This window comes from Bradyrhizobium sp. MOS003 (assembly GCF_003020125.1).
In the GTDB taxonomy this organism is placed as follows: Bacteria; Pseudomonadota; Alphaproteobacteria; order Rhizobiales; family Xanthobacteraceae; genus Bradyrhizobium.
On the sequence record NZ_PYFW01000015.1, the window covers coordinates 1 to 54,775 of the forward strand.

Below are 54,775 nucleotides of genomic sequence, written 5' to 3' on the forward strand. Positions count from 1 at the left end.
GCCTTCCCTGCGCGATGGCTGGACGGCTTATGCCGTGATCTCCCGGGAGCCGACCATTCCTTTGGCCTCCCTCGCCCCGCGAATTTGGATGATGCAGTCTGCCCGGTTGGGCTCGCTCGCACCTTCGCAGGACTTGACCGTGGCAACGACGGCCAGGACCACACGGTTTGCCGTACGCACGGCCCGCCATGTCGCCGCAGTTTTTCCAGCCCTGTCGACGGAGCCGGAAACTTACGAGCGAGACGAAGCCTGACAGCGCCGTCGTCCGCACGAAGCCTCGGGCTCACAGGGACTACCCGCCCTGCCCGCACCTCTCGTGCCGACGCTGCCGCGTCCACCGCAAGCCCGGCTCGCGAACATGACGACCTCAAGTCGCCCCTCTTGGTGAGCCGGCATGGACGACACATACGCCGAAACCGAATTTCGGTAAAGTGGAATATTTTTGCCTGGGCGGATTGACACGCGGCGACACAGGCACCGGTCGGTAGCCCGGATGAGCGCAGCGACATCCGGATTTTCACGGGCACTGTCCCGGGTATCGCTGCGCTCACCCGGGCTACAAGCGCTCACCCCTTCGGCAACACCGCCGTTCCATCCGCCATCCTCGTCACGCCCTTCCGTTCCACGATCATCCCATAAGCCTGCGGCTGGCGGTGAACGTCGAAATTGAAGGTGGTACCCTTGTAGGAGTTGCAGAGGTCGAGATCGCAGCGCGCCAGCGCAATTTCATCGCCCTTGGTCGTGCATCTCGCGATGATCTCGCCCGAGGGCGCGATGACGCAGCTGCCGCCGATGTGGTCGACACCCTCCTCGACGCCGGCCTTGGCGACGCCGACCACGAAGGTGCCGTTCTGATAAGCGCCGGCCTGCATCACCAGATGGTTGTGGAACAGCGAGAGATCGTCATGCTCGGGCGCAGGCGGATTGTGCACGGGCGTGTTGTAGCCGATCATCACCACCTCCACCCCCTGCAGGCCCATCACCCGGTAGGTCTCGCTCCAGCGGCGATCATTGCAGATCGCCATGCCCATCACGCCGCCGAAGGCATCGACGACGCCGAAGCCGCTGCCCGGCTCGAAATAGCGCTTTTCCAGATGCTGAAATTTCCGCCACGGCTCGTGCTCGGCATGGCCGGGCAGGTGAACCTTGCGATATCGGGCGACGATCGCGCCGCTCTTGTCCACCAGAATGGACGTGTTGTAGCGCCGGACGATTCCGTCCTCGACCGCAAGCTCGGCATAGCCGAGGCAGAAGCCGAGACCGAGTTCGCGCGCGAGATCGAACAGGGCTCGCGTTTCCGGCCCCGGCATCTCGCGCTCGAAGAAACTGTCGATCTCGGCCTGATCTTCGAAATACCAGCGCGGAAAAAACGTCGTCAGCGCGAGCTCGGGATACACAATGAGGTCGCAGCCGCACGCCTTCGCCTCGCGCATCAGAGCAATCAGGCGGGTCACGACTTCGGTCCTGCTCTCGGTCCTGGCGATGGGACCGAGCTGGCCGGCCGCGATGGTCACAAATCTCGTCACGCGTCATTCCTTCGTTTTCGGAGTGCGTCGGGCCCGAACCTATCGAGCAGCGCACCCCGCGCACAGGCCGGCTCGGCCCATCAACGTGACGAGGCACAATCAAATTCCATGCCTGCGGGTATCATCGTGCAGCGTCGCGCGATGGCTCGCGTCACATCTCGGAACTTCGTTGCCAATCTGCAACGGTTCCCCACGATCTGAAGCCGGACAAAACAAACTCCCATTCCGGCCACGAACCGCTTTCACAAGGCCGTGAGACTATCAGGGGAACGACGATGCGTGCACAACGCGTTTGGAAAGTGAATGGGGACGCCAGCATCGGGCAGCTCCAATCGAGACTGGACGATCTGAACAAGCGTCTCGGTCAGCTTGAAAGCCAGCATCCGGACAGCTGGAAGCTCGAAGAACTGAGAGCGAGTGCGCTCAGCCTGTCGCGCGAGATCGACGACATCCGCTGCGCCGAGGCGACCGCCGCGTTGAGCGAGTTGCTGCGGAAGTAGAAGGCGTCCGCCGATTCGCCTCGCGCGCAAGGAACCAAGTTCCGCCGCCGCCATTGCCATGCAGAGCATGGAGCACGATCATGACTAGACACCTGACGCGAGCGCATCTCGCGCGCGGCGTGGCCGGCGCAGTGTCCACGCTGGTCCTGTGCGCGACGGCGGCCTTCGCCTTCGCGCGCCACTTCGCGCTGTGAGAATTTGGCGTTGTGAAGAATTTGGCGCAGTGAGGAATTTGGCATGACGTCCGACCCCGAAGAGCAGGTGCGGCTGCAAGGCTATGGCGAAATGACGCTGCGCACGGCCGTGACCACGCTGATGCTGCTGGCGCCGCGCGACCGCTCCGAGACCGCGATCTACCGCGTCCGCGACGATGTACGTCTGGCACAAAGCGAGATCGCCGAGCTCGCGTCAAACTGGGGCATCGAGCCTTCGGGTGATTTGCGATCACCGGGGCGATCCTCCGACCAGCACTGGCCGGACATCGTGCGCCGCATGGTACGCGACGCCCCGCTGCCGGCGTTGATGGTGGCGTTCATGGCGGGCGTGCTGGTGGCGCGACGGTAAGCTCTTCCGCGCGAGCAGCGACATCCGCAGCGCAGCAAGTGGTCATCACGACACCCGGCCGCCGTAGCGGCCAGGTGCGCGGTCATGGACCGTCCTAGTGGTGCATCTTCTTCGCGCGCGCCGGCGGCAGCAGCACCGTATCGATGACGTGAATGACACCGTTCGACGCTTCGATGTCCGGCTGGATGACGTGCGCATCGTTGACGCGGACGCCGAGGCTTCCGTCGACGGCGACGGTCTGCCCCTGAACGGTCGCCACATTGAGCGATTTGCCGGCGACATCGGCGGCCTTCACGCGACCGGGAATGACGTGATACTTCAGAACCGCCGCGAGCTTGGACTTGTTCTTCAACAGCGATTCAACCGTTCCGGGCGGCAACTTGGCGAAGGCCGCGTCGTTAGGCGCAAACACCGTGAACGGGCCCTTGCCCTTGAGCGTATTTACAAGACCGGCGGCTTTCACGGCCGTCACCAGCGTGGTGAATGAACCGGCGGAAACCGCGGTGTCCACGATGTCTGCGGCGCGCGCGACGGAAGGGCCAAGCAGGCCGGCGACCATGGCCGCTCCGGCTACGAACGAACGAATTGCGGGCGTCATCAAATTCTCCAGGTGTGTTTCATCCATGCCGACGCGATGGGTGCGCGCGATACCGCGCATCCATCGTCCGATCAGTTACGATCGACTCCCACGAAACGAAGCGCCGCGACGGCTGGATCACCGGCCGGTTCAAATATCCACCTGGGTCGGATTGTCTCGGCGAAGCAACGGCTCGGAAAACCGCTGTCATCGCCGTACCCGCGTCGTAGTGCCGCGCTCGCCGCCGCCGTGCCGTGCGAATTCGGGCTTTTGACGGTGCCTCGTGACGGATTCAACTCAGGGTCTTGATCACGAAGTCCTTGAGCCGCTGCGCGGGCAGCGGGAGACGGTCGCGCTCCAGAATCGCAATCTCCGTGTCCTTGAGGTCGGGCATCGGCCTTCCGTCCACGACGTGAAGATCAGGAGGCACCATGTCCTTGGGAAGCACCGTCACGCCAAGCCGGGCGCGGACGGCGGCGAGCGTTCCGGCCAGCGATCCGCATGTGTAGGCGACCCGCCATGATCGCTTGGCACGATCGAGCGCCTCGGTTGCGCGTTTCCGGTAGACGCAGGGTTTTGGCGAGACTGCCAGCGGCAGGACGCCTTGCCTGAGATCGACACCACCCGTCACCCAGACAAGCGGCTCGCGCCACACGCGCGTGCCGTGAATCTCGATCGACCGCTCGCGCTTGATCAGCGCCAGATCGAAAGCACCCTTGCGAAAGCGCTCGATGAGATTCATCGTCAGATCGCAGGTCACTTCGAGGTCGACCTGAGGATAGGCGTGGGCAAACCTGGCGAGCACGTCGGGAAGATGGCGGGTCGCGAAATCCTCGGGCGCACCAAGGCGAACGAGGCCACGCATCGCAGGCTCCCGGATGCGCGCAACCATTTCGTCATTCAGATCCAGCATGCGCCGCGCATACTCGAAGAACGTGTCGCCTTCCGCGGTCAACGCGACCGCTTGCGGCGACCTTTCGAGCAACTTGCCGCCGACCAATTGCTCGAGCCGACGGATCTGCAGGGATATGGTCGACTGCTGCAATCCGAGCGCCTGCGCGGCGCGCGTGAAGTTGCCCATCGAAACGATGGTCACGAAGGACCTGATGAGGTCGATATCGAGGTTCAGGCGCGAACGGGGCATCATCATTGCCTTTTTCAATGATGACCCTTGATACTATCAATTTTGTCAAATGCCAGCGAAAAGCTATGCAGCTACCGTTCGTCCCAGCCCGATGGAGGTCCCTTGCTCGCGCTCGCTGTCCAGAATCTCGTGTCACCTTCGGTGCTGTTCTTCGGCATGGGTCTCGGCGCCTCGCTTGGCCGCTCAGACCTCTCCGTGCCGGAGGCAATTGCACGCTTTCTCTCGCTCTATCTCCTGATCTCGATCGGCTTCAGGGGCGGTGCGGAAGTCGCCCATCAGGGCGTGACGTCGGGGCTGGCGCTGGCCATCTTAGCCGGCATCGTGTTGTCGGCCGGCTTGCCGTTCGTCGCCTACACCTTGCTGCGCTACGGCGCGGGGCTCGACCATGTCAACGCTGCCGCCGTGGCCGGCCACTATGGATCGATATCGGCCGTGACGTTCGTTGCCATCACGGGCGCGCTCACCCAGCTCGCGTTGCCCTATGACGGTTACATGATCGCGGTCGCAGCCGCGATGGAAACGCCAGCGATCTTCTCGGCGCTCGTGATCGCGCGCAGCGGGCAAGGCCGCGCGAAAGGCGAATGGTCCGGAAATTTCCTGCGCGAGATCGCACTGAACGGCTCGATCGTTGCCCTGCTCGGCGCCTTTGTGGTCGGTTGCATCACGGGCGAGCGCGGCATGAGTTCGCTCAAGCCTTTCCTGCTGGATGCATTCCCCGGCTTCCTCTGCGTCTTCCTGCTCGATATGGGCCTGATCGCCGGGCGTGGACTGCGGGACGGCTGGAGATCGCTCTCTCCCGCCGTGGCAGGGTTTGCCTGGGTGATGCCGCTCATCGGCGCAGCCTTCGCGGCACTGTTCGCATGGCTCATCGGCCTATCGGCAGGCAGTACCGCCATCCTGATGACGCTCGGGGCATCGGCTTCCTACATCGCGGTCCCGGCCGCGATGCGGCTTGCCCTGCCCGCGGCGAACCCGGCCATCGCTCTGACGCTTTCGCTCGGCCTGACATTCCCATTCAACCTGATCGTCGGCATCCCGCTCTACATTGCCGCCGCTCAGACGATCGCGCGATGAGGACAGCATGCAGATGTTCGCCAAGAAGCGGATCGAAATCCTGATCGAACGGGCTGTGCTCAAGCGATTGACCGACGAACTCGAGCGCACGGGCGTGAGTGGCTACTCCGTGGCTCCGCTCGCCGGCGGGCGCGGCCGAGCCGGTCGATGGGAAGCGGACGGCCAGATCGGCGATGCCGCCGGGATGTTCGCGCTTTGGTGTATCGTCGATGCGGCCCGGCTGGACGAACTGCTGCAGGTCGTCTTCGCCATCGTCGCCCGGCAGGTGGGCCTCGTATCCGTCAGTGACGTTCAGGTGGTGCGGCCGGAGCGATTCTGAGGCTGCCGACTCCGCGGGGCGATGAGGCAAAGCCGTGCCCTCGAGAGGATAATTCACCAGGAGCAGCCATTCTCGTTCCTTCAACGGCCGGCAGGACGTGCTCGAAGACGAGTATGACTTGCTCCGATCCTGAGCGATCGCGGGCCAAGCTGCCGCACAAGTCGTGGCATATGCGGTGATCATTTTGACGTTACTCGATCACCTCATCGGCCCCGAAAAGAAATGCCTAGAGATTGATGCAGCCAGAGGACTGGTCCCAGGCAAATGCCGTTGAGCAATCTTTCAGCGGATCTTCGCATTTCCAATTCGCACGACAATGTTCGGAGCCTGGCGCAGGCTACAGCGCCGCGGGGTGGTTTGGTGCCGTTCGCCGAGGCATACATAGAAGACTTATCGGCCTTGCAATCGGGGCAATACAGGGTTGCGATTGATGTTCGACGCCGAACTCGGATAACGTATCGACAGGCTAACCTGAAACGGGAGCATACTTCGTTGAAGAGTGACACTCCGCGAAAGCTTCTTCGACGTGACCTGCTCAAGCTGACGATCGGCGGCGTTGGCGCCGTCAGTGTTGGCGAGCTGTTACGCTCACCGGTTTCTGCGAAGCCGGTCGACCTCGATCAAAAGCGCAAGGCTCGCTATCGACCTGACTCGCGGGAAGTCAGGAACTTCTACCGCGTCAACGGCTATCCCGCCGCTCGATAGGAGACCTCCGTGCTGATCAGGAAGTCCGAGCGTCGTACGGAGCGTGCCAAGCCCTCCAACGCGGAAGCTGGCCGACCTTCGTCGGGTTTGGACCGGCGAGCTTTCCTGAAGCGTTCGGGCATCACGGCAGGCGCATTGGTCGCGGTGGGTGAGATTGCGCTGCACGGCGTTCGAAAGGCCGAGGCTGGTCCACCACCGCCTGTCGGCGCACCGGTCACGATCCGGAAGAATATCTGCACGCACTGCTCGGTCGGCTGCTCCGTGATCGCCAAGGTCGCCAACGGGGTGTGGATCGGACAGGAGCCCGACTACGACAGTCCGATCAATCGTGGGTCGCATTGCTGCAAGGGGGCCGCAGTTCGCGACGATTTGTTGAACGAGCGGCGTCTGCGCTATCCCGTCAAACTCGTCAACGGACAGTGGACGAAGATCTCCTGGGAGACGGCGATCGACGAGATCGGCGACAAGCTGCTGGATATCCGTCAGAAGGCCGGCCCCGACTCGGTGTACTGGCTCGGCTCCGCCAAGTTCACCAACGAAGCCGCCTATCTCAATCGCAAGCTCGCGGCGTTCTGGGGCACCAACAATTCCGACCATCAGGCGCGGATCTGTCACTCGACGACCGTCACCGGCGTAGCCAATACCTGGGGCTACGGCGCGATGACCAACAGCTACAACGACATCCGAAACGCCAAGACCATCTTGTTGATGGGCGGCAATCCCGCCGAGGCTCATCCGGTTTCCTTGCAGCACATTCTCGAAGGCAAGGAGCTCAACCGCGCCAACATGATCGTGGTCGATCCCCGGATGACGCGGACGGCTGCACACGCGACCGAATACGTCCGCGTTCGCCCCGGCACCCACATCGCGACGATCTACGGCATGCTGTGGCACATCTTCGAGAACGGCTGGGAGGACAAGGAATTCCTCAGCCAGCGTGTTTACGGCCTGGATGAGGTCCGGAAGGAAATTGCGAAATGGCCTCCCAAGGAGGTCGAACGCGTGACCGGCCTGCCGGAGGCTCAGGTCAAGCACGTCGCCCAGCTGTTCGCGACGCAGAAGCCGGCGACGCTGATCTGGGCGATGGGGCAGACCCAGTTCACCACCGGCACTGCCAATGTCCGCGCCAGCTGCCTGTTGCTGCTCGCCACCGGCAACATGGGGCAGCCCGGCGCCGGCGCCAACATCTTCCGCGGACATACCAATGTGCAGGGCGCGACCGACCTCGGTCTCGATGTCACCTCGCTGCCGTTGTATTACGGTCTCGCCGAAGAGGCCTGGCGGCATTGGTGCCGGGTGTGGGAGGTCGATTACGACTGGATGAAGTCGCGTTTCCCCGACAAGAAGCTGATGGAGACGCCGGGCATTCCGAGCACGCGCTGGTTCGACGCGACCCTGTTGCCAAAGGACCAGATCAGCCAGCCCAATCCGGTGCAGGCCATGTTCATCATGGGACACGGCGTCAATACGATCACCCGGATGCCGGAGGCCGTGAAAGGCATCGAGAAGCTGGAATTGCTGGTGGTCTGCGATCCCTATCCGACCGCGTGGTCGGTTCTGTCGGAGCGCAAGAACGGCACTTACCTGCTGCCGGCCTGCACGAGCTTCGAGATGGAGGGCTCGCGCACCAACTCCAACCGCTCGCTGCAATGGGGTGAAAAAATCGTCGATCCGGTCTTCGAGGCGAAGAACGATTACGACATGATGTACATGTTCGCCCGCAAGTTTGGATTTGCCGACCTGATGTTCAAGAACATCAAGGTCGAGAACGGCGCAGTTTCGGCGGAAGACATCCTGCGCGAGATCAACCGCGGCGGATGGTCGACGGGCTATTGCGGGCAGTCGCCGGAGCGGCTCAAGGCGCACATGAGGAACCAGCACAAGTTCGATCTGGTGACGTTGCGGGCGCCAAAGGACGATCCCGAGGTCGGCGGAGAATATTACGGCCTGCCATGGCCGTGCTGGGGTACGCCGGAGTTCAAGCATCCCGGGACGCCGATCCTCTACAACACCAATCTTCCGGTGAAGGAGGGCGGCGGCACCTTCCGCGCGCGGTTCGGGGTCGAGCGCGTCGTGAAACGCAAGGTGATGGAGAACGGGCAGGAAGTGGAGCGGGAAGATCACGACAATCTACTCGCAGAAGGCTCCTACTCCGTTGGTTCCGAAATCAAGGACGGGTATCCCGAGTTCACTCTGGGCGTGCTGAAGAAACTCGGCTGGGACAAGGATCTCACCGCGCAGGAACGCGAGGTGATCGGGCGCATCAATCCGGCCGATCCCGACAAGGTGTCATGGTCGACAGATCTCTCCGGCGGCATCCAGAGGGTCGCGATCGAACACGGGTGTTCGCCTTACGGAAACGCCAAGGCCCGCATGATTGCGTGGAATCTGCCTGACCCGGTGCCGGTGCATCGCGAGCCGATCTATACGCCGCGTCCCGACCTCGTTGCGGACTATCCGACCTTGCCGGACGCGAAGCAGTTTCGTGTGCCCAATATCGGCTTCTCGGTGCAGAAGGCCGCCGTCGACCGTGCGATCTCGAAGCAGTTCCCGCTGATCCTGAGTTCGGGCCGTCTGGTCGAATACGAAGGCGGCGGCGAGGAAACGCGTTCCAACAAATGGCTCGCCGAACTGAAGCAGCATATGTACGTCGAGATCAATCCGGCGGACGCAGCCGAGCGAGGCATCGTCGATGGCGGCTGGGTTTGGGTGACCGGTGCGGAGAACAGCTCACGAGCCCGGATGAAGGCGCAGGTGACGGAACGCGTCGGCAAGGGCGTTGCCTGGATGCCCTTCCATTTCGCCGGCTGGTACGAGGGCGCCGATCTTCGCGCGAAATATCCGGCCGGAGCCGATCCCATCGTGCTCGGTGAGAGCGTGAACACGCTGACGACCTATGGCTATGATCCTGCCACCGGCATGCAGGAGCCGAAAGCCACGCTTTGTCAGATCAGGGCCGCATGAGAGGTTGGACCAATGGCACGCATGAAATTCCTGTGTGATGCGGACCGTTGCATCGACTGCAATGCCTGCGTAACCGCCTGCAAGAACGAGAACGAGGTACCCTGGGGCATCAATCGACGCCGCGTCGTCACCATCAATGACGGCAAGCCAGGCGAGCGGTCGGTGTCGATGGCCTGCATGCATTGCACCGATGCGCCTTGCGCGTCGGTGTGTCCGGTCAAATGCATCTATCCGACCGACGACGGCATCGTCCTGCACAACAAGGATTTGTGCATCGGCTGCGGATATTGCTTTTACGCCTGTCCGTTCGGCGCGCCGCAATATCCCCAGGTCGGGAATTTCGGCTCGCGGGGCAAGATGGACAAGTGCACCTATTGTGCTGGCGGCGGCGGGCCGGAGGCGCCGGGCAGCGCGGAAGAATATGCGAAATACGGATCGAATCGCTTCGGCGAAGGCAAGCTGCCCATGTGCGCCGAGATGTGCTCGACCAAGTCACTCCTGGCCGGCGATGGCGACATCATCGCGCAACTCTACGAGGAGCGCGTCGAGACGCGCGGCTACGGCTCCGGAGCCTGGGGCTGGACGACCGCCTACAACGAGGACGTCAAAACGTAAAGGGACCTGCGCCAACACGACGATCAGGGACGAAGATTGGGTATCCGTGATGACGCCTTTCGCACGCATTCGCTTCGCAGCGCTTCTGTTGGTGCTGTTCTGTCTCACGACAGCCTCGGTGCTCGCCCAGAAGCTCGGTCCGGATGGGGCGCCCAATCCGACCGCCAGTGTGACCAGCCAGAAGACGCTTCTCGAGCAAGCGCCGCGCATCCAGGGCCGGATCGACATTCCCGATGTCAAAGCCGGCGTGCTGATGCAGCCGGCGGGACGGACTTGGGATTATTTCCACGAGGTCCTGCTGCACTGGGGAGCCGCGCTGGTGATCGTCGGCATGATTGCCGTGCTGGCGCTCGCCTATCTGATCATGGGCCGGCTTCGCATCGAGTCGGGGCGCTCCGGCCAGACGATCGTCCGCTTCAAGGCCTTCGAGCGGTTCGCGCATTGGCTGACAGCGGTCTCGTTCGTGCTGCTCGGATTGACCGGCCTGAACGTCACCTTCGGCAAGATCCTGTTGCGACCGCTCGTCGGCCCGGATGCCTTCTCCGACATCTCCCAGATCGCGAAGTACATACACAATTTCACGAGCTTCGCCTTCGTGGCGGGCCTCGTTCTGATCACGCTGCTCTTCTTCAGGGACAATCTCTTCAAGAGAATAGATATTGACTGGGTCAAGCAGGGCGGCGGCTTCATCAAGTCGAAGCATGCGCCTGCGGGACGATTCAATCTCGGCGAGAAAATGGTCTACTGGCTGTCGGTCGCAGCCGGCATTGCGGTATCAGCATCGGGATTCGTGCTGCTGTTTCCCTTCTACGGCACTGACATTGCGGACATGCAGATCGCCCAGGTCGCTCACGCCGTCATCGCAATCCTGTTCATCGCGCTGATCCTGGGACACATCTATATCGGCACGCTCGGCATGGAAGGCGCGTTCGAAGCCATGGGCACCGGCGAGGTCGATATCAACTGGGCGAGAGAGCATCACGACCGCTGGCTCGCCGAGAAGCTCGAAGCGGAAAGCCGCCAGGCTTCGGCCACGCCGGCTGAATAGAGCGATAGCGTTCCTCCAGCCAGGCAATTCAGTTGGAGCTGCCGTCCGGGTCTCGTTGTGTCTCCCGGTCACGCAGGTAGTCGTCCGTCGTGCGGACGGTCGGGCTAGGTGCGCCATAAGATTCAAAACCTTGCTCGGCGACGAAGCCGACGCGGCAGTCGCCGCACATCTTGATTGCGTCGAGCCTGTGCGCCGACCCCGAATACATCCAGTGCTGGCCTTCGAGCTTCGCTACCACGCGCTCGATGCTGCTCTTGACGCCGAACGGCTTGCTGCAGCGGATGCAGCAAAACGGCTCCTCCTCCTTGAGTACCCGGGTTGGCGCCCGGCTCGCACGAAAGTCGATTTGCGGGACCAGCGTGATGACCTTCTCCGGACACGTCGTCCGGCACAGTCCGCACTGAACGCAGGAGTCTTCGACAAAACGCAACGCAGGGCGCTCGGGGTCGTCGCGCAGGGCACTCGTCGGACAGACCGATACGCAAGAGAGGCAAAGTGTGCAGCCCGCTGTATCAACCTCGACTGCGCCGAACGGCGCTCCGTCCGGTAACGGAATGACATCGACGGGGGCAGGTGCCGCGCGGTGCAGTTCGGCCAGCGCAAAACGAAGCACATCGCGCTTGCCGCCCACCGGGCGGAAGCTTGCTGGGCGCGGAGCTGGTGCGTGGGCCGGCGCCGCGCGGAGCGCCTCGATCAGGCGATCCGGATCGTCGGTCGCGATCACTGAAAGGCGCCCCTCGCCGAAGCCAAGGCCGGCAAGGATTGGATCGGCCAGCGCGATCGTTCGCGTCAAGCCGGAGACGTCGTGGCGCGGCTTGGCGCGCAGCAAAAAGTGGACCGCCGACACGCCATAGGCAAACGCTGCGATGATGCTCTCAAGCCCGACCTGCGTAACCTCGTTGACGGCAAACGGCACCACGTTCGCGGGCAAGCCGTCGCCGAACCGCGCCAGCGCGTCGATCAGCGGCGAACCGTGGACCTCGTCGTGCACGAGCATGACAGCCCGCTCACCGCCCGCCTGATGGTATGCGAGCAGCATCGTACGCAACTTCCTGACCAGCGCGTCTTCCGGCGGCAGGGCATAGGACGCGGCGCCGGTCGGACAGGCCGTCGCGCATTGGCCGCAGCCTTCGCAGATGTCGGCATCGATTGCCACATGGTTGCCCGCGGGCGTGATCGCGCCGGCGGGACAGGAATCGAGGCAGCGGGTGCATCCGGTTTGCTTCGAACGCGAATGGGCGCAAAGCCCGGCGTCGAAGGTGATGTAGCGTGGCTTCTCGAAGGTACCGACGAGGTCGCGCGCCTTCAGCACGGCCTGGAGAACAGACGCGCGATGACCGGGATCGGCACGCAGATAACCGTCGCGCATGTCGCCTGGGATCAGCGCCGGCCCGCCGGTCAAGTCGAGGACGATGTCGCACGTCGAACGCGCGTTGTTGCGCGATGGACCAAATGCCAGGGCGCGGCGTGAGGACGGGGCCGCCTCGGCAAAGTCGTCGACCAAGACGTCGAACGCGCCCAAATGCCCCTTGACGCTCGTGATCCGTCCCTTGGCGATCGGATAGTCGGCGCTACGCGGCGGCGCGAGCGCGGCTGGCGGCGCAATCAGCACGGTGACGTCGAGGTGCTCTTTCAGCAAATCGCCGGCCTCGATCGCGGCCTCGTCGCGGCCGTAGATCAGGATGATTCCACTGCTCTCCAGCTGGACCATTTGCGCAGGCGCGACGACTTCAGTCGCGGCGGCCAGCAGCGCCGCCATCTTCGGTCCCGCGCGGTCGGCATCATCGGACCATCCGGCGGTCTCGCGGATGTTGGCAAACTTTATCGAATTCGCACGATTATTTTCGGCCGCAACCTGCGAAAACAGCATCGCCTGCTGTGTGCAGGCGACTGTCAGCGGACCATCTTCGGCTGCGATCGCTCTGAATCGCCCAAGCTCGGCACCGCAGAGCTGCGTCGCGGCCGTTATTTTGCCGTGGCAGCCGCGGCCGATCGCATCGGAATCGAGCGGCATCGTTCCTTCGCATGAGCAGATCAGGAGGCGCCTGCCGGTTTCAGGAACGAGGGTCACGATATCCTGCGGCTCCCAACATTGAGCGGCCTCCTACTGGCCGGATCATCCCCAGAGTATATACTCCGCATGCCGCAAAAGGCGACCTGTATCGGAGACGCGCTTCGGTTGGAGACGGGAAATTGATATCGACAAGTCTTGCACGCATTGCTGTCGGTGTTGCAATCGAACGACGCAAAGCGAAGAGCGCGTGGGCCGATTTTCTGTGGCGGCCCGTCGCTGTCTTTGCGGGCGAGCCGTCCGCAAAGCCGTGGACTCCGATTGGTGCCGAAGGCGAGGTCACGTTGTTCTATGCAGGTGACGCAGTGATCGAGCTGCATCGCACCGAAACCACCAATTATCGCGAAAATCTGACATCAGGCTCGCCCACTCTGTGGGTCAATCTGCGCCCCACCGGCTCCGAACCACCTTACGATCTACTCGCTGTCACCGCCGACCCTGCGGAGGGCGAGGCCTTCACCGACGCGGGCAGCAATCTGATTGAAGCCGTGCCGATGCCGATTGGCATCTCCGAAATCATCGACGGTTTCATTGCCCAGCACCATGTCGATCGCCCCTTCGTCAAACGGCAGCGCAATCGTTAGCAACCTCAGTGCAGGACACGAGACAGAACAGTGCCAGACCGTAATGCTTTCCTTCGCTGGGTGCGTCTCAAGCAGGCGTCGAAGAGCCGAGACGCCGAAGCTGATCCAGCCGACAGCGAGCAACTTACCGAGTTGGGGGATGGCGAGGCCGACCGCCCCTTCGATCTCGCTAGCCTGCCGTCAATCGAGTCAATTACCGCTCACACCGACATCGCGGCGTTCCTGAACACCCGCGTCCCGGTCGAATTGACCCGCGCAGCATTGCGCCGAGCCTGGGCAACCGATCCAACGATTCGCGACTTCATAGGGATCGCGGAGAACCAGTGGGATTTTAATGACCCCAACGCCATTCCGGGATTCGGTCCGCTCAATCCAACGGACAAAATTGCCGATCTTGTCGCACAGGTTTCGAAGGGCCTGGAACAGGTCCAGGACGTGCTTGCGGACGTACCACCGCCGATCGATTCGGTACGGCAAGACCTCGTCAACTCCGAACAGCCAGCCCTCGAAGCAACGGCCTCGGCAGTTCGATCGTTACCAGATGATGCCGCGACACCGACGGCTGAGGATCGGGATCCTGCCGAGCAGGCTGACGGTCTTGCCACAACAGTGTTTCCCTCACAGCGAGCACGACGTCATGGCAGTGCATTGCCACGCTAGCAGCCTCAAGGATTGCTTCAGTGCGCACCGTCGATGAATTCGACCTTGCCCGATCGCAGGAATACGCGCTGTTGGCGACGTTGCTGACGCGCAGCCCGGACGGGGATCTGCTGAGCCGCATCTCCGCACTGCGCGGCGATGCCAGTCCAATGGGCATCGCGCACGTTGCGCTGGCGGACGCGGCGCGGCGGACAAATGAGCAGGCGGCGTCGCGCGAGTTCTTTGCCCTCTTTGCAGGATTGGGCAAGGGCGCGCTGCTGCCTTATGCGTCACACTACCTGTCCGATACGCTGTATGGCCGTCCGCTTGCACGCTTGCGGGAAACTCTCGGGGATCTCGGCCTCGAAAAGGCTCCGGAGCGTACGGAGCCCGAAGACCACGCGGGATTTCTCTGTGAGATCATGGCAGGCTTGGCGGGCGGGAGCATTCCAGCGCCAGCGGGCGCCGAGAGAATCTTCTTTGATCAGCATGTTTCACGCTGGATGAGACGTTTTTTCGCTGATCTCGAGCGAGCGAGCTCGGCGGGTTTCTATGCGTCCGTTGGCGCGCTCGGACGGACATTTATCGATATCGAGGCGGAGGCGTTCGCGCTTCCGGGCTAACCACGGCGTTTTGACGAGAGATGCACAAATCAGGTGTTACGTTCCGAATGCAGGGATCAACGACATGCGCGTTTTCACAATTGCCTGTTTCTTCGCCGCCATCGTCGCGCTCGGTGCCGCCGCTGTCCTTGAAACGTTCGTGCAAGAGTCCGCTGCTACAGCGTTTGCCGAGCCGAGTGCCCGCGTTTAGCGGCAATGTCGCTTATTGAACCTTTTTGTTGCCCACATAGAAGTAGGAGACGTTTGATGACCCGTTTCTTGGTCGCTTCTTTCGTCGTTCTGGCGGTGATTGTCGCTTCGACCGTCGTCCTTAGATGGCAACCTCAGTCAGTCCAGCTATCTGCCGCGGCCATGCCATCCCTCGCAGACCTGCATGTTATGGCAGGCGTCCATCAACTCCCGGACCAGGATATCGAAGATCAATCATTCATTTTCCCCGCTACGGCAAAGCAATAGCTGGCCGGTAATCCACGCGTCAGGGGCATGAGGCCATGATGTCTGGGGGACGCCAGACGCCGGCGCCCATGCCGCCCCGGCTGCTCGCTCACCTGCGTCGCTGGCGGGACCGCAAATTGATCCCCACCTGTTTCGTTGAGTTCAACGGCAAGCCGGTTGCATCCGTGAAGAAGGGGTTCAAGACGGCCGTGGGCCTGCCGGGTAAGCTCACCCCGCACGTCTTGCGCCACACCGCCGCGACTGGCTGATGCAGCGTGGCGTGCCAATCTGGGAGGGGGGCCGGGTTCCTTGCGATGACCCCCGAGCTGCTGCAGGACACCTACGGCACCATCACCCGGCTACATACAGGGCGCGGCATCTGCCAAAAGGGCCGGTATGTTTCGGTCGCAAAAACGGTGGTCAGCTTGACCGAGGACCGAAATCAGACGAAAAAAACTAAGGAAATCTTGGTCGGAGTGGCAGGATTCGAACCTGCGACCCCTGCGTCCCGAACGTAAATAGCACACGAAAAGATTAATAAAAACAATGAAGTTTGGTTGCGATTGACCACCTCTATCGCCGTTCGTTCACGGGGTTTCGGTGGTCAATCGGTGGTCATCTCTCGGCTGAACAACCGACGGCAACATGCCCCCAGGCGGAATCAAATCGAGTTCGCGCATGGCAGTATCCATCGCGCTTATCGAAGCTAGCCGGGCACCGACGTAGTCCCCGGGGAGGCTCTTGGCGAGTTCGGCGACGATCCGCCCTTTGACGTCGTCATGAAAAGCGGAACGAAGCTCCACCAGCGTGCTGGGGCGGCGCGACGACGATGAGGGAGGGCGCATGTTCCGCGCGCAGGAGACGCTCTGCCGCAGCCGCGACCTGCCTCGCAAAACGCTTTTCCTCGAGCTCATGCCAATCGGTCATCTCCACCGCACTGCGCCGCCCCGAATGCGAGCTTTCGCCGACGCGACCGGGGCGACCGCTCCCTTGGGCATGGGCGGAGCTCAAAATCCTATCGGGGCGCGGCAAACGATAGCGGACAGCCACGCCGATCCGGAGTTCCAAGAAACCATAAGCGTCTCAGGGCGGAGCGGTGGCGCGAGATGCCCGGCCGACGAACAAGAACTGACCCAACTCTCGAAGAGCGTTTGGATCGAGGGTGACAAAGCCGGCTGGTGAATACCAACCGCCGGCTGATCAGCAAGGTTGAGCGTGAGGCACGCACGGCCTTCCGCCAAGTCGTTGCGGTGAAGGCAATATCCGAGCACGCGCTGGCCGAGGAACGCGCAGCATTATTCCTGGGAACGTGTCCTTTCGATCGCTGCGACCCTATCCCAGCAGGCCCAGGCCATCCACCCGCGCGAAATCCCCATCGATCAGGGTGCAACCGATATCACGTCGATACCGGAGGTTCGGTACGACGACCTTGTCGGCCAGTGCAACGGCACCCTCGCGCGCTACTCCGATCGTCGTCCCCGTTCCGGTTGCCACCATGGTCCAGCCGTACTGGCCCGATGTGACGAGGCGGCCATTCGACACGCCGACCTCGCCATAGTAGAGGCCCTCCAACTCATCCGGCGTTAGTCCCCCATCGAAGATCACGGGTAGCCCAACGGGTTCATCCACTGCCTTGCGATCATAGGGGAAAGGAGGCGTCGTCAGGACAACAGCAGCACAAAATCCAGGGCGCATCTGCACCCGGCCCGGTCGTCCCGTCATGGCTGCGAACAGGTCAGCCCAGTGAGTTTCCTGCAATGGCCCAAGGACTGCAAAACCCGGATAGCCAAACCGGCACGTGAACTCGAGGGGCCAGATGCCGGACCTGTTCACGATGGTGTTGAGATTGATGTAACCGCAATAGCCGCCCGCAGACAGCAGCGGAGCCATAGGCTTCAAAGTTCGCTCGAAAAACACCTCCGAGCGATCGAACGTCGCAATCGTTCCCATTTCGCCAGTGAGCTCGCCGAGATTTCCGGGGAAGAACCTCTTGTGCTCCCAATCCAGGCAGGCTCTTCCAACGAACGACTGGCCATCGAAATAGGCGCCAACCCCCATCTCCACGCCCTCGACATATTCCATCAATATGAAACTGTCACCTTCCCCAAACTGGGATGCCTTGCTCTGCAGCACAGCCAGCGAGTCCTGTCCGCTGGACAGCCTCCCGACATAATTGTCTCTCGAGCCAAAATTCGTTCCGTTGAACTTCAGGACGTAGCGGCCGGGATATCGCGCAAGGAAGTGCTCGGCGTCGACCAAGCTGGTGAACTCTTCGACCCGGGCGGTTTGGAGCCCAATGTCGGCAAGAATCCGTTGGCCAAATGCCCGATCGTTTTCCAGCCGATCACCGTACGCACTGCCGCCGATAACGTTGAATCCATCCTTGCGCAGCCGATCTTGAAGTTGCCCGCGCGATTTGGCCACGTTCTCGAACAGGATGATGCCATCCTCTCCGGCCGCTCCAATCCAGTCGAGTTCGGCCTCCCAGTCGGTCACGCGATCGACCAGGCCCGCCATCGTGCCCTGAGCCAGCGGCTCACCGACGTAGGTCCTGACCTCGTGACCATCAGCGACAAGCCTCATATACAAAGCGCCGAGATCGCAGCTGTCGCCGATACCGAGAAAGCGCATTGCGCTCAAATCCGAAATTCGGATCGGTAACGCTCGAAGCAACGCGCTCCGCACTCCAGCCGCATCAACGCACCTTCGGCAATTGCAGTCGCGACCGCAGAATTTTGCCGGACCAGAGGTTTGATGGCCTCCGCATTCCAGGCCGAGGAATGCTTGACATCAAGCACGGCATGAAGCGCGAAATAGTGCCGATTTCCAGCTCTCACGCCGAGGCGTTTCAGGCCGGCGGAAGTCGCAGCCGAGCGCGCGGGCGCAGTCATTTCGATCACGCCGAGTGCGCCGACCGAATGATACGCGTACCGACGGTTGGCTGCGAGCGCAGCCATTGTGTTGGCCAATGTCAGCGCTTCAGTGACGGTCGTTTCCGGCTGCGGATCGAGCCCGAGATGTTCGGACAAGGCATGCAACAGTGGACCATGCATGCCCTTGGGATTTCCACGCCCCATTTCGTCCCAATAGTTTCGCGCTAGTTCGAGCTTGGGCTGGACCGGCAACTTCAACTGCGTCAACGCTGTCAAATCCTCAAAACCGGCCTCGCCGGCAACTTCCTGAGTCAAGAACCACTTCATTTGCTCCATAGAGCACTGCTCGGCGAGCCAGGGAAACAACGGGTCGTTCTGTCCCGGGCCGTTTTCTTTCAGTTCCTCGAACCAGGCGATGAATTCGTCCGCATCGGCCGGAGCGGACGCCGCCCGGGCTGCGACCGCTTTTCGGGCGAGCTCGATGATGCCGCCCTCCACAATCGAGAGCGCGGCGGCCTCGGACACATCATCCTCCCAGGTCGACGAAGGCAGGGCCGGGTTGAAGCGCAGGGCGTTCAGGCGATTGAGCTGAAATTGCGAGCCTCTCTCCCGATCGACTGGTGACGAAAGTCTATCTAACATGTGGTCTCTCCCGGCTTTTGCGCCGTCAGGACAACAGCCGCAATTCGATCGACCGAGCTGTACGCTTCAGTTTCGAGTTCTTCTCCGAACACATCCGGGTCCACTTCTTCGTAAGACCAGATCAGGTCGGAGTTTCCAAAGCTCTGCTCCACGGCCCGGAGAAGACGGTCCTTGCCGTCCACAATTGGCGAACCCGTGTACAGCAACAGCGATCCGCCCCTGGACAACCTGGCTTTGGCGATCTCGGCTATTTGAAGTGAAAGACCACTGCCAAGCTCGCCTCCGCCATGTCGGTACGCACGGAGCAGTGGATCATTGAGATAAGGCGGATTGGCCACGATCAGATCGAACTGGCCCTCGACATTCGTGAGCAGATCGCTCCACCGCGGGGTTGCATCGACGCCGGCGGCCTTCGCATTCAGCCGCGCCAGCTGCAAAGCCCCTTCATTGATGTCAACCATGAGGATTTCGTCGCAGGCCACGTTCTTGGCAACGACAATTGCTCCAGCTCCAGCACCGCAACCGATATCCACGACCCGTCGCAGCGGGCGCGTCCCTGGACGAAGATGGCTTTTAATCGCCCTCGCAAACCGATAGGTATCCGGCCCGAAGAATACGGCCTCCGGGGACAACGTTGGGAACGCGGAATGCAGGAGTATCTCACCCTGCAACGTCGACGCACGCACTGTGCTCCTCCAGCCGCCTTCCGATTCGCGAACGACGCCGCTGTCCCGCAAAGTCTCGAACAGGGCTGATGGAAGGAGGGCTCGTCCGAAGGGTCTGCTCCAACCGAACACGTCGGTTAAAAGCGTCGCCTCCCGCCGCCCTGGCCGACTGTTGACCCGATCATGCGTAGCCGGGGTGGGCGTGACAAATTCATAGCCTGCTCCGCGCAGAAACAGGATCAGCGAGTTAAGTCCGGCGTCCATCATCGTATGGGAGGTGAGTTGCATACGGCTCAACCATCGCAGCCAGATGGCGTTCCTATTAGGAACAAAGCAAGCGGGCCACGGTTCGCAATGGTATGAGCGAGCAACAACTGGCTGAAATATCGAGACCAACGCCCGTCGCGACGCGCGGTGCGCTGGCTATCGCGGACTTCGGAAAACGGGGGCGCGGCGTCGTCGCCCTCGAAGACATACAAGCCGGACAACTGATCGAGAGATCGCCGGTTCTTATCATCCCGGCTGGTGATCGCGCTGTGGTCGATAGAACGGTGATATTCACCTATGTCTTCATGTGGGAGCACAACACCACAGAGCAGGATCTATATCACCACCAGGGTAGATCAGCGATCGCGCTTGGATATACCAGCCTGCTCAGCCATTCCTATGTCCCGAATTGCAACTTTGTGCGCCACATTGACGGACTGCTGATCGATGTCATTGCAAAGCGGGCGATCATGGCCGGCGAGGAACTCACCATCGATTATCAGATGACGCTCTGGTTTGATCCAGTCAGGATCTGACGCTGCCAGGACTCCGGCGACGACCTCGGAATACTCAAGTGGTGGGACCGGGGGCCGACCGTCTCGCCAGACTGGGTTAGGAACGCAGCTCTGGAGGTCGGATTGCTCTCATGGATCGACTTTGGATCGCGATCATGGCTTCGGCTGTGCTTCTGCTCTTCGCCGTCGTCGGGATCCTCATCCACCGGCCTGAGCTGATTGAGGTCGTCCGCGTGGTTCGTTCGAGCGGATGAGCGAATAGCCGGAAGAAGCGATCGCAGCCGCGCACGCGGCGTTGGCAAATATCGGAAACACGTGCCCCAAGTGCTGACGAAGTCCTACAGCCGGCCCGTCAATCAACCAGCCTAGCTTGCAATTTGCGCACCTCGCAGCTCATAACTTGAGATCAGGGCGTTCCAGCCTACCGTCGGCGGACGCGTCAAGCGAATATTCGGAACACGAAGCAAGCGATCCAGAAAGATCGCGGTCTCCTGCAGCGCCACCGACGCGCCGGGACATTTGTGAGGGCCGTCTCCGAAGCTCATGAGGCTGGCGGAGGCCTTGCTTGCCCTCACATCGCGATTGGCATCGAGCTTGAACGGACAGCCACCGGACGCGACGGGATCGGAGTTCATGGCGCGAACGTCGATCTTCACCAGAGTGCCTGCCGCGAGGGTCGTGATTGCGCCATTTTCATCCAACTTCAATTCGCGCTCCGTGCGGCGATAGAGCGCGCCGACCACCGGCTCCAGCCTGAGAATCTCCTCCAGGATCGCCACTTGGACCTGCTCACTGCCGTCAAGAAACCTGGCTCGCAGATCCTCGCGCTCGAACAGATGCCAGGCCGCCATGTTGATGAACTCGCGGGTGGTCGCGATGCCGGCTGCGGCATAGGTCATGCACTCGGTCAGGATTTCGCGATTCGGTATCCTTGCTCGATCAGGTGGGAGATCACGTCCTCCCTCGGCCCAGCGCGGCGGACGCGGATCGCCGGCCGCACGTCGTGAAGGTAGAAGGCGAGCATCCGATATTGGCCAAGCGCAAACCCCACGAACGCTGAGCGCCAACCCCGCTGCGATCCGCTTGCGGCGAAGAAGCGGTTCAACCGGCGCGACCTGCCCCGCTGATCGCTTTGCCTGAGCCCGACGATCTCGGCGGCCACGGCCACCGCCAATTCGAGGCTCATGGCATCCAGTTCGGCGTGACCGGCCGATCGAAAGCGCTCCACCAACCGATCGCTCAGGTTCTCCATCAATTGGCGGTAACGGGTCGCGACGACTTTGGGCGCAAAGAACCGGGCGGTGGCGCTGCGCTGCTTCTGATGCGCCTCACCGTCCTGAAACAGAACCGGAGCATGCGTGCGCCCCGTAAACCTTTCCAGCAGCTCCGCCCTGAAGCCAGCCTGCCGCACGCCGCCGCTGCGCAACAATTGCCGGGGAGGTCGAAACTGACGATGCGGACCGGCCCCTCAGCGTGACGATCAGGCAGGCCGATCCCGGCAGCCGCCTCCGATTTCCTCTCGTCGTCCTGATCAGGCAATTTGGGCGCGGCTCCCGCCTCATCAAACCGCCATTTGCTTCGTGATCCTACTAAGCCGCGACAATCGTCTTTTCAATGTCTGCGATCGAATGACCTGTCAGGTCCTTGGCGATTTCGCCGACAAGAGCTTCGTGCAGCTTCTTGTGGTAGTGCTTACGCATCTCACCGAGCGTCTTGGGTGCGGCGATGATGACGATGTCGTTGAATTTGTTGGTGAGCACCTGGGAGTTCAACATGCCGACGATGCCCGAGGCGAAACCATCCTCCTCCGCCTGGCTCTGATCGGGGTTCGCTGAACTGTTATTGTGCCCACCGCTGCCACTGGCGGCCTCGACATCCTCTCGTGGAGCGGCAACCAGGGTGAGCTGTGTCTCGGTACCGGTGTTGCGGAAGAGGTTCAGCTTTTCTCCGTCGGCGACGGCCACGATGGTATCCGTTGGGAGGATCATTGACAGCTCCTGCATGTCGAGAGGGTTCGCCGGCGTCTTCGACGTCGGGCGACCCACGGCAATCCATCGGTGTTGCCGAAGTTCCGTTTGGCCCCTTGGCAGACCCAGGCGCGGCGACGGAACCCTCGGACGGCCACCACGGCTTTGCAACCCTAGAGCTCGCCCCGCGTTTTGGTCGATGCGAAGACGGAGCCTTCAATGTCAGACGTCTCCAAGGTGAGAGAACACATGGATGTCATTTCGTCCGATCATAAATCGGTGGGAAAAGTCGACCATCTCGACGGGGCGAAGATCAAGCTGACCAGGCAAAGCTCGCCGGATGGCGAACATCATCATTTCATCCCGACGACCTGGATCGGTCGCGTCGATCAGCACGTGCACCTGAACAGGACGGGCGCCGACGTCACGGCACATTGGGAGCATGAGGCGAGATCAGCGGTACAATCCAGATAAACTGGGCCACCCCCCTGCCACCGACCACGCCTTCAAGTGTTATCCAATTGGATGCGCTTGCGATGTCGCAACAGTGATCGGCTCCTGCGAGAAATATCTCGCCGATCATCGCCTCGTCCCTATCTGATATGGATCACGGAATGGGAAATGAGGGAACATGGCAGGCTCCGCGCTTGTGGTCGGCGCCACCGGTATCGTCGGCAATAATCTCGCCCGGCACCTCCTCGAGCGGGGATGGCAGGTCCACGGGCTGGCCCGGCGGCCGCCGGCCGACATCGACGGCCTCACCCCGGTTGCCGCCGACCTCCTCGATCCGGCTGCGCTTGATTCGGCTCTGCAGGGATTAAGACCCACCGCTGTCTTTCTCAGCACCTGGCTTCGGCAGCAAACCGAGGCGGAGAACATCCGCGTCAATTCCGCAATGGTGCGCAATGTGCTGGATGCGGTCGCGACGGCTCGCTCGGTCAGGCACGTCGCACTTGTCACCGGCCTGAAGCATTATCTCGGTCCGTTTGAAGCCTATGGCAAGGGCAAACTGCCGGCGACGCCGTTCCGCGAGGACCAGCCGAGGCTCGATATCGAGAATTTCTATTACGCACAGGAAGACGCAGTGTTCGCGGCCTCGAAGCGCGATGACTTCGGCTGGAGCGTGCACCGGCCACACACCATCATCGGTTATGCCGTCGGCAACGCCATGAACATGGGCGTTACGCTTGCGGTCTACGCGACGATCTGCCGGGAAACGGGGCGGCCGTTTTCGTTTCCGGGGTCGGCTGTGCAGTGGAACGGTCTCACCGACATGACCGATGCGACACTGCTGGCGCGTCATCTCGAATGGGCCGCAACGACCAAGGCCGCGCGCAACCACGCCTTCAACATCGTCAATGGCGACGTCTTCCGCTGGAGCTGGATGTGGTCCCGGCTGGCCGATTGGTTCGGGATCCCGCCGGCGCGGTATGCCGGCGAAGGAATTCCGCTGGCGCGCCAATTGATCGATGCCGGTCCGATCTGGGTCGAAATCGCCCGTGAGCATCGTCTGGCTGAGCCTGATCTCGGCAGGCTTGCCTCTACCTGGCACACCGATGCCGATCTCGGGCGTCCGATCGAAGTGGTGACCGACATGAGCAAGAGCCGGCAGCTTGGCTTCCTGGACTACCAGGCGACCGACGACAGCTTCTTCAAACTGTTTGCGCGGTTGCGCGAAGGGCGCATCATTCCGTGACCGCTACGTCGCGAGCAGGGAGGCTTCAAATCGGGCAAACAACGCAGCCGGTCCAGGATACACCTCGACATAGCCCGCAGGCGCCAAGACATCGGAAGGGCGGCAAACGGGGCCGAACCGCCAAAAATGGACAAACAGGCGGGGCGCCGGGCCGCGGCAACGTTCGAGAAAGAGCGACTGAAGCGCGAGAAAGAGCGCGAGAAGGAAGAAGCAGCGGCGGCAAAGGCAACCGCGAAGCGGCAGGCCGCCATAAAAACGGCTGAGGCGGCGCTTGCTGACGCAAGACGTGAGCACGAGGAAAATTCTTTAGAGATTGACAAGGATCGCGCGGCAATCGAGCACCGCGCCGAAGCCGAGGAAGAGCGCTGGCAGAAGGTGAAAGGACGTCTTGAGCAGGCGCTGCGCAAAGCAAGCCGATTCTAGTTGCAGAAGCCGTCACGCCGGAGAAACGCCTTATTGATCGCAACGGCCGCCTTTGCGCCTTCCGCGATGGCAACGGCGACGAGCAAAACGTCGCGCGACACATCGCCTGCGACATAGAGCCCGGGCACTGTGGTTTCTTCGGTCAGAGCGTCGGTAATGACCCCTCCCTTCTCGTCCCGCTTGCAACCGAGGCGCAGAGGCAGATCCGAGCCTTGATGACATCCAGTAGAAAAAAACATTCCCGTGCGGGAAAGGTCAGGTCCGTTTTCAAAGGCGATTGTCGAAAGTATACCTCTTGCGCCGTGCAGCTCGCGCACAGGTTCCGTGCGCAACGAAATACCGTGCTGTTCAAGTCTTTTCACAACGGCTGCGCTGACTTCCGTGCCGTCACTGCACACGACAATATCGTCTATCCAGTATTTCATCATGATGCCTAGCTCCGCGCCCTTGTCGCCCTTTCCGTAGGCGGCGACAGGTTGACCTGCGTATTCGAAGCCGTCGCAGTAGAGGCAGTGGTGCACGGAGACTCCGTAGAGAGCATGAATGCCAGGAAGGTCAGGTATTTCGTCAACAATGCCGGTGGCAAGCAGGACCCTCGCGGCAATGCCACTTACTCCGTCTTCGCAGGCAAACCTGAACCCGTCTTCGCAAGGTTCCATCTCAGTCACCCGCGCCTGTCGCATCGATACAGATTCATGGCGCATGAGCTCCTCCCGTCCCTCCTGAAGAAATTGCGCGGGGGAGCGGCCGTTAGACCCGAGGAGTCCGTGGATTTCCTTTGAAGCCCGGTTGCGCTGCTGCCGGTCATCGCAGACGAGTACGGTGCGGCGGCATCGCCCCAGGATGAGTGCGGCGCTCAAACCTGCGGGGCCGCCCCCGACTATCAACACGTCTATGTTCATCGCACTACTTTCCGCACTCGTTGGAACGGTCTGTCCAACACGGAACTTAGAGTGCCGGTTCCTGCGTTAGGTATTTCGGAAAGCAGAGATTATGCCGCGCGGAGAGACACCAATTCAGAAGGAGAAGCTGACGTTAGAGGAATGGCGTGAGCGGCGCCGGCTTCGGCGCGAGAAGCAGCGCGAAAATAACATTCTGAGGGCAGCCAAGATGCATAAAGCCCGCCTGAAGATGGAAGCGGATGACGTGAAGCTTCCGCCCGGCCTGAAGGCGTCAGTCTATGTCGGCTGCTCGGGGTGGCGCTACTGGAAATGGCGCGACCAGTTTTACGACGGGGTGCCGCAGCCCGAATGGTTCAAGCACTACGCGGGCGTATTCGACACTGTTGAGATAAACGCCTCATTTTACTCGTGGCCGACGGTCGCTGGCGTACAGGCCTGGCGTCGCCAGCCGGGAGGCGAGAATGTCGTTTACACCGTCAAGGTCTGCGAGCTCATTACGCATATCAAAAAGTTCACAGGCACGAAAACACTCGTGCGGGATTTTGGAATGATCGCGGATATCCTCGGCGCGCAGATGGGATGCTTCCTCTTCCAGCTGCCGCCGAGCTTCCGCTACACCAAGACGCGCCTGAATGCGATCCTAAGCCAGCTCGATCCCGCCCGCCGTAACGTCGTCGAGTTTCGGCACAAGAGCTGGTGGAACGAGGAGGTCTACGAAGCCTTTCGCAAGGCCGGGATCATCTTCTGCTCCTGCAGCGGGCCACGTCTTCCAGACGAACTCGTAAGGACGGCGGATGAGGTTTACGTTCGCCTCCATGGGCCTGAGCGCTGGTACCGCCACAATTATTCGGACGAAGAACTTCTGAAGTGGGCGGATAGGATCAGGGAAAGTGGCGCTAAGCGAGCCTGGATCTATTTTAACAATGACTACGACGCGCATGCGCCCGCTAACGCGAAAACCCTGCATCGCATGCTTGCACCTCCAGCACAGAAAAGGCGAACCGCCCGTCCCGTTTAGGAACCCCCGCCGTGGAGGGCGCTTACCTTTGGTATCTCGTCGAGCGGGCATTTGATCCCGCCCAAATTCAGTTCGGAGCGAACAATGCTTTTCTGGTTTTCAGCGCTGGCGCTTATGGCCGATGCTTTCCAGGTCATGGAAATCCGGCTGCGGCAGATAGCGGCGGGAAATGGCACTCCGGACGAGATGTTTCTCATGGTGACGGAAAAGCTGGACGCGGCGGCAGAGGCTCGGTCAATTTTCGTCCGCGGCGGCGACTGCAGTCACGTCCTTGATCATTATAGAAAGATCGTCACGGCGAATGTCGAACGGCTCTCGACGGGGCAATAGGAACGCCAGTGCGAAAACCGCGTTTTATTACTTATGAGACAGTTCTTCTGCCCATGACAGGGTAGGACATCATGCGTATCCCGCCGCGTGGCGAAGGAACATGCAAGTTCATCGCACCGGATCGGCGCCGAGAAACCGGAACTCTCAAAGCCTGGAAATTACATTCGAGTCGGGACGGCCCGGATTCATTTCGAGCCCTATCCTCGCTCCCGGCACGCGGCCTGAGTAGGCTGAGGCTCACGCCCCTCCCGCGTCTTTCCGCCGAGGTAGGAACCCGCCATTTCCAAACGCGTTTCTGTTTCGGCCGGCCAAGCCGAGTTGCGTATGTGGTGAGGCTGGAGGGCACGCGGTATGCTTGCGGTATGTGAAGCAAGGCCCGCAAGCCTTTGAATGCTAGGGCGGATGCACCCCTCACAAAGGCCCCCGTTCCGACTCCGGGGGCCTTCCGTTTATCAGTAACAAGCGCCGCCTCGGGTGTGGGACATGTTCTTCTTTAGAGAGAGCTGGCCGTCGTAACGATCACTAACGTCCTTAATAAAGCCTCATAGTTGAAGGAGGCTCCCAACATCCAGGTACCCATAGGTCGCCCTGTGTGAACATCAAAAACAAAGAGAGCGCTTTATCACACGTGTTCTCCAGCCGTTCGGGACGCGTTCTCGAAAACACAACCTGAAAAGGCGAATGAGGTTGTGTGGCCATGTGGGGGTGTATTCGCAGACGGAACACCCGAGGGGTTCGGAGTTGGCGACTCGTTGAGTATGGTGACTGCCCGCCGTCGTCATCCCCCTTGGGCGGCGGCTATTTTTGAGTTGAGTAAGTGGTCAGGCGTCCCAAAGCGTTGATGCCGGGGGTTCATTAAGCCCCAGCTTGCGACCCTGAAGGACAAGGTTCCTTCAGGTGCTCAATGGATTCACGAAATCAAATACGACGGCTATCGCGCACAGGTCCACGTAGACGGCGCCGCCAAGATATTCACCCGCGGCCACGACTGGACGCACCGGTTCTCCCGCATCGCCAAATCGTTCAAGCTGAAAAGCCAAACCATCTTCGACGGTGAAATCGTCGTCGTCCACGAAGATCGGACCAACTTCTCGGAACTGCAAGCGGACCTGGCTAAAGGTCGTCAGGACCGGATGGTCTTCTACGCCTTTGACATCCATAACGGAGAGGACTTGCGAGGCAAGCCGCAGCTTTACCGCAAGGACCGCCTGAAGGAGCTGATCGAAATGCTCGATCCTCCGATACTCTATAGCGAGCACACGAAGGTGACGGGCAGGAGCTGTTCGAGGCTGCCAGGCGGCTGACTACGAGGGCATCGTTTCCAAGCGGACAGACGCGCCATACCGATCCGAGCAGGTGGAAGTCTGGCTAAATAATAAGACCGTCCAGCGCGAGAGATTCCCCGTTGTCGGGTTCATCAAGGACCCGGGTGGTGTGGCTGCGCTCTATCTCGGTAAGCGTGAAGGCAAAGAACTGCGCTAAATGGGCAAGGTCGGGACTGGGTGGACGAGGACTAAGTCGGCGGAGATCCGCAAGGCGCTCGATACCGTCGTCAGTCCAAAGCAGAAGCTCACCAAGCCCATCAGGAAGCCCAAGGCCACCTGGGTCGAGCCGCAGTTTTATGCCGAGGTAGAGTATTGGGACATCACGTCTGAGGGGCTTTTAAGGGCGAGCTCCTTCAAGGGTCTAACTAAGCGCTGAACCGGCAATCAACGGAACGAACTTAAACAGAAAACGGCTCTAGGAGAATAAGCCGCCGCGACTTGGTACAATTCCGAACGTGGTCGCGAGCGCATCGATTGCGCCGACATACCAAGGAATTTTTGGGGGACCGATTGGCCTACACATTCGACGAATTGCTCGCGGCTAATGTGCCAAGCAAATTTTCGGTTGGATGAGCGAGAGGGATTCGAACCGCCGCGCAGCCAAGCATTTGATTTTCTGAGAAATGCCGTACTAGACCGATTTTGCCGGTTCGAAGATTTGGAGAAAATTCGGTTCTCCGGATGCGTTCAGGCCATTGTCGGAGGACCACCGGGAGTTCTCTGTGCGGCGGAATGCAGGAAAACGGCGGAGTTTCTGGCGTCCCTGCATCTACAGGTCGGGATCATTTTTGCCGGGTGGCGGAGGGAGAGAACCCGGGCTCGAACCTTCTCTATTGGACCGCTCGAGCCATCTTCAAAAACTGATTTGATTTCAACATTCTAACTCTGCGGGTGGAAGGCACACAAATCCGTCACGTATCGGGTCCAAGCCAGCGCGCACGTATCTGAAAGAGGCCAGTTATGGCGTCACATACACCGGTCCCCCTTGTACTTCCCGAACAAGACGGTTTCGACCCCCCTTTACGAACGATCCTGGCGCTGTTTCGCCCGCTGGATCGCGCTGCGGCGCGAGCATGCGGGCCTGCATCGCAGCGGTCAGCCCAACAGGCAGAACGACGCCGCCGATCCGCGCAAATGGCACTGGCGAGGTCGCAGCGGCCTGCTGATGTCGCAGCATTTCGACCGCGGGCCCAAGCCCTTGCCGGACGCGTCAATACTGCTCTGCGGCAACGAGGCGTGATCATCGCGCTCGAGGCGTGGTGACGACAGCAACCATCCCCGGCCCTGCATGAAGACGCGATCCCGGCGCTCGCAGCCCCTTCTGGCGCCGGGGTTAGCGGCGACGCGGCGCCGTCGAGGCGATGAGCAAGCACCACCATGCCAAGCGGTCAGCATGGCCGACCAGATGGGGCGCAGTCACGGAGACGCGCGCCTGCGCTTCATGGCGCCTGCCATTCGCCACGCCCAGCAGGGCGAGATTGCGCTGATGCACGACGCGAGCAGCGTTTTCGGCGGTCGCCATCGCCGTCCCGCAACTGCGACAACGCCAATCAGGGCACTAGGAACCTTGGTTCGGCGAGTCGATTTACGCTTCCAGTTCCTCAATTCAAGCGAACAGATGCAACGGATGGCCGGCGTTCTCATTGGTCTTGCAGCCGCTTTGGCGGGATGCCAGCGGGAAGAGCGGCAGTTGCGGCTTGACCCGCCCGTTGCCGATGCGCTCGACAAGATCGCTCTGATGCCGAACCGCATCGGCGGCGCGCCGCCGGAGGTGTATTTCAAGCTCGGCAAACCCTACGAGGCCAATGCGTACAATCTGAGCCAGGGTAAGCGGCTCTATACTTGGTTCGGCTGCAAGAGCTGCCACGGCGACGGCCAAGGCGGCAGCGGCCCCGCCTTTCTCGACGGCTGGTGGTATTACGGCCCCGAGTTGGTCTCGATCTTCGCCTCGATCCGAGACGGGCGGCCGCATGGCATGCCCATGTTCGGCGATAAGATGACGACGGATCAGATCTGGCAGCTCGCCGGCTATGTGCAGACCATCGGCTCTTACGAAGGCCAGACCGCCGCACCGAGCCGCAACGACGAGAAGCAGGCGCGACCAGCCGAAAACCGTGCGCCGGCCAAGCTGCTGTTCGACGAGGGCCCCTCGCCCGTGCATCTGGATCAGGGACCCACACCGTGATCCGCGCCGCCAGCAAAGCCGGCTTGAGCGCCATGCTCGTCGTGCCCCTGACGGGCTGCGGCGGCAATTGGCAATCCGCGCTTGATGTCTACGGCAGCGCTGCGATCAGCCTGAAACATCTGATCATCTTGATCGTCGCGGTGTGCTCCGTGGTCTGGATGCTGGTGATGATCGCGCTGATCGCCGCGTTGTGGCGCAACCGTGATGCGCGGTCGAGCTCTCCCGAACCGGGGCGCGAGCGACGCATGACCATGGCCGTCATCGGCGCCGTCGTCGCCACCGTTCTCATCATCAGCACCTTCACCGTCATGAGCTTCATTGCGACCCGTGCGCTCACCGTCGCCAGCCAGGACGATCTGACGGTCCGGGTGCGCGGCCTGCAGTGGTGGTGGGGGCTCGAATATGTCGGCCCTGATCCCTCCCACCGGTTCGAGACCGCCAACGAGATCCACATTCCTGTCGGCCGCAACGTACGCCTCCAGCTCGAAGGTCTCGACGTGATCCACTCGTTCTGGGTCCCAAGTCTCGCGGGCAAGCAGGATCTCGTTCCAGGCCGACCGAACGAACTCACCATCCGCGTCGAGCGCGCCGGTGTTTATCGCGGTCAATGCGCCGAGTTCTGCGGCATGCAGCACGCCCATATGGCGCTGCTGGTGATCGCCGAACCGCAAGAGGATTTCGATAAATGGGCGACCGCGCAGCGACAGGTGGCGACACCACCAACTGACGAGGAAGCCGCTGCCGGCTTGCGGACGTTCCTGACGAAGCCATGCGCCGCCTGTCACACCGTTCGCGGCACTGCGGCGGCCGGCACCACAGGGCCCGATCTCACCCATGTCGGGAGCCGCCGCACCATCGCGTCCGGCATGTTCGAGACCACACGCGGCTCGCTCGCGGCTTGGATCGCCGACCCGCAGACGATCAAGCCGGGCAACAACATGCCCTTGGTGCCGCTGACGCCTGACGAGTTGCGCGCGGTGTCCGCATATCTGGCGAGCCTGAAATGAACCGCCCCGCGACGGCGCCTGATACGCACGACACCGACATCGCGCGCACGCGCCTGACCAGCGCGTTGGCGAAAACCTGGAAGACCCCGCCCGGATTCTGGGGCGCGCTCACAACAGTCGATCACAAGATCATCGGCCGCCGCTACATCTTCACGGCCTTCGTCTTTCTGGCCCTCGGCGGCGTGCTGGCCGCTTTGATGCGCCTCCAGCTCGCCCAGCCTGAGGCGCGCCTGATCGGTCCCGACCGCTACAACCAGATCTTCACGATGCACGGGGCGAACATGATGTTCCTGTTCGCCGTGCCCGTGATGGAAGCCGTGGCGGTCTATCTCGTGCCCCTGATGGTCGGCACCCGCAACATCGCCTTCCCGCGCCTGAACGCCTTCTCTTACTGGATCTATCTCGCCGGCGGTGCGCTGCTCTGGACCGCGTTCGCGCTCGACATGGGGCCCGACGTCGGCTGGTTCGCCTATGTGCCGCTGTCCGGCCCACAATACGGCGCCGGCAAGCGCGCCGACATCTGGGCACAGATGATCACTTTCACCGAGCTTTCGGCGCTCGCCATCGCGGTTGAGCTGGTGGTTACCATCTTCAAGCAGCGTGCGCCGGGCATGACGCTCGACCGCATCCCAGTGTTTGTCTGGGCGATGCTGGTGACGTCATTCCTGGTGATCATGGCCATGCCGGCCGTGATGATCGCGAGCACCGGTCTGATCCTCGACCGCCTGGTCGGCACCCATTTCTACAATCCGGCCGAAGGCGGCGATGTACTGCTCTGGCAGCATCTATTCTGGTTCTTCGGCCATCCCGAGGTCTACATCATCTTCCTGCCCGCCGCCGGCATGGTCTCGACCATGATCGAGCCCTTCGCGCGGCGGCCCGCCTTCGGCTATCTCGGCCTCGTGATGGCGCTGATCGCGACCGGCATCCTCGCCTTCGGGCTGTGGGTGCATCACATGTTCGTGGCAGGTCTGCCGCGGCTCGGTGACAGCTTTTTCACCGCATCCAGCATGGCGATCGCGGTTCCCGCAGGCATCCAGATGTTTTGCTGGCTGGCCACGTTGTGGGACGGCCGGCCGGTGTTCAAGACTCCGCTCCTGTTCATCATGGGCTTCATCGTGACCTTCGTCATCGGCGGCTTGACCGGGGTGATGGTCGCGTCGGTGCCGTTCGATACGCAGGTGCACGATACCTATTTCGTCGTCGCCCATTTCCACTATGTGCTGATCGGCGGCGCCGTGTTTCCCTTGCTCGGCGCCGTCCACTACTGGTTTCCCAAGCTGACCGGACGGATGATGAGCGAAACACTCGGCCGTTGGTCGTTCTGGCTCATCATCGTCGGCTTTAACGCGACCTTCTTCCCGATGCACATCCTCGGGCTCGAGGGCATGCCGCGTCGGATTTACACTTATCAGCCCGATCTGCCCTGGCACGGCCTCAATGTGTTCGTCAGCTTGAGCTCCATTGTGCTCACGATCGGTTTCCTGCTGTTCTTCATCAATGTCTTCCGGAGCGCGCGCTTCGGCGAGGTCGCGCCGGACAATCCTTGGGATGCGCCGACGCTGGAATGGGCCACGACATCCCCGCCCCCCAGCTACAATTTCCCGAGGATCCCGGTCGTCGGCAGCCTGCATCCATTGTGGGACGATCGAGATACGCTGCCCGTCGCCGACGGCTTGCGCACCGATCGCCGCGAACTGATCGTCACCACGCTTGCGAGCGCGGGGCCGCAGGCGCGCGAAGCCTCGCCACGTAACTCGATCTGGCCGCTGCTGGCAGCAGTCGCGACCACGATCATGCTGATCTGGTCGATCTTCTCGCCCTGGGCCGTCGTCTGGGGCTCCATTCCGATCGCTGTCGCGCTGATCGGCTGGTTCTGGCCCAAGGGCACGCCGGAGGACGAGTCATGAGAGAGAAGATCGTGCTCGATCTCGGCCGATTGCCACTGCACGGCATGGGCACGGGGAGCGTCACCTGGTGGGGCACGCTCGCCTTCATGCTGATCGAAGGCACCGGCTTCGCGCTCTCCATCGCCGTCTATCTCTATCTGATGAGCCTGGCCACGGTCTGGCCGATCAACGCGCCGCGACCCGACCTGCTTCCCGGCACCTTGGTGACTTTGATCCTCGGAATCAGCCTCGTGCCGAACCTCCTGATCTCGCGCTGGGCCGAGCAGCAGGATCTGCGCAAGGTGCAGATTGGGATGGTGATCATGTCGATTTTCGGCATCGTACCCCTGATCGTGCGCATCTTCGAATTTCCGGCTCTTCGAGTCAGCTGGGACAGCAATGCCTACGGCTCGGTCGTGTGGATACTGCTCGGCCTCCATACCACACACATCATCACCGACCTGGTCGACACGCTGGTGCTGGCGGTGCTGATGTTCACGCGGCACGGCCCGAACCGCCGGAGGTTCGGCGACGTCCAGGACAACGCCATGTATTGGAACTTTGTCGTTGCGACTTGGCTTCCGATCTATGGCTGCATCTATTGGCTGGTACGGCTATGAACGCGTCAAGGCTCTTCACTTATCTCTCGATCTGGGCGGGTCTCTGGTTCGCCCCGTTGGTCTGGGCCGTGAACATGCAGCTTGGGCAGATCCTGCCCTACGCCGACTGCCGCTCGCAGCTCCATTCCTCCGTCATCATCTCGTTCGTCGGTGCAGCGCTCACGTCCGCATCGGGCATCGCCTCCTGGTCGTCTCCACGCCGCGTCGGTGGCGAGGCCGCCGAGCAGAGCAACGCCCATTTCGGCGGAATTGTCAGTGCGCTCTCCGCAAGTGTCTTCACCTTCGCCCTGCTGATGCAGGGCGTCGCGGCCGTGGTGTTAACCGGATGCGAAAAATAGTCCTCGCAATGATTGCCTGGTCGACGCCGCACGCGATCCATGCGCACGGTGGCGCGCCGGAGGCTGCGGCACCGAGCTGGACGTACGATCCCTGGATCGTCGCGCCGCTCATGACGTTCGGCCTCATGTACGGCATCGGAAGGCTGGTGCTGGCGACGAAGGGCCGCAACCGCCTATGGCAGGATGCCGTCTGCGCCGTAGGCTGGCTGACGTTGGCTGGCGCCCTGGTGTCGCCTCTGCACTGGCTCGGGGAGCGCGTTCTCTCATTCCACATGATCGAGCACGAGATCCTGATGGCAGTGACGGCGCCTCTGTTGGTGATCGCACGTCCGATCGGGCCGCTGCTCTGGAGCCTGCCGCGAGGGCTGAGGCTGATGATCGGCCGCGCGATGCGGCAACGACTCTCGACACGGGTGTGGGCCTTCTTGAGCGCGGGCCGTAACGCGACGCTGCTGCACGGGATCGCGATCTGGGGCTGGCACGCGCCGGCACTGTTCGATTCTGCTGTCGAGCATGTCTTTCTGCACCGGCTGCAGCATCTGAGCTTCTTCCTGACCGCCATCCTGTTCTGGTGGTCGGTTTTCCGGCGCAGCGACACCGGCAGCGCCGCCTGGCATGTGTTCGTCACGATGCTGCACACCAGCATCCTGGGCGCGCTGATGGCACTGGCCCCGCACCTGCTCTACCGGCAGCAAGCCGAGGCCGCGGCAGTCTGGGGTTTGACGCCGCTCGAGGACCAGCAATTGGCCGGCATCATCATGTGGGTGCCCGCCGGAACGATCTATGCTGGCGCCGCGCTCGCGCTGATTGCGCTCTGGATCCGGCGGGCAGGCCAAGACAGGGAGAGAGCCGATGCGCTTCAGGCTCTCTAAGTGGACGGCCCTCACAATGGCGGCAGCGGGCCTCCTCGTCGCCGCAGCCGTCGGGGCAGGCTTCGCGCAGGGCGAGCGCCAGCAAAAGGAAAACGTCGCCCGCGCCATGACCGGGGGAGATCCGACTCGCGCGCCGGACTTGATCCGCCGCTATGGCTGCGCGGGCTGCCACACTATCTCCGGCATTCCCGGCGGCGACGGAAAGGTCGGTGGTCCGCTCGACGGCCTCCGCGCGCGTGTCTACATCGCCGGCGTTGCCAGCAACACGCCGGACAATTTGATCCAGTGGATGATGTCACCGCCGGCGTTTTCGCCCCGCACGGCCATGCCCGCAACCGGCATTAGCGAAGAGGAGGCGCGCGACGTCGCCGCTTATCTTTATGCGCAATGAAGCCCTCTCAAGGGCTGGGCGTCGGTCGCGATGGCAATGATTTCACGAAGGCGGCAATCGCCTCCCGGTCGCTTTCGGGCAGCATGGCCAGATTGGTGACGACGTCGGACATGGACGAGCCGACGCGGCCATGATTTGGCGTGATCCCCGTTTTCAGCATCGCCGCCAATTGAGCCTCCGACCAGTCGCCGAGACGCGCGGCCGTGATGTTGGGATAAAAGCCGGTGCCGGCAGGATCCTGGCCACCGGCATAGCGCGTGCTCTGCTTGATCCCGCCCAGCATGTCGCGCGAGGAATGGCATTCCGCGCAATGGCCGAGCGCCTCGGCCAGATAGCGGCCGCGATTCCATTTCTCTTCCCGCGCCGGATCTGGCGCGATGGGGCCCGGCCTGAAGTACAGCATCTTCCAGAATGCCAGCACGCGGCGAACGCGGAACAGCGGGTTGATGTTGTGGTCCGGCGGACGCCCCTTCACCGCCGGCAGCGTGCGCAAATAGGCCATGAGATCCCGGACGTCCTCAGCGCGCATATGCGTGAAGCTGACGTAGGGGAAGACCGGATAATAGTGGCTTCCGTCCGGAGACACGCCGCGCATCAGTGCGTTGGCGAGATCCTCGGCGGTCCAGTTTCCAATGCCGTCGATCCGGTCGGGAGAAATGTTGGGCGCGCGAAACGTTCCGTACGGCGAGGCCAATGCTATCCCGCCGCCAAGACGCAAACGATCAAACTGGCCCGGCGAGGCATGGCAGGAGGCGCAATCGCCGGCCGCAAATACCAGCCTGCCGCGCTCGGGATCCCCTTCGGTCTCGGATACGATCCGCGCTTCCGCCGCGGTCAAGCGCTGCGGCGCGCTCACCCACCACGCGGCAGCCATCGCCGCGCAGCCGGCGAGGATCGCTGAGATCAGCAAGAGGCGCCCGCGCATCCCATTCTACTCCCGCCAAAACTCCGTCAGCTCTTCCGCTGTCACCAGATCCACCTGGCCATGAAAGCGGGTGCGATACATCGTCATGAGTGCGTCATGACCGACGTCGGACGAACTGCACAACGCGTCCTCGACAATGACGATCCGGAATCCGAGATCGACCGCGCTCAAGACCGTCGACAGGACGCAGACATCCGTCTCCGCGCCTGACACCACGACAGTGCCGACGTTCTTTTCGATCAGCAGGCGCGCAAGTCCGGGATTGCTGAATGCGGAATAGGCCGGCTTGTCGATGACAGCGGCCGGCGGCACGAACCGATTCAGGACCGGCACCAGCTCGAGAGCGGATGGCAGAAGGTGTCTGCGGGTCGCCTGATGCCAGCGCCGGAAATAGGTCTGCCACTGTCCGGGCCGATCTTCAGGCTTCTCCGGCGTGACGAAACGCGTGAAGATGGTTCTCGCCTGGCATCGCTCGACGATCGAGATGATCGTCGGCAGGACCCGCTCCATCCAGGGCGTCGCCCACAGGCCGCCAGGAGCGAAGATGTTCTGCATGTCGATGCACAGATGAACGGCGTCTCTAATCTCGGCGATTTCCGAGGCGCTGTCTCTCATGGTCCTTCAGTCCTGATCTTGCTGTCGTTACCCATGGCGCGTCACGACGCCGAGACCGACGCTTCTCCGACCTCGACAATGGTGTCCTTGAACAGGCGCACCGGAATGGATTTGGCTGCCGGAACCTTGCTGCCCTCCGCATAGTGCCAGAGCGGAATCAGCACGTTGCACTCCGGATAGTATCCCGCGATGCTCCTGCGCGGGATGCCGTAGGGGACGACCTGAAGTTCGCTCAAGCTGCGCTCGACGCCATCCCCTGCCTCCGTCACCAGCGTCACGGTGTCTCCGGATGTCAGCCCTTCATCCTCCATGTCGACAGGGTTCATGAAGACGACATAGCGACCACCCGTGATGCCGCGGAAGCGGTCATCTTCGCTGTAGATCGTCGTATTGAACTGTCCATCGGCGCGCAGTGTCATCAGCTCGTAGACGCCCTCGCTCTCGCGCGGCGGCGCAAAGGCCGACTTTGGAACGGTGAAGTTCGCCTTGCCGTTCGGCGTCTTCCACTTTCGCTCGCGGGCCGCGAGCGGCCGCGGAAAACCGCCGGGCTCGAACATGCGCTTGTTGAAGTCCTTGAACTGGTCGGGATAGGTGCGCTCGATCGCGTCCCGAACCTTCGCATAATCGCCGACCCATGCGTCCCAATCGACCTTCGGATTCGGCTTCAGGGTCGCCTTCGCGAGCGCTGCCACGATCGCCGGCTCGGACAGGAGGTGTTCGGCCACGGGCTTGCGCTGACCCCGCGAGCCGTGAATGCTGGCCGTCGAATCCTCCATCGACACGGCTTGCTCGCCGCTCTCCTGCCGGTCGATCTCGATCCGGCCGAGACACGGCAGCAGATAAGTCACCTCGCCCGGCACGAGGTGGGAGCGGTTGAGCTTGGTCGCGATCTGCACGGACAAGCGAAGGCCGGACCATGCGGGCTCCATCAATGACCGCTCGGGGACAGCGCGCAGGAAATTGCCGCCCAGACTGACGAAGCCGCGAATGGTGCCCTTCAGGATGCCCTCGCAGGCATCGACGGTGGAAACGCCGTCCCATCGCGGCGGCTCGAAATCATAGAGCTCGGCGAGCTTGTCGAGCGGCACCAGCTTGGTCTTCTCGGAGATGCCGACCGTGCGCTGCCCCTGGACGTTGGAGTGGCCGCGGATCGGCGAAATCCCCGCGCCGGGCTTGCCGATATTGCCGCGCAGAAGCAGCAGGTTGATGATCAACTTCGCCGTCTCGACGCCGTGCTTGTGCTGAGTGATACCCATGCCGTAATTGGCGATCACGGCGCTGGCGCCCATGTAGGTATTTGCGGCCTCGCGCAGGGCCATCCGGGTGAGACCCGACGCCCGCTCGATCTCATCCCAGTCCTGCACCCGGCAGAAAGCAGCGAATTCCTCGAAGCCCGCTGTGTGGTCCTGAATGAACGCGACATCGACGACCCGCGCGGTTCCATTGTCGCGGGCGAGGTCGTCGGCCTCGATCACCCATTTGCAGATCCCGGTGATGGCAGCAGCATCGCCGCCGACTCGCACCTGATAATATTGCGAGCTGATGCGAGTGCCGCCGGCAATCATCTGCACCGGATTTTGCGGGTTGACGAAGCGCTCCAGGCCACGCTCGCGCAATGGATTGAAGGTCACGATTGGCACGCCGCGCTGCGCTGCCTCCTGCAACGGATGCAGCATGCGCGGCGCATTCGTGGTGGTGTTGTGCCCGAAGAAGAAGATGCAATCGGTGACGTCGAAATCCTCCAGCAAAACCGTGCCGACCGGGACGCCGATCACCTCCGGCAATGCCACCGAAGTGCTCTCGTGACACATGTTGGAGCTGTCGGGAAAATTGTTGGTCCCGTACATGCGACCGAACAATTGGTACATATAGCTGGTTTCGAGCGACGCGCGGCCGGACGTGTACATGACGACCGAGCGGGGATCGAGCCGGTTCAGCTCAGCGCCGATGTCCCGGAAAGCCTCTTCCCAAGCGACGGGCAGGTATTTGTCGCTGGCGCTGTCATAACGCATCGGCGTGGTTAGGCGTCCCCGCTCCTCCAATTGATGATCCGACCAGGTTCGCAGCTCACCCAGCGTATGTTGCGCAAAGAAATCCGGCGTCACGGTCTTGTTGGTCACTTCCCAGGCGGTCGCCTTGGCGCCGTTCTCGCAGAACTCGAACGGCCGCGGCTTGGCCGGCTTGGCCCAGGAACAGCTCACGCACATGAATCCGTCGGGCTTGTTCTGCTTGAGCAGAATCTCGCTGCCGAGGACCGCAACCTCCTCCTGCGTCAGGATGTGAGCCACGGCGTTGAGCGAGCCCCAGCCACCGGCGGGAGAATCATAAGTCTCGACTTTTGCCTTTTGCCGCATGACGCATCCTTCAATCGCAGACCACACACCCAGCGCCCTGCACCCAAAACCCGAGATGCCATCGCGAGTTCCTAAGCGTTCGGAACCTTGCCTTGGCTCGCGCGTCATGACTCGATCCTGGGACGCATCCATGCATGGCTCTCAACTCGACGTATGCGATAGCGCATCCACCCCTCCCGCCTCGGTCGCGATGCCCCGGCTCACGTCGAGCGGTGCGCGGGATGCGCGCATCGTGGCAGAGGAATGCCCCGTCGCCCTCGTCTATGACGGGACCACCGCCGCAGTGCTGATGGCGACTCCCGCCGATTTGGCCGACCTGGCCCGGGGCTTCAGCCTCACGGAGGGAATCATTGGGGACATCGGCGAGATCGAGGAACTCTCCGTCGTCCCGGGTCCCGACGGCATCGAACTCCGGCTATGGCTCCGACCGGACGCCGGCCGGCGGCTGAAGGAGCGACGGCGGCTGCTGGTGGGGCCAACCGGCTGCGGCCTGTGCGGCATCGACAGTTTGCGCGAGGCCGGCCGGATCGTTCGGCCCGTCGAGCACCCGGCGTGCCTCTCGCCCGAACAGATCCGCATGGCGATTGCCGCTCTTACGGAGTCGCAGATCCTCAATCACGAGACCCACGCCACCCATGCGGCAGGTTTTTTTCAGCCGGGCAGCAAGTCCATGGTGGTTCGCGAGGACGTGGGTCGCCACAACGCGCTCGACAAGCTCGCCGGCGCACTCGCCGTCGAGGGAATAGCCGGGTGCGCTGGCGCCATCATCCTCACAAGCCGGATATCGGTCGAGATGGTGCAGAAGACGGCAGCAATCGGCGCGGGAATCGTCGTCGGCATGTCAGCGCCGACCGCGCTTGCCATCCGGACGGCGGAAGCAACCGGCATCGCGGTTGTCGGTATCGCGCGCGGAGAGGCGTTCGAGATCTTCAGCCACTCGGAGCGAATTTACGCTCACACCCCTGGGCGTATTTAGCCGGCGTATCCCTGCAGAAAACGCTTGAGGACCGACCGGACCCTCGCCGACAACTTGTCCAGGAGGATCCGCGCGGTGAAGTTCGCGAACGACCTCTTAATCAGAGTGGCCACCACACGGTGCTTGTTAAGAAGTTATTCCTTCACGAGTCGTCGTGTATCGCCATGAGGAGGATGGCTGTTGGCCGTCGTGCCACTTGGCCTGATTCAGCCAGGAACGGCCCATGGCCCCGAAGCCTTGGGAGGAAGCTAAGTCTCTACAGAGGCCGCTTGCGGATGGAGCCCTGCAGATCATTGCACCGGCGAGAAGGAAGACGCAAGACCTGGGGAGTAGGCGGACCCGTCAGGCGATTTTGAAAAAATCGGCGCGGGCGTTAGCCATACTTCCTCTCAAAATAGCGATCCGAACTTCGTCAGGGGTAACCAAGGCAGCACGTCGGTGACCGCGACGACGCCTCTGTCGGTTGTGTTTATTTTTGCAGCGGCGCTCGTATTCACTTGCGCTGTTCTCAAATCGAAGATCGATGCCTGGCTCGACGAATGATCGCGTCAGGCCGCGCCTCCTCGTCAACTGACATCGCGCGATACTATGGCGTTGGGCTGCGTCGCATTTCTTGGCACCTCAATGGATGGGCGGGCAAACGAGCGAGGAACGGGCTGTTCAATGAGCCACCGCCTCACGTAATGCCAACAAGTGGCGCGGTTTGAACATCGAAACGCGGCGGTGATTCGCGTATTCATAGTTATGGAAGAAGCAGGCCAAAGACCCACTTTTGGCGTGAGTAACCAGACTCACGCGGCTTGCGAAGCACTGCCTCCATGGTTCGTAGACCGACAGTACGCCACTGTGCCGAAGGTGAGCGGACCTAGGTCGGCCTCCCCTCTCTCGTTTCAACCGCCGTCAAAACGCTCCGCACTCTCCCGGCGAGGTCGCTTTGCGTAAACGGCTTTTGAATGAGAGAAACACCGCGATCGAGCCTACCCTGATGAACGATTGCGTCGCGAGAGTAACCGGTCATGTAAAGTACCTTCAGACCAGGCCGCCGACGCTGCGCTTCGGCAGCTAAGTCGCGTCCGTTCATGCCCGGCATCACGACGTCAGTCAGGAGTAGGTCCACCTGGCTTGTGGCAAGCACGTTAAGCGCTGCATCACCATCTTGCGCCTGCATGACTTCATAGCCTAGCTCGACCAGTGTGCCCGCCACAAACTGCCGCACCCCTTCATCGTCCTCTGTGACCAGCACACGTTCACCATGCCCACGAGGAACGCCTCCGATTGTCTGCTCTTTACGAGCTGGTTCACTGACATCCGTTCGTCGCGGGAGAAAGATCGTGACTGTCGTGCCTGCACCTGGCGCTGAGCTTATTCTAACGTCACCGTCGCTCTGCTTGACGAAGCCGTAGACCTGGCTCAGCCCGAGGCCGGTCCCCATCCCGGGCGGTTTGGTTGTAAAGAACGGCTCGAAAGCTTTGTCTGCCACTTCCGGCGCCATACCTATTCCTGTGTCCTTGACTGAAACGGACACGTATTGGGTGGAGTTTAGTTGACCAGACGATGCGGAGAACTGCTCGTCCAGGGACGCGTTTGCCGTTTCTAGTATGAGCGTGCCTCCATTCGGCATCGCGTCTCGGGCGTTGAGCGCCAAGTTCAGAACCGCAGATTCAAGCTCCGTTACGTCAGCCTGCGCCTCCCCCAGATCAGGCGCGAGGTTTGTTTCAATTGAGATTGTCTCGCCAAGCGTTCGAGCCAGCATATCCGTCAGGCTTCGAACAAGCCTGTTGAGATGGACCGGTTTTGGATCGAGAGCTTGCTTCCGAGAGAACGCCAAAAGACGCTTAGTGAGTTCGGCTGCCCTCAACGCGCCCCTTTGAGCGTTTTCGAGCAACGCTCTTGGCTTTTCGTCGGTGACCCTACGGCTCGCCATCTGCAGATTGCCAATGATGATCGTCAGCAGATTGTTGAAGTCATGCGCGATGCCGCCGGTGAGCTGACCGACCGCTTCAATCCGCTGCGAGCGACGCATTTCCTGCTCCAGAGTTTCTCGACGTTCTGCCTCTGCATAAAACGCCGCTGTGCTGCGGGCGGTTAGGACAATGAAAAAGCAGACCAGAGCGAGGGCGGGTGCGCCGATGGCCAGATATCCACCTAGTTGGCGGAGCCACGTGCTTCTTATCTCCGACGTTTCCATGCTGGAAGAAACATATACAGGCAGTCCTACAAGCTTTCTAACTGCAAAACGGCGTTCTAGTCCGTCCACATTCGATACCGTCGTATATCTTCCCCCCTCCGGACTACTTTTGATCAATTGACCAAAGCCACTCGACGGATCCAAGACGATGCCAGGACGAGCCGCGATCGGGTGACGGGCGAGAACTGCACCATCGTCTCTAATCAGGGCAAAGCTTGCGCTCGACGTGCCGCGCAAGGTTGCATAAAGATTCTCAAAAGCAGAAGGGAGTACAGAGATTAGCGTGTAGCCGTTGAAAGTACCTGAGCTATCGTGCCGTCGTTTGCTGACTGGAAACAGGATTGCACCCGTCAGAGAAATGCCGACCACACGTCCAATATAAGCTTCGTCGTTTTGAGCTAACTCTGCTTTTAGGTGAGCGCGCTCTGGTGCGTTGAAGGCAGCCGGCACCGGAAAAAATAGAGACGACAGTATTGCATCGCCGTTGTGGTCTAGCACCCAAATTGAACTGATGTCGGGAAATGTATGCGCGAATTGCTTCAGGCGCTCACTAAGCTCAGCCCCGGAATCCTTGATCGTCGAGTCCGTCTTGCCGCGCGTGATCTGGTCGATACTGTCCAGCGTTACGTTGATCGAGCGAAACACTCGAAGAGCCTGTTCCGCTGAAACCTCCAAACTACGTTCGATTCGCTCGTCTGCCAGTTCGAAGGCATCTTGATAGGCAGAGTATGCAGCATAGGCGAACACGAGCGCCGGGGCGATGATCGAGGCGGCCAGCGAAAACCACAGCCATCGGAGGGCTGCATCCTTCCGCTGTTTCATTTGTTAATGGGCCTCCCGGCCGGCAGTAGGTCTCAACATGCCCTTCTAATTAGAGGTCCTTTGATGCCTGTGCCAGCGCGTTTTTGAGTTCCTCCCTAGGTGGCTTGGCCGAGATCTTCCCGTGCACGTGCCCTTGATTGGGATTCCGCTCATCTGTGGCCAGCAATGACCGTTGCGACCTGAAGAGCTCCTGACCGCTGTCTACCAATAGAAGTGCAAGCCGGTCTGACGCTCCAGCCAAACGTTCAATTCATCCGCCGCCCGGGTGGCGGCGCAACGGGTCCCATCGAGAGTGATACCGCACGGACTGTAATTCCGCGCCGTCAATGCCCCGGTGAACTTCTCCAACGTGCCGCGAAGGTGATGCCATCGAAAGGCTTCACCGGGCTACTCGAAGATGCTGATACCGCTAGCAACGGCGTCACAAAACTCCAGTGCGGAATCGACCAATACCGGAAGCACTTGGCCGACCCTCCCGCCATCTGCCGAGCCAGATCGGGCACTGCAACTCTCGCGCGACGGATCGGTTCGACCTGCGGGCCGCCTCGCAAGCTCCTCGGTAATGCAGACCGCGGCTACACTGACTGGATTGTCACTTGCGAACCTGATCAAGGGTATGAACAACAGCGGTCGGCACCAACCATACTAATCTTAGCCTATCCGCTCCCCCGGTCCTGAAAAGCGCCGGTCTCGGCAACGGGCGTCGGCCACTGAATTGGTGCGGATTCGCTCGCGCGCGTGCTTGAGAACTCCCCGTCTCTAACCTGCTCGATATGACCCTGTCGGCAGTCGCGGCGATCACTGGCAGTTTAACCGTTGCTCGCCCCTTTCGGTCGGCAGCGACTGTCGATCAAGATTCCGCACTGCACATGCTCCAAAGCTTAACATGTCTCAATTCCCAAGTCGGCGGAAACCAGGATAGAATAGGGCTTTCCCTTAAAGGGGCAACTCATGTTTGACACCGCAACAACCGCGCTTTTGCGCGCGATTCTCGATGAAGTCTGTGAAAGGGTCTCGCACCGCGAGATTGGAGCCCGTACCCACGTCGCATCGAAAATTTTGGAAGCTGCGTCTAGAGGCGAAGTCTCGCCCGAGGGCCTTAGGCAGATCGGCCGCGACGCCCTCTCGCACGCGCCGACGATGTGGCGCTGATCGTAGGTGCTGGTGTGAACTTCCAGATCACTGTTTTGAAGATCTTGGCGGCATACCCGGACGGGTTTGCCGTGATGGAAGACCTGAAGCGTGACATGGCTATCCTGGCGACGAGTGGCCGCGACTGGGCAGACCGGACCCAGCGGCTCGCGGCCAAGGTGCCGGACCTCAACATCTTTTCACAAGGACTGGTCGAGCGCATAAGCGGAGGATGGAAGATCTCGGCCAAAGGGCGGGCGGTGCTTGAAATGATGGAAGCGCGGCCAACGGCTTTGGAAACGGGGCAGGTGCCTCTAGTTGAGGACACGACCACGACGTCGCCGGCGCCAGTTCCTCCGCTGCGGCAACCCGCCGACCGTGCGAAGCGGCGGCGCGAGCGCCGCGAACGTCGGCGCGAGGCCCGTGAACGAGCAAGAGCGAACGCCTCCTGAGGGAGGGCGACCGAAAAAAAGCCGCCAGCGGTGGCGGCTTGATAGTTCCGGACCGTCGGTTGCCTCCCCAGTCCCAAGCGTACCGCCGTTACCTTGTTTGCGGCCATGCCACTCCGAGCTACCGAACACAATTCGATTCGGCTATCGGGCCGCCGATTTATGCACGGGGCATTCTACGGAGCCGGCAAGGGGCTAAATGTGGACGGGAGCCGAACCCGAGCGTGATGGCCAGCCGCGACCCTCCGCGCCCGACTGACACCAATACCCCAACCTGAACGGGGGGCCCATTTCCGCGACGAGAGCACAGTGCCGATTTAGGCCAACTCGGCACCATGGCGGTGGGCGCGGTCGTCCAAAAAACTGGTCACGGGACTAGGCGGCGGCCTTTAGAGCATCTAGACGTTTGCGGAGAAACGCCAGCACCATAATCTCGTCGGACGTAAGCTTGGCGTACTGGCGCTTGAACTTCTGCGCGATCTTGGCTTCGATCATCTTCACGAGATCACCTGACATGTAGGCGTCCAAGACTTCCGGGTGCACATAGCACTTCCGGCAGACGGCCGGCGTGTTGCCGAGCTGTTTCGAAACGTTCTCAATCGCGGCGACCACGTTGCGCTTGGCCTCGGCCTGGCTATCGTACTTCTTGAATTCGGCAAGGGCGAACGCCGCGAGAACCGTCCCCGCCCAAGTCCGGAAATCCTTGGCGCTGAATTCCTCTCCCGTGATGTCCTTGATGTAGGCGTTGACGTCGCCAGAATCGACGGTTCGCGGCTGTCCGTCATCGTCGAGGTACTTGAAGAGCTCGTGTCCCGGGATCTCAGCGCATCGCTTCACGATCGCGGCTATCCGTTTGTCCTCGACGCGAAGCTTCCACTGCTTGCCCGACTTACCCGTGAAGTCGAACCGAAGGACACCGCGGCCGACGGAAACGTGCTTTCGCCGCATCGTGGTGAGCCCGTAGGACTTGTTCTTCTCCGCATACTCGGCGTTGCCGACCCGGATCAACGTCTTCTCCAGCAGACTGACGATCGTGGCCAGCACCTTCTCGCGAGGTAGTCCGTCCAGCTTCATGTCGGCTTCGACCCTGGCGCGGAGCGCCGGCAGCGCAGCCGCGAACTGGATGATGTGCTCGTACTTGTTCTGGTCACGAAGTTCCCGCCACTTCGGGTGATAGCGATACTGCTTGCGGCCCCTCGCATCGAGCCCGGTCGCCTGAATGTGGCCGTTGGCCGAGGGGCAGATCCACACGGATTCGTAGGCCGGCGGGATGCCGATTGATTCTATGCGGCGGATGACGGCGGCATCGGTGATGCGCTTTCCGTCCTTGTCGTAGTAGCTGAAGGTCGTACCGGCCCGCTTGCGGGAGTAGCCCGGCGCGGAGTCGCTGACATACCGGAGCCCTTCTTCCGCGATGGTGGCCGCTACTTCGGCGGTGCGGTCCAAAACCTGTTCTTCGTTGCCGGTCTCTCGGAGCATGGGCCTGTCCCTCGGAAGCACCCTGGGATCGAGGCTCCACTCCCCCGTAAAGGGATGAGAACACCGGTTAGTTCCGTTCTGAGATCGGTGGATGCGATCCATCTCAAGTGAAGGCCGGGCCGGTTCCTTTCGAAAGGCGCTGCGAGCGGTCGGGCGGCGTAGCAAGCTTCAGACAATCGCCACAAAGTTCACCGACACGCTCCCTCACAGTCAGTCTCCACGAAAGCTTCCATGTCCCAGTATTCACTCGATGTGCTGCGTCAGCGCTATGTCGTCGAGAAAAGACCGCTCGAGGCCAGCGTCGAGCAGATCTTGCGGGCCGACAGCCGCGCGGGAGCCCGCGCCATCCTGGCTTCGATCGATAAGCGCCGCTTCGAAAACAGATCCGAAGGGCAGCGCCTCCGCAAGATGCTTAATTTTGAAACCTCTCTATGGGAGAGCGGCGTTCATGCCGTGGCAGGCGTGGACGAGGCCGGAATGAGCCCTCTCGCCGGTCCGGTCTCCGCAGGCGCTGTGATCCTTAAGCCGGGTACCCGGATAGTCGGGATCGACGACTCGAAGAAACTCGACGCTGCGGCCCGCGAGGAGCTCGCGAAGGAGATCAAGGCAAAGGCAGAGAGTTGGTGTGTGGCGTTCGTGGAGGTCGAGGAGATCGACACGATCAACATTTATTGGGCGGGCATCCAAGCCATGCAGCGGGCGGTCCGGGGACTCGCGTTGACGCCCCAGCACTTGCTGATCGACGCGAAGCGGTTGAAGGAGATCGATATCCCTCAGCAGGCCATCATCAAGGGCGACGCCAAGTCCGCCAGCATCGCGGCCGCCTCCATCCTCGCGAAAGTCGAGCGCGACATGGCCATGCGGACGCTCGACGAGCGCCATCCCGGTTACGGTTTCGCGGATCACAAGGGTTACCCGGTGCCCGCTCATTATGATGCGCTTGCCAGGCTTGGTGCATGTGCAGCTCACCGGAGGTCGTTCGGACCTGTACGCAAGGCTCTCGGCTTGCCGCCCCTGCCGCCGTGGCCTTCGGCATCCGAGCGCGAGGCTGAACCCAGGTCCCTTGCTCCGCCTCAGCTGCCTTAGTTTCGCGACCAACTCCTTTCGCGAATGACGTCCTTGGCCTTTTTGTCGGACCGCAGGCCGAGATAGACCGGCTGGCGCAGTTCGCCCTTGCTGGTCCACTCCGCGAACTTCACTTCCGCGACCAACCTGGGACGCACCCAGGTCGTGACCTGCTCGTCCTTCACCTTGGCGGCAAAGGGCGACTTGGCCGTCCTGAGCTTCACGAGCTTGCCGTGAAGCTCTTCCAGAACCTGGTGGCTGAAACCAGTGCCGACGTGGCCGATGTACCGCCACCCATCGTCCTCGCGTACGGCCAGCACGAGGGCGCCGAAGAATGGCCGAGTTCGCCTCGGTGCCGTGAAGCCAGCGATCACGACCTCTTGCCGCTGCGCGGTCTTCACCTTCAGCCAATCCGCGGTCCGGCGTCCGGACGCGTACGGGCTGTCGGCACGCTTGGCTATAATGCCTTCGAGATGTCTCCGCTCGGCTTCTGCGAAGAACTTCGTTCCGTTGCCTTTGCGGTGGTTGCTGAACGCGATCAGCTTGTGGCGCGGCAGGATGGCCTTAAGCCGCTTCTTGCGCTCGAGTAGCGGAAGCGTGCGCAGGTCCTCGCCGTCCGCGAACATGAGGTCGAACGCGCAGTACAAGAGCTTGGCCTCATGGCGCAGGGCATTCTGGAGCAACTGGAAATGAGATGCGCCGTCCTTGCCGATCGCGACGAGCTCGCCATCGATCACGGCGTCCGTCTTCACGCCCTCGAGTGCTTTCGCGACCTCAACATAAGAGTGGCTGATGATTTTCCCATTGCGGCTGTAGATCGCAACCCGACCACCCCGGATTTCCGAGACCATACGAAAACCATCGAATTTGTCCTCGAAGACCCAATTGGGATCGTCGAACGGTGAATCGGTCAGCGTGGCCAGCATGGGCTGCAGGCGATGAGGCAGGGTCGATTTTCGAGCCATGGCGGGACGACGGGACCACAAAGGGTGGCAACGGGCCGCATGCATCGTCAGTTCCATCTGGCAGGTGAAGGCTTCGGCGAGGAGTAGGGGAAGGCCTAGCTCGAAAGTCCCACGTTGCCGGCAGATAAAAACATGCCTACCGCGTCGGACCCCGGTTGCCGCGAGGTTTGCGAGTCTGCGCCGACGGCTGCGACCGGCTCGCGTAAGCTCGCAGGCGGGCAGAAGCGGCAGAGCTCAGCTCCAAAGGGAGACTAGGAACCATCCATTAAAGGCGGCGTTCGTCCTCGAAGCACAATCAAGAGAAGCAAATCAATAATAGACAAGAGGATGAGATGACGCGATCGGTGGAGGAGCTACGACGCGAGTCCGAGCGTAACCGGGCGGAGTTGGCGGCCACTGTCGACCGTCTGAAGCAGGGATTATCGGATACAACGCGGGATCTGCGTCATATGGTCTCGCCTCAACACGTCAAATCCGAAGTGTCCGGCTATGTGAGCGACAAGGCTCAAGGCTGGATCGAAGGGCTCAAACAGGAGGCGATGGATAATCCGATGCGCACGGTCGCCGCAGGTACCGTGGTGGCTGTACCGCTGCTGCGAATGGTCCGCGGAGTGCCCCTGCCGCTTCTCATGATAGCTGCAGGCTTGGCGCTCACCTCGAAAAGTGTGCGCGACCGGGCTGCCGGTGCCATTTCGCCCATTATGGATGATGCCAGTCGGGTCATCGACCAGACTGCCGAGAGAGTTCAAGACGCGACGAGTGAGGCGCAAGCACGACTCTCCACGTCCCGAGGACGAGCCAGCGGTGCAATCAACGATGCGATGGATGCCGCCAGGACGGCGGCCGACGACATCAAGGCGCGCGCAACGGCGGCGGCAGGAAAGATAGGCGACACCATCACCGGCGGGATGGACGCCATCCAGGAGTCGGCGACCGCCGCTCCAGAGCAGGCACGTCAGATCATTGGTGACAACGCCGCGGTGATCGGAGGACTCGGCATCGCCATCGGCGCAATCATTGCAGCCGCACTTCCCGAAACGAAGTTCGAACATCAGACGGCAGGTCCGGCGAGCGACAGCGTGAAGCGCGCCGCAGCCGAAGCAGCCCAAACCGGTTTCGAGGCAGTCAAGGGTACGACATCGTCTGCCGCCGATGCCGCGACCAGGACGTTCAATGAAGCCGATCTCGGGCAGCACGCGAGCCGTATGACCCGGAATCTTGCCGACAACCTCAAGGAAGCAGCCGCAGACGTTGTCGACGCGGCATTCAACCCCTCCCCCAATTCAAGCACCTGAGAGACAGACCATGAGCGATTCAGATGTGATCAAGCCGGCCAACTTCAACAAAGGCAGCAGCAATTCCTCCACCGGTCTGAAGGATCAGATTGGGGATGCCGGGGCCGAGATTAAGCAGCGCGCCGGAGAGGCCCTCAAGGCATCAGCGGACATGGCACGGGACAAGTTCAGCGAAGCCACCGACGCAGCCAAGGATGTCGCCAGCGGCACTGTCGAACAGATCCAGGAGCGGGCGCGGCAACAGCAGCAGACCGGCGCCGATTTCATCGAGCGCCTGGCGGGTAACTTCCGCCAGGCCGCGGGCGCATTCGAAACTGACGTCCCGTTTGTCGCACGCGGTATCAACTCGGCCGCCGACTATGTGGAAGAAGCGGCCGCAAAGGTTCGCGACGGCAGCTTCCGTGATCTCGTCGACGGTGCGACCGATTTTGCCAAGCGGCAACCGGCAGCATTTCTCGGCCTGTCCGTCTTGGCCGGGTTCGCCGCTGTGCGCTTCCTGAAGGCGTCAGGCGGCTCCCCAACCTCGCCGCAGACGGGTTCGGGTAGCGGACTGGCGGCTGGCGGTTCCGGAGCCCGCAGGGCGTATGCGAGCGAGGGATTCGGTTCGCAGGCCTCTGCGGGGTCGACGACGGGACAGAAACCAGCATCGGTTGACGGCAGCGCATCATGAGCATCGAGCACGATATCGAAACCGGCAAGAACGATCTTCATAATGTCTCGGCCCTTGTCGGTGACGCAATGGCTCAGGTTGCGAAGCTCTTACAGAATGAGGTCGACCTGGCGAAGGCCGAATTGGGAGAAAAGGCTCAAAAGCTCGGTGGAGCATTGGGCCTTCTGGCCGGCGGCGCAGTCCTTGTCATTCCCGCCATCGTAATGGTGTTGTTCACGCTGTCTTCAGCATTGATCAGTGCCGGCTGGTCGCCAACATTGGCCTACCTGGCGTCCGCGATTGTCGCATCTGCCTTATCTGGCGCTCTGATAGCGGTGGGCATCAACCGGCTGGACATGGGCGACCTGGCGCCGAAGGAGACTATCCGCCAGCTCGGGAAGGACAAAGACACAGTGAAGGGAATGGTGCGATGAGTAGCCCGCAAACCGGTTTTTTTGACAGTCTTCTTGCTGCGGCCCGAGACAATCCGCTGTCCGCTGCGCTCATCGGGGGCGGCGCACTCTGGTTGCTGGTTGGCGACGAGAAAATGAAGGGTGCTGCACGATCCGCCGTCACGGTCGCATCGGACGTCGTCGACAGCGGTGCGAACAATCTTCGGGCTGCGGCCTCGGGTTTGCAACGGACCGCAGCGCCGCCGACAGCCCCGGAGTTTGATCACGAAGTAGGCGACGCGGCCGGGACGGTACACGCCGCGGCCGGAGCCGCAGCCGGCTCCGTCTCTGCTGCGGCGGACAGCGTCCGGGACCGGTTCGACGAAGGCGTAGCTTACGCCCGCGAACAATTCGCCAAGATGGGCAATCCCTTACCAACAGAAGACACCTTGTCGAAGGCTCAGTCTTCGCTCGGCGATATGATGCAGAGACAGCCTCTGGCCATCTGCGCCGTCGGCTTGGCGATCGGTGCGGCAATCGCAAGCGCGTTTCGCACTTCCCAAATTGAAGACGACTACATTGGCGACGTAAGCGACCAGGTGAAGGATGATCTGAGCAGGCGTGGAACCGCTGCGTCCAAGGCCATGCGCGAAGCTGCCGATACGCTCATTGCCGAAGCGAGCGACGTCGGCGCCGAGGCAGTCGATCGCATGAAGCAGGCGGGGACGGATGCCGCCCAGGCTGCGAAGGAAAAGGCCAGGCAATTGTGAGGACTGGCGGCGCCGACAGTCGCCGCTCCTCGCACACTGCAATTCCCCTTCCAAATTCGGAGCTGAACATGAGTCGCGGAATGCCATCGATGACCGCCCTTTTGGGAGTGCTCGCGATTGCGGGCTATCAAAATCGAGACAAGCTGTCGGAGATATTTCGCAACGCGACCTCTGGCCAACAGGGGATCGGCAGTAAGGATGCTCTCGGCGGTATGCTCGGCAATCTTGGAGGCCTGCTAAGTGGCGGCGGCGTCGGCTCCCTGCTAAATGGTGGGATCGGCGAGCTGCTGGAACACTTTAAACAGAACGGTCAGGGTGACGCGGCTCAATCGTGGATCAATCAGGGGCCGAACCGCGAGGTTACACCCCCCGAGCTCGATCAGGCTATCGGCCCGGACGTCATGCAGAAACTGGAGCAGCAGACCGGTTTGTCGCGACAGGCAATTCTAACCCGATTATCTCGAGAGCTTCCGGCGGCGGTGGACAAATATACACCGGATGGCCGTCTCCCTGCTTCATCGGCAGGATAATAGCAGCGAAAGCCGAGGAAAAACGGCATGGGCATCATTTGGACGATCATCATCGGTTTTGTCGCAGGCGTCATTGCGAAATTCATCATGCCTGGCGACAACGAGCCATCCGGTTTTATCCTGACGACGATCCTCGGAATCGTAGGAGCCTTCGTAGCGACGTATCTCGGCCAAGCGCTGGGTTGGTATCGTCCCGGCGAAGGGGCGGGGCTAGTGGGCGCCGTGATCGGCGCCATCATAGTATTGTTCGTCTACGGTCTCGTGGCCGGCAGAAGCCGCCGCGCTATCTGACCCGCCTGTCAGCAGGCCGTGCAGCATTCTCGCGTTCACACCGGCGTAGTGATTGAACCATTCGGGTTGCGGGACGTCCTGATAAAAGGAGTCCCGCCACTTCCAGTAGCGCCAGCCGGAGCAACTCACATAAGCGGCGCCGTTCAGGCTCCCGGACGACGTTTTGCAACCTTCAGCCTCCCATTTTAGCCTGGACTTGTGCATCTTGGCGGAGCGGAGGATATTGTTCTCGCGCTGCTTCTGGCCGCGGACCTCGCGCCGCTCACGGCGTTCCTCGGGCGTGAGATCTCTCAAATGCAGTGGCCGGTGCGGGCGGCATGGCCTCTTTCCTGCAATGAGAAGGAGCGAGCAGGCGTAAGGGGTTCCTTTTGCCGTTGGAGGCCCATTGAATGAAGGTTTGCGATTATGCTGCCGTTACTTTGGCGGAGGGCAGCCAGCGCCAAATTCCGAGCAAATTGATCGCGAGAAGGATGAGATTCTGGATGCGCCGTGCACAAGGGTGGTCAGGCATGCCACCTGCCTCGCGGCGCTGCGAAGCGACATTGGCCTCAAGACTGATCATTCCAGAAAGCATACGCCTTGATTCAGAGGCGATCGCCTGGCTCATCATTATCGTTGCGAGACGTATGAGCACTATGCGCCGCATGGCAGGCCCAAGCGAAGGCGAATTTCCTGCGTCTTGTTCGCCGTGATCGGCTTGGGGCGCCGCGACACAAGCATGCTCTTTGAATTTACTTCTTTTGCTTCGCTTCTGCGGTTTTGCCATCCGAGCTTTTGGAGCGTTCTTCAAACCGATCAGCGCCCTTTGCTAGATCGTGCCCCATCTTGCTCTCGGTTTTCGCTTCGTCCTTCGAGGCCGCTTTGAGCAAGCCCTCAGAGGCCGATTTCCCCGCTTTTGATGATTTTTGTTCGTTATCCATTTGTAGCTCCTTCCTGATAAAGGGCGCTTCCCACGAAACTTTCGGTCTGTGCGGCCTTGGACGTACCAACGTTCAATCAGAACGCCCGGGATATTGTTCCCAGTTCTGTGAGGCTCTCGGTCGAGTCGCGGTCCATGTTGGTTGTTCCTGAAGTCCGGCAGTACCTGGTTTGGTGCCTTTTTGATGCAGGAGTTAGCCGGTGGGTTTCGTCAGCTTTGAGCGAGCTGCCAGTGGGAGGTGATGTCGGCGCCAGTCTTATTGAGATGCACGTGCTGATTGACGTGATCGACCCAGGAGAGCGGAATGAAGTGATGATGCTGACCGTCCGGCGAACTCTGCTTCGTCAGCTTGATCTTGTCCGTATCGTCCAGATGATCGGCTTTTCCGACCATCTTTCTATAGGACGAAATCACGTCCATGTCCCGACGCTGGGCACACGGCCGATCATGCCGCTCGGGCGAGCGAGCGCCGCTTCTGGCGGAGGTAGCGCGTGATCTCCGGGAGCGACATCGTGTTCAGCACACGGTCGGCGGGGACACCGCCCTTGCGGGCCATCACGACGCCCCAGTGCATGTGGTCAAGTTCGGGGATCGAGTGCGCGTCCGGATTGATGCTCAGCATGCAGCCGAAGTCGAGGGCCGCCTGGTGCCAACGCCAATCCAAGTCGAGCCGCCAAGGGTGGGCATTAATTTCGACCACAACGTCGTACTTGGCGCACGCCCGCAGCACCTTCTCAACGTCGATTTCGTAGCCCGGCCGCCGCTGGAGCTGTCGCCCCGTCATGTGGCCGATGATGGTGGTGTGAGGGTTGGAAATAGCCCGAAGCAGGCGCTGCGTCTGCGCCTTGCGATCCAGCTTGAAGCGCCCATGGATGCTGGCGACCACGAAATCGAAGCGCTCCAGAACGTCGTCGTCATAGTCGAGCGACCCGTCTGCCAGGATGTCGGACTCGATACCTTTGAGGATCCGGAAGTCCTTGCCGAAGCGCTTGTTCAGTCGATCGGCTTCCCTGTGCTGCTGCGCGATCTCCTCGACGGAGAGACCACCGGCATAGTGCGCGGACTTGGAGTGATCGGCGACCCCGAAATACTCAAAGCCCTGCTGGCGCGTGGCCTTGGCCATGCTCTCCAGCGTCTCGGTGCCGTCGGAGGCATCGGTGTGGCAGTGAAGGATGCCCCGCAGGTCCTGGTCGGTGACGAGCTTCGGGAGCTCGCCTTTCAGAGCCGCCTCAATCTCGCCGCGCCCCTCCCGGAGCTCAGGGTCGATGAAGGGCATACCGAGGGCGCGGTAGATCTCAATCTCCTCGCCGGCGATCAGCATGCGGCCCTTGTGCAAGCCGTCGGCGCCTAACCGTAGACCCTTTTCGGCGGCCAAGGCTTGAAGCTGCTCGATGTGGCCAGCGGAGCCGGTGGCGAAGAGAAGGGCGGCGCCGAAGTGCTTGCGGTCGGACACTCGAATTTGCAGCCCGTCGGCCGATGGCGTCGATGAATTGTCCAGCTTGGCAGCCTCCGCAACGATCACGAGATCGCCGACGAGTTCGCAGCCGCGGCGGAAATCGCCGGCGATCGTCACACGCTTGAGTTCGGCGCGGGACTTGCGGATCGAGTCCTTCGCATGTGCGAGCAGCGCGGCGGCGCGGTGCAGGT

General features: G+C 61.5%; 62 protein-coding genes (1 of these 62 cut by a window edge). 40 read left to right on the plus strand and 22 right to left on the minus strand.

Annotation, left to right across the window (positions count from 1 at the left end):
* Positions 1-253, plus strand: a 253-nt coding sequence (locus C7G42_RS35635; protein WP_210205720.1) for a hypothetical protein, incomplete at its 5' end; no start/stop codon positions are given.
* A 313-nt stretch (positions 254-566) separates the two neighbouring features.
* On the opposite strand, the gene C7G42_RS33085 is transcribed toward C7G42_RS35635, so the two are convergent.
* Positions 567-1,526, minus strand: coding sequence for an N-carbamoyl-D-amino-acid hydrolase (locus C7G42_RS33085; RefSeq protein WP_106953030.1), 960 nt, complete (start codon positions 1,524-1,526; stop codon positions 567-569).
* Positions 1,527-1,801: 275 nt separating this feature from the next.
* Between C7G42_RS33085 and C7G42_RS33090 the strand changes: the two genes are divergently transcribed.
* Positions 1,802-2,026, plus strand: a complete 225-nt coding sequence (locus C7G42_RS33090; RefSeq protein ID WP_106953031.1) for a hypothetical protein — start codon at positions 1,802-1,804, stop codon at positions 2,024-2,026.
* Between the two features lie 237 nt (positions 2,027-2,263).
* A complete protein-coding gene (locus C7G42_RS33095) occupies positions 2,264-2,590 on the plus strand; it encodes a hypothetical protein (RefSeq protein ID WP_106953032.1) in 327 nt (108 codons plus the stop codon).
* Positions 2,591-2,684: 94 nt separating this feature from the next.
* Here C7G42_RS33095 and C7G42_RS33100 read toward each other — a convergent pair whose 3' ends face one another.
* Together C7G42_RS33100 and C7G42_RS33105 are read right to left on the minus strand one after the other, a co-directional pair.
* Complete coding sequence (locus tag C7G42_RS33100; RefSeq protein WP_106953092.1) at positions 2,685-3,149, minus strand: fasciclin domain-containing protein; 465 nt, start codon at positions 3,147-3,149, stop codon at positions 2,685-2,687.
* A gap of 310 nt (positions 3,150-3,459) precedes the next feature.
* Positions 3,460-4,317 (minus strand): LysR family transcriptional regulator, encoded by an 858-nt coding sequence (locus tag C7G42_RS33105; RefSeq protein WP_245428111.1) that lies wholly within the window; start codon positions 4,315-4,317, stop codon positions 3,460-3,462.
* Between the two features lie 96 nt (positions 4,318-4,413).
* On the opposite strand from C7G42_RS33105, the gene C7G42_RS33110 reads away from it, so the two are divergent.
* From C7G42_RS33110 to C7G42_RS33130, 6 genes are all read left to right on the plus strand, one after another.
* Complete coding sequence (locus C7G42_RS33110) at positions 4,414-5,385, plus strand: sodium-dependent bicarbonate transport family permease (RefSeq protein WP_106953033.1); 972 nt, start codon at positions 4,414-4,416, stop codon at positions 5,383-5,385.
* Positions 5,386-5,392: 7 nt separating this feature from the next.
* Complete coding sequence (locus C7G42_RS33115; RefSeq protein ID WP_106953034.1) at positions 5,393-5,704, plus strand: P-II family nitrogen regulator; 312 nt, start codon at positions 5,393-5,395, stop codon at positions 5,702-5,704.
* Between the two features lie 492 nt (positions 5,705-6,196).
* Complete coding sequence (locus C7G42_RS34930; protein ID WP_147250315.1) at positions 6,197-6,409, plus strand: formate dehydrogenase; 213 nt, start codon at positions 6,197-6,199, stop codon at positions 6,407-6,409.
* A gap of 9 nt (positions 6,410-6,418) precedes the next feature.
* Positions 6,419-9,373, plus strand: a complete 2,955-nt coding sequence (locus C7G42_RS33120; protein WP_106953035.1) for a formate dehydrogenase subunit alpha — start codon at positions 6,419-6,421, stop codon at positions 9,371-9,373.
* A 12-nt stretch (positions 9,374-9,385) separates the two neighbouring features.
* The gene (gene fdh3B / locus C7G42_RS33125; protein WP_106953036.1) at positions 9,386-9,988 is read left to right on the plus strand and encodes a formate dehydrogenase FDH3 subunit beta; all 603 of its coding nucleotides are present in this window, start codon (positions 9,386-9,388) and stop codon (positions 9,986-9,988) included.
* 49 nt (positions 9,989-10,037) lie between these two features.
* Complete coding sequence (locus C7G42_RS33130; RefSeq protein ID WP_106953037.1) at positions 10,038-11,036, plus strand: formate dehydrogenase subunit gamma; 999 nt, start codon at positions 10,038-10,040, stop codon at positions 11,034-11,036.
* A 28-nt stretch (positions 11,037-11,064) separates the two neighbouring features.
* On the opposite strand, the gene C7G42_RS33135 is transcribed toward C7G42_RS33130, so the two are convergent.
* Complete coding sequence (locus C7G42_RS33135; RefSeq protein WP_106953038.1) at positions 11,065-13,050, minus strand: 4Fe-4S binding protein; 1,986 nt, start codon at positions 13,048-13,050, stop codon at positions 11,065-11,067.
* 179 nt (positions 13,051-13,229) lie between these two features.
* Between C7G42_RS33135 and C7G42_RS33140 the strand changes: the two genes are divergently transcribed.
* The 5 genes from C7G42_RS33140 (at position 13,230) to C7G42_RS33155 (ending at position 15,409) form a co-directional block, all read left to right on the plus strand.
* The gene (locus C7G42_RS33140; protein ID WP_106953039.1) at positions 13,230-13,691 is read left to right on the plus strand and encodes a DUF3305 domain-containing protein; all 462 of its coding nucleotides are present in this window, start codon (positions 13,230-13,232) and stop codon (positions 13,689-13,691) included.
* A gap of 30 nt (positions 13,692-13,721) precedes the next feature.
* Positions 13,722-14,351, plus strand: coding sequence for a DUF3306 domain-containing protein (locus C7G42_RS33145; RefSeq protein WP_106953040.1), 630 nt, complete (start codon positions 13,722-13,724; stop codon positions 14,349-14,351).
* 20 nt (positions 14,352-14,371) lie between these two features.
* Positions 14,372-14,953, plus strand: a complete 582-nt coding sequence (locus C7G42_RS33150) for a TorD/DmsD family molecular chaperone (protein WP_106953041.1) — start codon at positions 14,372-14,374, stop codon at positions 14,951-14,953.
* Positions 14,954-15,017: 64 nt separating this feature from the next.
* Positions 15,018-15,143 (plus strand): hypothetical protein, encoded by a 126-nt coding sequence (locus tag C7G42_RS36190; RefSeq protein ID WP_283809875.1) that lies wholly within the window; start codon positions 15,018-15,020, stop codon positions 15,141-15,143.
* A gap of 56 nt (positions 15,144-15,199) precedes the next feature.
* Positions 15,200-15,409: a hypothetical protein gene (locus tag C7G42_RS33155; RefSeq protein WP_147250316.1), complete on the plus strand. Its 210-nt coding sequence runs from the start codon at positions 15,200-15,202 to the stop codon at positions 15,407-15,409.
* Positions 15,410-16,165: 756 nt separating this feature from the next.
* On the opposite strand, the gene C7G42_RS35995 is transcribed toward C7G42_RS33155, so the two are convergent.
* The 4 genes from C7G42_RS35995 to C7G42_RS33185 all read right to left on the minus strand — a co-directional run bounded on the left by C7G42_RS35995 (position 16,166) and on the right by C7G42_RS33185 (position 19,856).
* A complete protein-coding gene (locus C7G42_RS35995; RefSeq protein WP_245428131.1) occupies positions 16,166-16,438 on the minus strand; it encodes a host attachment protein in 273 nt (90 codons plus the stop codon).
* Between the two features lie 282 nt (positions 16,439-16,720).
* Positions 16,721-18,019, minus strand: coding sequence for a phosphoribosylamine--glycine ligase (locus tag C7G42_RS33175; RefSeq protein ID WP_106953045.1), 1,299 nt, complete (start codon positions 18,017-18,019; stop codon positions 16,721-16,723).
* A 5-nt stretch (positions 18,020-18,024) separates the two neighbouring features.
* On the minus strand, positions 18,025-18,903 hold the full coding sequence (locus C7G42_RS33180) for an iron-containing redox enzyme family protein (RefSeq protein WP_106953046.1): 879 nt from the start codon (positions 18,901-18,903) through the stop codon (positions 18,025-18,027).
* Entirely contained in the window at positions 18,897-19,856 is a 960-nt protein-coding gene (locus C7G42_RS33185) for a methyltransferase (RefSeq protein ID WP_199581270.1), read from the minus strand. Before C7G42_RS33185 ends, C7G42_RS33180 begins: the two co-directional genes overlap by 7 nt.
* Positions 19,857-19,927: 71 nt before the next feature.
* Between C7G42_RS33185 and C7G42_RS33190 the strand changes: the two genes are divergently transcribed.
* Positions 19,928-20,371 (plus strand): SET domain-containing protein-lysine N-methyltransferase, encoded by a 444-nt coding sequence (locus C7G42_RS33190; protein ID WP_106953047.1) that lies wholly within the window; start codon positions 19,928-19,930, stop codon positions 20,369-20,371.
* A gap of 344 nt (positions 20,372-20,715) precedes the next feature.
* Here C7G42_RS33190 and C7G42_RS36000 read toward each other — a convergent pair whose 3' ends face one another.
* From C7G42_RS36000 to C7G42_RS33200, 3 genes are all read right to left on the minus strand, one after another.
* The gene (locus C7G42_RS36000) at positions 20,716-21,249 is read right to left on the minus strand and encodes a cytochrome P450 (RefSeq protein WP_245428113.1); all 534 of its coding nucleotides are present in this window, start codon (positions 21,247-21,249) and stop codon (positions 20,716-20,718) included.
* A gap of 8 nt (positions 21,250-21,257) precedes the next feature.
* A complete protein-coding gene (locus C7G42_RS36005; protein ID WP_245428115.1) occupies positions 21,258-21,779 on the minus strand; it encodes a cytochrome P450 family protein in 522 nt (173 codons plus the stop codon).
* Between the two features lie 160 nt (positions 21,780-21,939).
* Positions 21,940-22,338 carry a host attachment family protein gene (locus C7G42_RS33200; protein ID WP_106953095.1) on the minus strand — a complete coding sequence of 133 codons (399 nt, stop codon included), beginning with the start codon at positions 22,336-22,338 and terminating at the stop codon, positions 21,940-21,942.
* Between the two features lie 198 nt (positions 22,339-22,536).
* On the opposite strand from C7G42_RS33200, the gene C7G42_RS33205 reads away from it, so the two are divergent.
* The 3 genes from C7G42_RS33205 (at position 22,537) to C7G42_RS33215 (ending at position 24,436) form a co-directional block, all read left to right on the plus strand.
* Positions 22,537-22,791: a DUF2171 domain-containing protein gene (locus C7G42_RS33205; RefSeq protein ID WP_106953096.1), complete on the plus strand. Its 255-nt coding sequence runs from the start codon at positions 22,537-22,539 to the stop codon at positions 22,789-22,791.
* 157 nt (positions 22,792-22,948) lie between these two features.
* Positions 22,949-24,013 carry an SDR family oxidoreductase gene (locus C7G42_RS33210; protein WP_106953048.1) on the plus strand — a complete coding sequence of 355 codons (1,065 nt, stop codon included), beginning with the start codon at positions 22,949-22,951 and terminating at the stop codon, positions 24,011-24,013.
* Positions 24,014-24,139: 126 nt separating this feature from the next.
* Complete coding sequence (locus C7G42_RS33215; protein WP_106953049.1) at positions 24,140-24,436, plus strand: hypothetical protein; 297 nt, start codon at positions 24,140-24,142, stop codon at positions 24,434-24,436.
* On the opposite strand, the gene C7G42_RS33220 is transcribed toward C7G42_RS33215, so the two are convergent.
* Positions 24,433-25,338, minus strand: a complete 906-nt coding sequence (locus C7G42_RS33220) for an NAD(P)/FAD-dependent oxidoreductase (RefSeq protein WP_106953050.1) — start codon at positions 25,336-25,338, stop codon at positions 24,433-24,435. The genes C7G42_RS33215 and C7G42_RS33220 overlap by 4 nt on opposite strands.
* Positions 25,339-25,429: 91 nt before the next feature.
* Between C7G42_RS33220 and C7G42_RS33225 the strand changes: the two genes are divergently transcribed.
* The 12 genes from C7G42_RS33225 (at position 25,430) to C7G42_RS33280 (ending at position 35,313) form a co-directional block, all read left to right on the plus strand.
* On the plus strand, positions 25,430-26,356 hold the full coding sequence (locus C7G42_RS33225) for a DUF72 domain-containing protein (protein WP_106953051.1): 927 nt from the start codon (positions 25,430-25,432) through the stop codon (positions 26,354-26,356).
* 84 nt (positions 26,357-26,440) lie between these two features.
* Complete coding sequence (locus C7G42_RS33230; protein ID WP_106953052.1) at positions 26,441-26,686, plus strand: hypothetical protein; 246 nt, start codon at positions 26,441-26,443, stop codon at positions 26,684-26,686.
* Between the two features lie 917 nt (positions 26,687-27,603).
* Positions 27,604-27,990 (plus strand): ATP-dependent DNA ligase, encoded by a 387-nt coding sequence (locus tag C7G42_RS36010; RefSeq protein ID WP_245428133.1) that lies wholly within the window; start codon positions 27,604-27,606, stop codon positions 27,988-27,990.
* A 178-nt stretch (positions 27,991-28,168) separates the two neighbouring features.
* Positions 28,169-28,387 carry an ATP dependent DNA ligase gene (locus tag C7G42_RS36015; RefSeq protein ID WP_245428117.1) on the plus strand — a complete coding sequence of 73 codons (219 nt, stop codon included), beginning with the start codon at positions 28,169-28,171 and terminating at the stop codon, positions 28,385-28,387.
* A gap of 609 nt (positions 28,388-28,996) precedes the next feature.
* Entirely contained in the window at positions 28,997-29,251 is a 255-nt protein-coding gene (locus tag C7G42_RS33240) for a hypothetical protein (RefSeq protein ID WP_199581271.1), read from the plus strand.
* Between the two features lie 387 nt (positions 29,252-29,638).
* Entirely contained in the window at positions 29,639-30,196 is a 558-nt protein-coding gene (locus tag C7G42_RS33250; RefSeq protein ID WP_106953097.1) for a c-type cytochrome, read from the plus strand.
* Between the two features lie 32 nt (positions 30,197-30,228).
* A complete protein-coding gene (coxB, locus tag C7G42_RS33255) occupies positions 30,229-31,203 on the plus strand; it encodes a cytochrome c oxidase subunit II (RefSeq protein ID WP_106953098.1) in 975 nt (324 codons plus the stop codon).
* Positions 31,200-33,113 (plus strand): cytochrome c oxidase subunit I, encoded by a 1,914-nt coding sequence (gene ctaD / locus C7G42_RS33260; protein WP_106953053.1) that lies wholly within the window; start codon positions 31,200-31,202, stop codon positions 33,111-33,113. Before coxB ends, ctaD begins: the two co-directional genes overlap by 4 nt.
* Positions 33,110-33,712 carry a cytochrome c oxidase subunit 3 gene (locus tag C7G42_RS33265; RefSeq protein ID WP_106953054.1) on the plus strand — a complete coding sequence of 201 codons (603 nt, stop codon included), beginning with the start codon at positions 33,110-33,112 and terminating at the stop codon, positions 33,710-33,712. The genes ctaD and C7G42_RS33265 overlap by 4 nt, the downstream gene beginning before the upstream one ends.
* Positions 33,709-34,050, plus strand: coding sequence for a hypothetical protein (locus C7G42_RS33270; protein WP_106953055.1), 342 nt, complete (start codon positions 33,709-33,711; stop codon positions 34,048-34,050). The genes C7G42_RS33265 and C7G42_RS33270 overlap by 4 nt, the downstream gene beginning before the upstream one ends.
* Before the next feature lie 8 nt (positions 34,051-34,058).
* Complete coding sequence (locus C7G42_RS33275; RefSeq protein WP_245428119.1) at positions 34,059-34,922, plus strand: cytochrome c oxidase assembly protein; 864 nt, start codon at positions 34,059-34,061, stop codon at positions 34,920-34,922.
* On the plus strand, positions 34,903-35,313 hold the full coding sequence (locus C7G42_RS33280) for a c-type cytochrome (protein ID WP_502694247.1): 411 nt from the start codon (positions 34,903-34,905) through the stop codon (positions 35,311-35,313). The genes C7G42_RS33275 and C7G42_RS33280 overlap by 20 nt, the downstream gene beginning before the upstream one ends.
* Before the next feature lie 7 nt (positions 35,314-35,320).
* On the opposite strand, the gene C7G42_RS33285 is transcribed toward C7G42_RS33280, so the two are convergent.
* Genes C7G42_RS33285 through C7G42_RS33295 form a run of 3 tightly spaced genes read right to left on the minus strand, consistent with a single transcriptional unit; the run spans position 35,321 to position 39,207 of the window.
* Positions 35,321-36,238, minus strand: a complete 918-nt coding sequence (locus C7G42_RS33285) for a c-type cytochrome (protein ID WP_106953058.1) — start codon at positions 36,236-36,238, stop codon at positions 35,321-35,323.
* 6 nt (positions 36,239-36,244) lie between these two features.
* The gene (locus C7G42_RS33290; protein WP_106953059.1) at positions 36,245-36,853 is read right to left on the minus strand and encodes a cysteine hydrolase family protein; all 609 of its coding nucleotides are present in this window, start codon (positions 36,851-36,853) and stop codon (positions 36,245-36,247) included.
* Positions 36,854-36,894: 41 nt separating this feature from the next.
* Positions 36,895-39,207, minus strand: coding sequence for an FdhF/YdeP family oxidoreductase (locus C7G42_RS33295; protein WP_106953060.1), 2,313 nt, complete (start codon positions 39,205-39,207; stop codon positions 36,895-36,897).
* Between the two features lie 130 nt (positions 39,208-39,337).
* Here C7G42_RS33295 and fdhD point away from each other — a divergent pair, with 130 nt between their 5' ends.
* Positions 39,338-40,183, plus strand: coding sequence for a formate dehydrogenase accessory sulfurtransferase FdhD (gene fdhD, locus C7G42_RS33300; protein WP_245428121.1), 846 nt, complete (start codon positions 39,338-39,340; stop codon positions 40,181-40,183).
* An 865-nt stretch (positions 40,184-41,048) separates the two neighbouring features.
* Here fdhD and C7G42_RS33310 read toward each other — a convergent pair.
* The gene (locus C7G42_RS33310; protein WP_106953061.1) at positions 41,049-43,193 is read right to left on the minus strand and encodes a hybrid sensor histidine kinase/response regulator family protein; all 2,145 of its coding nucleotides are present in this window, start codon (positions 43,191-43,193) and stop codon (positions 41,049-41,051) included.
* Positions 43,194-44,144: 951 nt separating this feature from the next.
* Here C7G42_RS33310 and C7G42_RS33315 point away from each other — a divergent pair.
* Positions 44,145-44,345 (plus strand): hypothetical protein, encoded by a 201-nt coding sequence (locus C7G42_RS33315; RefSeq protein ID WP_106953062.1) that lies wholly within the window; start codon positions 44,145-44,147, stop codon positions 44,343-44,345.
* Positions 44,346-44,359: 14 nt separating this feature from the next.
* The gene (locus tag C7G42_RS35590; RefSeq protein ID WP_199581272.1) at positions 44,360-44,776 is read left to right on the plus strand and encodes a hypothetical protein; all 417 of its coding nucleotides are present in this window, start codon (positions 44,360-44,362) and stop codon (positions 44,774-44,776) included.
* A 372-nt stretch (positions 44,777-45,148) separates the two neighbouring features.
* Here the strand turns inward: C7G42_RS35590 and C7G42_RS33325 are convergent, their stop codons facing one another.
* Positions 45,149-46,252 (minus strand): DNA topoisomerase IB, encoded by a 1,104-nt coding sequence (locus tag C7G42_RS33325; RefSeq protein ID WP_106953063.1) that lies wholly within the window; start codon positions 46,250-46,252, stop codon positions 45,149-45,151.
* A 231-nt stretch (positions 46,253-46,483) separates the two neighbouring features.
* Between C7G42_RS33325 and rnhB the strand changes: the two genes are divergently transcribed.
* Positions 46,484-47,338 (plus strand): ribonuclease HII, encoded by an 855-nt coding sequence (rnhB, locus tag C7G42_RS33330; RefSeq protein ID WP_106953064.1) that lies wholly within the window; start codon positions 46,484-46,486, stop codon positions 47,336-47,338.
* Here rnhB and ligD read toward each other — a convergent pair.
* A complete protein-coding gene (ligD, locus tag C7G42_RS33335) occupies positions 47,335-48,282 on the minus strand; it encodes a non-homologous end-joining DNA ligase (RefSeq protein WP_106953065.1) in 948 nt (315 codons plus the stop codon). The two genes, rnhB and ligD, sit on opposite strands and share 4 nt — an antisense overlap.
* Before the next feature lie 332 nt (positions 48,283-48,614).
* On the opposite strand from ligD, the gene C7G42_RS33340 reads away from it, so the two are divergent.
* From C7G42_RS33340 to C7G42_RS33365, 6 genes are all read left to right on the plus strand, one after another.
* Positions 48,615-49,577, plus strand: a complete 963-nt coding sequence (locus tag C7G42_RS33340; RefSeq protein WP_106953066.1) for a DUF3618 domain-containing protein — start codon at positions 48,615-48,617, stop codon at positions 49,575-49,577.
* Positions 49,578-49,587: 10 nt separating this feature from the next.
* On the plus strand, positions 49,588-50,247 hold the full coding sequence (locus C7G42_RS33345; protein WP_106953067.1) for a hypothetical protein: 660 nt from the start codon (positions 49,588-49,590) through the stop codon (positions 50,245-50,247).
* A complete protein-coding gene (locus tag C7G42_RS33350) occupies positions 50,244-50,660 on the plus strand; it encodes a phage holin family protein (RefSeq protein ID WP_106953068.1) in 417 nt (138 codons plus the stop codon). Before C7G42_RS33345 ends, C7G42_RS33350 begins: the two co-directional genes overlap by 4 nt.
* Positions 50,657-51,388 (plus strand): hypothetical protein, encoded by a 732-nt coding sequence (locus C7G42_RS33355; protein ID WP_106953069.1) that lies wholly within the window; start codon positions 50,657-50,659, stop codon positions 51,386-51,388. The genes C7G42_RS33350 and C7G42_RS33355 overlap by 4 nt, the downstream gene beginning before the upstream one ends.
* A 68-nt stretch (positions 51,389-51,456) precedes the next feature.
* Positions 51,457-51,918, plus strand: a complete 462-nt coding sequence (locus C7G42_RS33360) for a YidB family protein (protein ID WP_106953070.1) — start codon at positions 51,457-51,459, stop codon at positions 51,916-51,918.
* Positions 51,919-51,945: 27 nt separating this feature from the next.
* Positions 51,946-52,209, plus strand: coding sequence for a GlsB/YeaQ/YmgE family stress response membrane protein (locus C7G42_RS33365; RefSeq protein ID WP_106953071.1), 264 nt, complete (start codon positions 51,946-51,948; stop codon positions 52,207-52,209).
* 403 nt (positions 52,210-52,612) lie between these two features.
* Here the strand turns inward: C7G42_RS33365 and C7G42_RS35135 are convergent, their stop codons facing one another.
* The 4 genes from C7G42_RS35135 to C7G42_RS33385 all read right to left on the minus strand — a co-directional run.
* On the minus strand, positions 52,613-52,975 hold the full coding sequence (locus C7G42_RS35135; RefSeq protein WP_158537651.1) for a hypothetical protein: 363 nt from the start codon (positions 52,973-52,975) through the stop codon (positions 52,613-52,615).
* The gene (locus C7G42_RS33375; protein ID WP_106953073.1) at positions 52,941-53,129 is read right to left on the minus strand and encodes a hypothetical protein; all 189 of its coding nucleotides are present in this window, start codon (positions 53,127-53,129) and stop codon (positions 52,941-52,943) included. Before C7G42_RS33375 ends, C7G42_RS35135 begins: the two co-directional genes overlap by 35 nt.
* Before the next feature lie 209 nt (positions 53,130-53,338).
* Positions 53,339-53,548, minus strand: a complete 210-nt coding sequence (locus C7G42_RS33380) for a DUF2171 domain-containing protein (protein WP_106953074.1) — start codon at positions 53,546-53,548, stop codon at positions 53,339-53,341.
* 25 nt (positions 53,549-53,573) lie between these two features.
* A protein-coding gene (locus C7G42_RS33385; RefSeq protein ID WP_106953075.1) for a DNA polymerase/3'-5' exonuclease PolX crosses the window boundary here: on the minus strand, positions 53,574-54,775 show its 3' portion. The gene runs 478 nt beyond the window's last position; only the last 1,202 of its 1,680 coding nucleotides appear in the window; its start codon lies off the right edge, out of view; it ends in the stop codon at positions 53,574-53,576.

Bases quoted from the DNA above. Each gene is read 5' to 3' on its own strand.
- C7G42_RS33215 (WP_106953049.1), top strand. From the start codon at position 24,140: ATGGACAAACAGGCGGGGCGCCGGGCCGCGGCAACGTTCGAGAAAGAG.
- fdh3B (WP_106953036.1), top strand. From the start codon at position 9,386: ATGGCACGCATGAAATTCCTGTGTGATGCGGACCGTTGCATCGACTGC.
- C7G42_RS33345 (WP_106953067.1), top strand. From the start codon at position 49,588: ATGAGCGATTCAGATGTGATCAAGCCGGCCAACTTCAACAAAGGCAGC.
- C7G42_RS33250 (WP_106953097.1), top strand. From the start codon at position 29,639: ATGGCCGGCGTTCTCATTGGTCTTGCAGCCGCTTTGGCGGGATGCCAG.
- C7G42_RS33270 (WP_106953055.1), top strand. From the start codon at position 33,709: ATGAACGCGTCAAGGCTCTTCACTTATCTCTCGATCTGGGCGGGTCTC.
- C7G42_RS33325 (WP_106953063.1), bottom strand. From the start codon at position 46,252: ATGCTCCGAGAGACCGGCAACGAAGAACAGGTTTTGGACCGCACCGCC.
- C7G42_RS33380 (WP_106953074.1), bottom strand. From the start codon at position 53,548: ATGGACGTGATTTCGTCCTATAGAAAGATGGTCGGAAAAGCCGATCAT.
- C7G42_RS36190 (WP_283809875.1), top strand. From the start codon at position 15,018: ATGCGCGTTTTCACAATTGCCTGTTTCTTCGCCGCCATCGTCGCGCTC.
- fdhD (WP_245428121.1), top strand. From the start codon at position 39,338: ATGCATGGCTCTCAACTCGACGTATGCGATAGCGCATCCACCCCTCCC.
- C7G42_RS33295 (WP_106953060.1), bottom strand. From the start codon at position 39,207: ATGCGGCAAAAGGCAAAAGTCGAGACTTATGATTCTCCCGCCGGTGGC.
- C7G42_RS33285 (WP_106953058.1), bottom strand. From the start codon at position 36,238: ATGCGCGGGCGCCTCTTGCTGATCTCAGCGATCCTCGCCGGCTGCGCG.
- C7G42_RS33210 (WP_106953048.1), top strand. From the start codon at position 22,949: ATGGCAGGCTCCGCGCTTGTGGTCGGCGCCACCGGTATCGTCGGCAAT.
- C7G42_RS33130 (WP_106953037.1), top strand. From the start codon at position 10,038: ATGACGCCTTTCGCACGCATTCGCTTCGCAGCGCTTCTGTTGGTGCTG.
- C7G42_RS36015 (WP_245428117.1), top strand. From the start codon at position 28,169: ATGGGCAAGGTCGGGACTGGGTGGACGAGGACTAAGTCGGCGGAGATC.
- C7G42_RS33360 (WP_106953070.1), top strand. From the start codon at position 51,457: ATGAGTCGCGGAATGCCATCGATGACCGCCCTTTTGGGAGTGCTCGCG.
- C7G42_RS33190 (WP_106953047.1), top strand. From the start codon at position 19,928: ATGAGCGAGCAACAACTGGCTGAAATATCGAGACCAACGCCCGTCGCG.
- C7G42_RS33175 (WP_106953045.1), bottom strand. From the start codon at position 18,019: ATGCGCTTTCTCGGTATCGGCGACAGCTGCGATCTCGGCGCTTTGTAT.
- coxB (WP_106953098.1), top strand. From the start codon at position 30,229: ATGCTCGTCGTGCCCCTGACGGGCTGCGGCGGCAATTGGCAATCCGCG.
- C7G42_RS33350 (WP_106953068.1), top strand. From the start codon at position 50,244: ATGAGCATCGAGCACGATATCGAAACCGGCAAGAACGATCTTCATAAT.
- C7G42_RS33225 (WP_106953051.1), top strand. From the start codon at position 25,430: ATGCCGCGCGGAGAGACACCAATTCAGAAGGAGAAGCTGACGTTAGAG.
- C7G42_RS33155 (WP_147250316.1), top strand. From the start codon at position 15,200: ATGACCCGTTTCTTGGTCGCTTCTTTCGTCGTTCTGGCGGTGATTGTC.
- C7G42_RS33290 (WP_106953059.1), bottom strand. From the start codon at position 36,853: ATGAGAGACAGCGCCTCGGAAATCGCCGAGATTAGAGACGCCGTTCAT.
- C7G42_RS33100 (WP_106953092.1), bottom strand. From the start codon at position 3,149: ATGGTCGCCGGCCTGCTTGGCCCTTCCGTCGCGCGCGCCGCAGACATC.
- C7G42_RS33310 (WP_106953061.1), bottom strand. From the start codon at position 43,193: ATGAAACAGCGGAAGGATGCAGCCCTCCGATGGCTGTGGTTTTCGCTG.
- C7G42_RS33340 (WP_106953066.1), top strand. From the start codon at position 48,615: ATGACGCGATCGGTGGAGGAGCTACGACGCGAGTCCGAGCGTAACCGG.
- C7G42_RS36000 (WP_245428113.1), bottom strand. From the start codon at position 21,249: ATGACCTATGCCGCAGCCGGCATCGCGACCACCCGCGAGTTCATCAAC.
- C7G42_RS33275 (WP_245428119.1), top strand. From the start codon at position 34,059: ATGATTGCCTGGTCGACGCCGCACGCGATCCATGCGCACGGTGGCGCG.
- C7G42_RS33090 (WP_106953031.1), top strand. From the start codon at position 1,802: ATGCGTGCACAACGCGTTTGGAAAGTGAATGGGGACGCCAGCATCGGG.
- C7G42_RS33265 (WP_106953054.1), top strand. From the start codon at position 33,110: ATGAGAGAGAAGATCGTGCTCGATCTCGGCCGATTGCCACTGCACGGC.
- C7G42_RS33315 (WP_106953062.1), top strand. From the start codon at position 44,145: ATGTTTGACACCGCAACAACCGCGCTTTTGCGCGCGATTCTCGATGAA.
- C7G42_RS33205 (WP_106953096.1), top strand. From the start codon at position 22,537: ATGTCAGACGTCTCCAAGGTGAGAGAACACATGGATGTCATTTCGTCC.
- C7G42_RS33115 (WP_106953034.1), top strand. From the start codon at position 5,393: ATGCAGATGTTCGCCAAGAAGCGGATCGAAATCCTGATCGAACGGGCT.
- C7G42_RS33280 (WP_502694247.1), top strand. From the start codon at position 34,903: ATGCGCTTCAGGCTCTCTAAGTGGACGGCCCTCACAATGGCGGCAGCG.
- C7G42_RS33365 (WP_106953071.1), top strand. From the start codon at position 51,946: ATGGGCATCATTTGGACGATCATCATCGGTTTTGTCGCAGGCGTCATT.
- C7G42_RS35135 (WP_158537651.1), bottom strand. From the start codon at position 52,975: ATGGCAAAACCGCAGAAGCGAAGCAAAAGAAGTAAATTCAAAGAGCAT.
- C7G42_RS33200 (WP_106953095.1), bottom strand. From the start codon at position 22,338: ATGATCCTCCCAACGGATACCATCGTGGCCGTCGCCGACGGAGAAAAG.
- C7G42_RS33105 (WP_245428111.1), bottom strand. From the start codon at position 4,317: ATGATGATGCCCCGTTCGCGCCTGAACCTCGATATCGACCTCATCAGG.
- C7G42_RS33220 (WP_106953050.1), bottom strand. From the start codon at position 25,338: ATGAACATAGACGTGTTGATAGTCGGGGGCGGCCCCGCAGGTTTGAGC.
- ligD (WP_106953065.1), bottom strand. From the start codon at position 48,282: ATGGCTCGAAAATCGACCCTGCCTCATCGCCTGCAGCCCATGCTGGCC.
- C7G42_RS33180 (WP_106953046.1), bottom strand. From the start codon at position 18,903: ATGTTAGATAGACTTTCGTCACCAGTCGATCGGGAGAGAGGCTCGCAA.
- rnhB (WP_106953064.1), top strand. From the start codon at position 46,484: ATGTCCCAGTATTCACTCGATGTGCTGCGTCAGCGCTATGTCGTCGAG.
- C7G42_RS33185 (WP_199581270.1), bottom strand. From the start codon at position 19,856: ATGCAACTCACCTCCCATACGATGATGGACGCCGGACTTAACTCGCTG.
- C7G42_RS33355 (WP_106953069.1), top strand. From the start codon at position 50,657: ATGAGTAGCCCGCAAACCGGTTTTTTTGACAGTCTTCTTGCTGCGGCC.
- C7G42_RS33230 (WP_106953052.1), top strand. From the start codon at position 26,441: ATGCTTTTCTGGTTTTCAGCGCTGGCGCTTATGGCCGATGCTTTCCAG.
- C7G42_RS33375 (WP_106953073.1), bottom strand. From the start codon at position 53,129: ATGGATAACGAACAAAAATCATCAAAAGCGGGGAAATCGGCCTCTGAG.
- C7G42_RS33135 (WP_106953038.1), bottom strand. From the start codon at position 13,050: ATGCCGCTCGATTCCGATGCGATCGGCCGCGGCTGCCACGGCAAAATA.
- ctaD (WP_106953053.1), top strand. From the start codon at position 31,200: ATGAACCGCCCCGCGACGGCGCCTGATACGCACGACACCGACATCGCG.
- C7G42_RS33095 (WP_106953032.1), top strand. From the start codon at position 2,264: ATGACGTCCGACCCCGAAGAGCAGGTGCGGCTGCAAGGCTATGGCGAA.